Source organism: Novosphingobium sp. LASN5T, assembly GCF_003856955.1.
In the GTDB taxonomy this organism is placed as follows: domain Bacteria; phylum Pseudomonadota; class Alphaproteobacteria; order Sphingomonadales; family Sphingomonadaceae; genus Novosphingobium.
The window spans coordinates 1-56626 of the sequence record NZ_RQSI01000019.1 but is presented as its reverse complement, the minus strand read 5'-3'; the positions used below and the strand labels follow the sequence as shown (position 1 = coordinate 56626).

General features: G+C 67.7%; 53 protein-coding genes and 1 tRNA gene (1 of these 54 cut by a window edge). 26 read left to right on the top strand and 28 right to left on the bottom strand.

Annotated features, from left to right (window positions below; translation table 11 throughout):
• Positions 1-1041, top strand: the 3' portion of a protein-coding gene (locus EH199_RS13805; protein WP_223806671.1) for a M23 family metallopeptidase. Its footprint begins 144 nt before the window's first position; only the last 1041 of its 1185 coding nucleotides appear in the window; its start codon lies off the left edge, out of view; it ends in the stop codon at positions 1039-1041.
• A gap of 4 nt (positions 1042-1045) precedes the next feature.
• A complete protein-coding gene (locus tag EH199_RS13800) occupies positions 1046-1414 on the top strand; it encodes a polymer-forming cytoskeletal protein (protein ID WP_124809878.1) in 369 nt (122 codons plus the stop codon).
• A gap of 65 nt (positions 1415-1479) precedes the next feature.
• Here EH199_RS13800 and EH199_RS13795 read toward each other — a convergent pair whose 3' ends face one another.
• On the bottom strand, positions 1480-2679 hold the full coding sequence (locus EH199_RS13795; protein ID WP_124809877.1) for an LL-diaminopimelate aminotransferase: 1200 nt from the start codon (positions 2677-2679) through the stop codon (positions 1480-1482).
• Between the two features lie 291 nt (positions 2680-2970).
• Between EH199_RS13795 and EH199_RS13790 the strand changes: the two genes are divergently transcribed.
• Positions 2971-4854, top strand: coding sequence for an alpha/beta hydrolase (locus EH199_RS13790; protein WP_223806670.1), 1884 nt, complete (start codon positions 2971-2973; stop codon positions 4852-4854).
• 81 nt (positions 4855-4935) lie between these two features.
• Here the strand turns inward: EH199_RS13790 and EH199_RS24700 are convergent, their stop codons facing one another.
• Positions 4936-5574: a hypothetical protein gene (locus EH199_RS24700; RefSeq protein WP_223806669.1), complete on the bottom strand. Its 639-nt coding sequence runs from the start codon at positions 5572-5574 to the stop codon at positions 4936-4938.
• On the opposite strand from EH199_RS24700, the gene EH199_RS24695 reads away from it, so the two are divergent.
• Both EH199_RS24695 and clpS read left to right on the top strand, forming a co-directional pair.
• Positions 5552-5986, top strand: a complete 435-nt coding sequence (locus EH199_RS24695) for a phasin family protein (RefSeq protein ID WP_223806668.1) — start codon at positions 5552-5554, stop codon at positions 5984-5986. The two genes, EH199_RS24700 and EH199_RS24695, sit on opposite strands and share 23 nt — an antisense overlap.
• A 190-nt stretch (positions 5987-6176) precedes the next feature.
• Entirely contained in the window at positions 6177-6626 is a 450-nt protein-coding gene (gene clpS, locus EH199_RS25075) for an ATP-dependent Clp protease adapter ClpS (RefSeq protein WP_370449689.1), read from the top strand.
• Positions 6627-6645: 19 nt separating this feature from the next.
• Here the strand turns inward: clpS and EH199_RS13775 are convergent, their stop codons facing one another.
• Entirely contained in the window at positions 6646-7107 is a 462-nt protein-coding gene (locus EH199_RS13775) for a hypothetical protein (protein WP_124809874.1), read from the bottom strand.
• A gap of 239 nt (positions 7108-7346) precedes the next feature.
• On the opposite strand from EH199_RS13775, the gene lptF reads away from it, so the two are divergent.
• Both lptF and lptG read left to right on the top strand, forming a co-directional pair.
• A complete protein-coding gene (lptF, locus tag EH199_RS13770) occupies positions 7347-8588 on the top strand; it encodes an LPS export ABC transporter permease LptF (RefSeq protein ID WP_124809873.1) in 1242 nt (413 codons plus the stop codon).
• Positions 8578-9678 carry an LPS export ABC transporter permease LptG gene (lptG, locus tag EH199_RS13765; protein WP_124809872.1) on the top strand — a complete coding sequence of 367 codons (1101 nt, stop codon included), beginning with the start codon at positions 8578-8580 and terminating at the stop codon, positions 9676-9678. Before lptF ends, lptG begins: the two co-directional genes overlap by 11 nt.
• Positions 9679-9723: 45 nt before the next feature.
• Here the strand turns inward: lptG and EH199_RS13760 are convergent, their stop codons facing one another.
• The gene (locus EH199_RS13760; RefSeq protein ID WP_124809871.1) at positions 9724-10815 is read right to left on the bottom strand and encodes a fatty acid desaturase; all 1092 of its coding nucleotides are present in this window, start codon (positions 10813-10815) and stop codon (positions 9724-9726) included.
• A gap of 147 nt (positions 10816-10962) precedes the next feature.
• On the opposite strand from EH199_RS13760, the gene EH199_RS13755 reads away from it, so the two are divergent.
• On the top strand, positions 10963-12120 hold the full coding sequence (locus tag EH199_RS13755) for an N-acetyltransferase (RefSeq protein ID WP_124809870.1): 1158 nt from the start codon (positions 10963-10965) through the stop codon (positions 12118-12120).
• A gap of 341 nt (positions 12121-12461) precedes the next feature.
• On the top strand, positions 12462-13262 hold the full coding sequence (locus EH199_RS13750) for a response regulator (protein WP_124809869.1): 801 nt from the start codon (positions 12462-12464) through the stop codon (positions 13260-13262).
• 81 nt (positions 13263-13343) lie between these two features.
• On the opposite strand, the gene EH199_RS13745 is transcribed toward EH199_RS13750, so the two are convergent.
• Positions 13344-14987 carry a CHASE domain-containing protein gene (locus EH199_RS13745; RefSeq protein WP_190287267.1) on the bottom strand — a complete coding sequence of 548 codons (1644 nt, stop codon included), beginning with the start codon at positions 14985-14987 and terminating at the stop codon, positions 13344-13346.
• A gap of 318 nt (positions 14988-15305) precedes the next feature.
• Between EH199_RS13745 and EH199_RS24410 the strand changes: the two genes are divergently transcribed.
• The 3 genes from EH199_RS24410 (at position 15306) to EH199_RS13735 (ending at position 17444) form a co-directional block, all read left to right on the top strand.
• Positions 15306-15464 (top strand): NepR family anti-sigma factor, encoded by a 159-nt coding sequence (locus EH199_RS24410; protein WP_223806667.1) that lies wholly within the window; start codon positions 15306-15308, stop codon positions 15462-15464.
• Positions 15457-16110, top strand: a complete 654-nt coding sequence (locus EH199_RS13740) for a sigma-70 family RNA polymerase sigma factor (protein ID WP_124809867.1) — start codon at positions 15457-15459, stop codon at positions 16108-16110. The genes EH199_RS24410 and EH199_RS13740 overlap by 8 nt, the downstream gene beginning before the upstream one ends.
• 137 nt (positions 16111-16247) lie before the next feature.
• Positions 16248-17444, top strand: a complete 1197-nt coding sequence (locus EH199_RS13735) for an AI-2E family transporter (protein ID WP_124809866.1) — start codon at positions 16248-16250, stop codon at positions 17442-17444.
• A 64-nt stretch (positions 17445-17508) separates the two neighbouring features.
• Here the strand turns inward: EH199_RS13735 and EH199_RS13730 are convergent, their stop codons facing one another.
• Together EH199_RS13730 and EH199_RS13725 are read right to left on the bottom strand one after the other, a co-directional pair.
• The gene (locus EH199_RS13730) at positions 17509-18123 is read right to left on the bottom strand and encodes a superoxide dismutase (protein WP_124809865.1); all 615 of its coding nucleotides are present in this window, start codon (positions 18121-18123) and stop codon (positions 17509-17511) included.
• A gap of 137 nt (positions 18124-18260) precedes the next feature.
• Entirely contained in the window at positions 18261-19565 is a 1305-nt protein-coding gene (locus EH199_RS13725) for a dicarboxylate/amino acid:cation symporter (RefSeq protein WP_124809864.1), read from the bottom strand.
• An 84-nt stretch (positions 19566-19649) separates the two neighbouring features.
• Between EH199_RS13725 and glmM the strand changes: the two genes are divergently transcribed.
• From glmM to thiD, 3 genes are all read left to right on the top strand, one after another.
• Positions 19650-20987 (top strand): phosphoglucosamine mutase, encoded by a 1338-nt coding sequence (gene glmM, locus EH199_RS13720; protein ID WP_124809863.1) that lies wholly within the window; start codon positions 19650-19652, stop codon positions 20985-20987.
• A 202-nt stretch (positions 20988-21189) separates the two neighbouring features.
• A complete protein-coding gene (locus EH199_RS13715) occupies positions 21190-21414 on the top strand; it encodes a DUF1272 domain-containing protein (protein ID WP_124809862.1) in 225 nt (74 codons plus the stop codon).
• Positions 21415-21442: 28 nt separating this feature from the next.
• Positions 21443-22213, top strand: a complete 771-nt coding sequence (gene thiD / locus EH199_RS13710; protein ID WP_124809861.1) for a bifunctional hydroxymethylpyrimidine kinase/phosphomethylpyrimidine kinase — start codon at positions 21443-21445, stop codon at positions 22211-22213.
• A 10-nt stretch (positions 22214-22223) separates the two neighbouring features.
• On the opposite strand, the gene EH199_RS13705 is transcribed toward thiD, so the two are convergent.
• The 6 genes from EH199_RS13705 to EH199_RS13680 all read right to left on the bottom strand — a co-directional run bounded on the left by EH199_RS13705 (position 22224) and on the right by EH199_RS13680 (position 27699).
• Positions 22224-23105: a TIGR00730 family Rossman fold protein gene (locus EH199_RS13705; protein ID WP_124809860.1), complete on the bottom strand. Its 882-nt coding sequence runs from the start codon at positions 23103-23105 to the stop codon at positions 22224-22226.
• A gap of 103 nt (positions 23106-23208) precedes the next feature.
• A tRNA-Cys gene (locus tag EH199_RS13700) sits at positions 23209-23282 on the bottom strand.
• A 134-nt stretch (positions 23283-23416) separates the two neighbouring features.
• On the bottom strand, positions 23417-24802 hold the full coding sequence (locus EH199_RS13695) for an RNB domain-containing ribonuclease (protein ID WP_124809859.1): 1386 nt from the start codon (positions 24800-24802) through the stop codon (positions 23417-23419).
• 43 nt (positions 24803-24845) lie between these two features.
• Positions 24846-25643, bottom strand: coding sequence for a crotonase/enoyl-CoA hydratase family protein (locus tag EH199_RS13690; protein WP_124809858.1), 798 nt, complete (start codon positions 25641-25643; stop codon positions 24846-24848).
• Between the two features lie 179 nt (positions 25644-25822).
• Positions 25823-26503, bottom strand: a complete 681-nt coding sequence (locus EH199_RS13685; protein ID WP_190287271.1) for a DUF1013 domain-containing protein — start codon at positions 26501-26503, stop codon at positions 25823-25825.
• Between the two features lie 173 nt (positions 26504-26676).
• Positions 26677-27699: an NAD(P)H-quinone oxidoreductase gene (locus EH199_RS13680; RefSeq protein ID WP_124809856.1), complete on the bottom strand. Its 1023-nt coding sequence runs from the start codon at positions 27697-27699 to the stop codon at positions 26677-26679.
• 100 nt (positions 27700-27799) lie between these two features.
• Between EH199_RS13680 and EH199_RS13675 the strand changes: the two genes are divergently transcribed.
• Positions 27800-28018, top strand: coding sequence for a DUF1192 domain-containing protein (locus EH199_RS13675; protein WP_124809855.1), 219 nt, complete (start codon positions 27800-27802; stop codon positions 28016-28018).
• Positions 28019-28209: 191 nt separating this feature from the next.
• Positions 28210-30585: an ATP-dependent Clp protease ATP-binding subunit ClpA gene (clpA, locus tag EH199_RS13670; protein WP_124809854.1), complete on the top strand. Its 2376-nt coding sequence runs from the start codon at positions 28210-28212 to the stop codon at positions 30583-30585.
• A 163-nt stretch (positions 30586-30748) separates the two neighbouring features.
• Here the strand turns inward: clpA and EH199_RS13665 are convergent, their stop codons facing one another.
• Entirely contained in the window at positions 30749-31267 is a 519-nt protein-coding gene (locus EH199_RS13665; RefSeq protein WP_158453923.1) for an EF-hand domain-containing protein, read from the bottom strand.
• Between the two features lie 194 nt (positions 31268-31461).
• Between EH199_RS13665 and EH199_RS13660 the strand changes: the two genes are divergently transcribed.
• The 5 genes from EH199_RS13660 to EH199_RS13640 all read left to right on the top strand — a co-directional run bounded on the left by EH199_RS13660 (position 31462) and on the right by EH199_RS13640 (position 36202).
• Positions 31462-32466, top strand: a complete 1005-nt coding sequence (locus EH199_RS13660; RefSeq protein ID WP_124809852.1) for a ligase-associated DNA damage response exonuclease — start codon at positions 31462-31464, stop codon at positions 32464-32466.
• A 15-nt stretch (positions 32467-32481) separates the two neighbouring features.
• Complete coding sequence (locus EH199_RS13655) at positions 32482-34146, top strand: cisplatin damage response ATP-dependent DNA ligase (protein ID WP_124809851.1); 1665 nt, start codon at positions 32482-32484, stop codon at positions 34144-34146.
• Positions 34147-34255: 109 nt separating this feature from the next.
• On the top strand, positions 34256-34672 hold the full coding sequence (locus EH199_RS13650) for a group II truncated hemoglobin (protein WP_124809850.1): 417 nt from the start codon (positions 34256-34258) through the stop codon (positions 34670-34672).
• An 89-nt stretch (positions 34673-34761) separates the two neighbouring features.
• On the top strand, positions 34762-35538 hold the full coding sequence (locus EH199_RS13645; RefSeq protein ID WP_124809849.1) for a hypothetical protein: 777 nt from the start codon (positions 34762-34764) through the stop codon (positions 35536-35538).
• Positions 35539-35563: 25 nt separating this feature from the next.
• Entirely contained in the window at positions 35564-36202 is a 639-nt protein-coding gene (locus EH199_RS13640) for a YoaK family protein (protein WP_124809848.1), read from the top strand.
• A gap of 66 nt (positions 36203-36268) precedes the next feature.
• Here EH199_RS13640 and EH199_RS13635 read toward each other — a convergent pair whose 3' ends face one another.
• A complete protein-coding gene (locus EH199_RS13635; protein ID WP_124809847.1) occupies positions 36269-39076 on the bottom strand; it encodes a TonB-dependent siderophore receptor in 2808 nt (935 codons plus the stop codon).
• 184 nt (positions 39077-39260) lie between these two features.
• Between EH199_RS13635 and EH199_RS13630 the strand changes: the two genes are divergently transcribed.
• The 3 genes from EH199_RS13630 to EH199_RS13620 all read left to right on the top strand — a co-directional run bounded on the left by EH199_RS13630 (position 39261) and on the right by EH199_RS13620 (position 41786).
• Positions 39261-40289: a cyanophycinase gene (locus tag EH199_RS13630; RefSeq protein WP_223806666.1), complete on the top strand. Its 1029-nt coding sequence runs from the start codon at positions 39261-39263 to the stop codon at positions 40287-40289.
• A 32-nt stretch (positions 40290-40321) separates the two neighbouring features.
• Positions 40322-40780 carry an Lrp/AsnC family transcriptional regulator gene (locus EH199_RS13625; RefSeq protein WP_124809846.1) on the top strand — a complete coding sequence of 153 codons (459 nt, stop codon included), beginning with the start codon at positions 40322-40324 and terminating at the stop codon, positions 40778-40780.
• A gap of 106 nt (positions 40781-40886) precedes the next feature.
• Complete coding sequence (locus tag EH199_RS13620; RefSeq protein ID WP_124809845.1) at positions 40887-41786, top strand: YdiY family protein; 900 nt, start codon at positions 40887-40889, stop codon at positions 41784-41786.
• Positions 41787-41801: 15 nt separating this feature from the next.
• Here EH199_RS13620 and EH199_RS13615 read toward each other — a convergent pair whose 3' ends face one another.
• The 8 genes from EH199_RS13615 to EH199_RS13580 form a co-directional block, all read right to left on the bottom strand.
• Entirely contained in the window at positions 41802-42083 is a 282-nt protein-coding gene (locus tag EH199_RS13615) for a DUF167 domain-containing protein (protein ID WP_124809844.1), read from the bottom strand.
• Complete coding sequence (locus tag EH199_RS13610; protein WP_124809843.1) at positions 42064-42648, bottom strand: gamma carbonic anhydrase family protein; 585 nt, start codon at positions 42646-42648, stop codon at positions 42064-42066. The genes EH199_RS13615 and EH199_RS13610 overlap by 20 nt, the downstream gene beginning before the upstream one ends.
• Before the next feature lie 5 nt (positions 42649-42653).
• Positions 42654-44849: a spermidine synthase gene (locus tag EH199_RS13605; protein WP_124809842.1), complete on the bottom strand. Its 2196-nt coding sequence runs from the start codon at positions 44847-44849 to the stop codon at positions 42654-42656.
• A gap of 16 nt (positions 44850-44865) precedes the next feature.
• On the bottom strand, positions 44866-45390 hold the full coding sequence (locus tag EH199_RS13600; RefSeq protein ID WP_124809841.1) for a GNAT family N-acetyltransferase: 525 nt from the start codon (positions 45388-45390) through the stop codon (positions 44866-44868).
• Positions 45387-45953, bottom strand: coding sequence for a GNAT family N-acetyltransferase (locus tag EH199_RS13595; protein ID WP_124809840.1), 567 nt, complete (start codon positions 45951-45953; stop codon positions 45387-45389). Before EH199_RS13595 ends, EH199_RS13600 begins: the two co-directional genes overlap by 4 nt.
• Complete coding sequence (hemB, locus tag EH199_RS13590; protein ID WP_124809839.1) at positions 45946-46938, bottom strand: porphobilinogen synthase; 993 nt, start codon at positions 46936-46938, stop codon at positions 45946-45948. Before hemB ends, EH199_RS13595 begins: the two co-directional genes overlap by 8 nt.
• 84 nt (positions 46939-47022) lie before the next feature.
• Entirely contained in the window at positions 47023-48621 is a 1599-nt protein-coding gene (locus tag EH199_RS13585) for a M23 family metallopeptidase (RefSeq protein ID WP_223806665.1), read from the bottom strand.
• A gap of 121 nt (positions 48622-48742) precedes the next feature.
• On the bottom strand, positions 48743-49129 hold the full coding sequence (locus EH199_RS13580) for a hypothetical protein (RefSeq protein ID WP_124809838.1): 387 nt from the start codon (positions 49127-49129) through the stop codon (positions 48743-48745).
• 116 nt (positions 49130-49245) lie between these two features.
• Here EH199_RS13580 and EH199_RS13575 point away from each other — a divergent pair, with 116 nt between their 5' ends.
• On the top strand, positions 49246-50088 hold the full coding sequence (locus tag EH199_RS13575) for a DUF3667 domain-containing protein (protein WP_124809837.1): 843 nt from the start codon (positions 49246-49248) through the stop codon (positions 50086-50088).
• 19 nt (positions 50089-50107) lie between these two features.
• Here the strand turns inward: EH199_RS13575 and EH199_RS13570 are convergent, their stop codons facing one another.
• The 5 genes from EH199_RS13570 to EH199_RS13550 form a co-directional block, all read right to left on the bottom strand.
• Positions 50108-51088, bottom strand: a complete 981-nt coding sequence (locus EH199_RS13570) for a quinone oxidoreductase (RefSeq protein ID WP_124809836.1) — start codon at positions 51086-51088, stop codon at positions 50108-50110.
• A gap of 208 nt (positions 51089-51296) precedes the next feature.
• Entirely contained in the window at positions 51297-53240 is a 1944-nt protein-coding gene (ftsH, locus tag EH199_RS13565) for an ATP-dependent zinc metalloprotease FtsH (RefSeq protein WP_124809835.1), read from the bottom strand.
• A 129-nt stretch (positions 53241-53369) separates the two neighbouring features.
• Positions 53370-54329 (bottom strand): SH3 domain-containing protein, encoded by a 960-nt coding sequence (locus tag EH199_RS13560; protein WP_124809834.1) that lies wholly within the window; start codon positions 54327-54329, stop codon positions 53370-53372.
• Positions 54330-54448: 119 nt separating this feature from the next.
• Positions 54449-55387 (bottom strand): tRNA lysidine(34) synthetase TilS, encoded by a 939-nt coding sequence (tilS, locus tag EH199_RS13555; protein ID WP_223806673.1) that lies wholly within the window; start codon positions 55385-55387, stop codon positions 54449-54451.
• Between the two features lie 7 nt (positions 55388-55394).
• Positions 55395-56360, bottom strand: a complete 966-nt coding sequence (locus tag EH199_RS13550; RefSeq protein WP_124809832.1) for a tol-pal system YbgF family protein — start codon at positions 56358-56360, stop codon at positions 55395-55397.
• Positions 56361-56626 lie beyond the last annotated feature (266 nt).

Below are 56626 nucleotides of genomic sequence, written 5' to 3'. Positions count from 1 at the left end.
ATGATCGTGGCCGCCGCCATCGCCGCCGCGCTGGGCCTGTGGCTGGCGATGATGGTGACGATGCTGGTCTCGCGCTATCTCGACGCGCGCGACCGTGAACGGCTGCTCCAGCGCGAAGCCGCCGTCGCCTCGGCCGAAACGCGCGTCTCGAAGTATCGGAACGGCCTGGGCGAAGTGGCCGATGATCTGCAGAAGCGGCAGGACTTCATCGAGAAGATGGTCGAAAGCCACGTCGGCGCGCTGCCCAACGATCTGCCCAAGGGCACAGTCAGCGACAGCAGCGCCGAAGCCGGCAAGACCGTGAAGAAGATCTCGATGGAACTGCCCGAGGCCGCCGGGCTTGCCCGGATCGAGGCGCGCCAGCTGGCCTTCATCGAAAAGCTCACCCGCTTCGCCGATGCCCGCGCGGCGCGCGCCGAAACCGCGATTCGCCGCGTCGGGCTCAACCCCTCGATGATCATGGCGTCGAACCGCGGCGCGCAGGGCGGCCCGCTGATCCGTCTGGTCACCGGCCCCGGCAACGATGTCGATCCACGCTTCGCTCGGCTGGGCGCCAGCCTTGAACGGATGAGCGGGCTGGAAGACGGCCTGGCCCGCATTCCCAATACGCTGCCCGCCAGCCTCGAATATATCTCGAGCGGCTTCGGCTATCGCAGCGATCCCTTCACCGGCGGCGCGGCTTTCCACGCCGGTCTCGATTTCCGTGGGCCGATCGGCGCGCCGATCTATGCCGCCGCCGCCGGCACCGTCAGCTTCGCCGGCATCCGCCAGGGCTATGGCAATTGCGTGGAAGTCAGCCACGGCAACGGGCTGATGACCCGCTACGCCCACATGTCGCGCATCGGCGCGCGCGTGGGGGAAAAGGTTGCGGCCGGCGCCGTCATCGGGCAGATCGGCAGCACCGGCCGTTCCACCGGCCCCCACCTGCATTTCGAAGTGCGGATCAACGACCAGCCGGTCAATCCGCGCCCGTTTCTGGAGGCAAGACCGAATGTTTTCCAGGAAGGCCGCGCCGGGCAGCCGGCCAGCAACCGGAGCTAGCACTATGGCCAGCCGCAATACCGCGGGCGGGACGTTCTCGGTCCTTGGCGCGGACCTTGTCGTCACGGGCGACGTTACCGCCACCGCCGACCTGCATATCGACGGGCGGGTCAAGGGCGATATCGCCTGCGCCGCGCTGGTGCAGGGCGAAGCGAGCGTGATCGAAGGCGCGGTGAAGGCGCAGACCGCGCGCCTTTCGGGCACGGTCCACGGTGCGATCGAGGCCGGCGAACTGGTGATCCTGCGCAGCGCGCGCATCCACGGCGACGTCAGCTACGACGCGCTGACGATTGAGCAGGGCGCACAGGTCGACGGCCGCTTCGCGCCACGCGCCGCGCCGGCCGGCGAATCGACGCTGACGCTGGTCAGCTGATCCTGGTTCCCGTCCCCGATCATCCCTGCGTCCAGGCGGACGCGGGATGATCGAAAGCCGGCATATCAGGCAGCGGTGACGTTGACGCCCATGCTGGTCAGGTAGCGCTTGATGTTGCGCGCGGCCTGGCGCAGCCGCTGCTCGTTCTCGACCATCGCGATGCGCACGAAGCCCTCGCCGTCCTCGCCATAGCCGACGCCGGGCGCGACCGCGACTTCGGCATGGGTCAGCAGTTGCTTGGAGAATTCAAGGCTGCCGAGGTGGTTGAGCGCCGGCGGCAGCGGCGCCCAGGCGAACATCGACGCGCGCGGGCTGGGGATTTCCCACCCGGCGCGGCCGAACGCCTCGACCATCACGTCGCGCCGCTTCTGGTAGAGCTGGCGGTTCTTCTCGACGATATCCTGCGGTCCGTTGAGCGCGGCGCAGGCGGCGGCCTGGATCGGCGTGAACGCGCCGTAATCGAGATAGGACTTCACCCGCTTCAGCGCTGCGATCAGGCGCGCGTTGCCCACGGCGAAGCCGACGCGCCAGCCCGCCATCGAGAACGTCTTCGACATCGAGGTGAATTCCACCGCCACGTCCTTGGCGCCGGGCACTTCGAGGATCGAGCGCGTGGGATTACCGTCGTAATAGAGTTCCGAATAGGCGAGGTCGGACAGGATCCAGACCTTGTTCTCCTTCGCCCAGGCGACCAGCCGTTCGTAGAACGCGAGGTCGACCGTCTCCGCCGTGGGGTTCGACGGGTAGTTCACGATCAGGATCGAAGGGCGCGGGACCGAATACTTCATCGCCCGGTCGAGCGAATCCCAATAGCGTTCGTCGGGCGTCGTCGGGACCGAGCGGATCGTGGCCCCGGCGATGATGAAGCCGAAGGTGTGGATCGGGTAGCTGGGGTTGGGCGCGAGCACGACATCGCCCGGCGCGGTGATCGCGGTGGCCAGGCTGGCGAGACCTTCCTTAGACCCCATCGTCATGACCACTTCCGTTTCCGGATCGAGATCGACGTTGAAGCGGCGGCCGTAATAGTTCGCCTGCGCCTTGCGCACGCCGGGAATGCCCGAAGAGGCCGAATAGCCGTGCGCATCGGGCTTCTGCGCGACTTCGCACAGCTTGTCGATCACGTGGCTGGGCGGCGGCAGATCGGGGTTGCCCATGCCCAGGTCGATGATGTCCCTACCGGCGGCGCGTGCTGCGGCCCGCATGCCGTTGACTTCGGCGATGACGTAGGGCGGCAGGCGCTTCATGCGGTAGAATTCTTCGTCCACGGGTGGGATACTCTTGATGGCGCGGCGGAATTGCCGCTTCCCGGCCCTTACGCCAATCCGGCGCGGGTGGAAACCCAAGTGCCGCCATTGCCGCAGGGTATGGCGGCGCAGGGGCGGGGGCCGAGGCGGCAAGGCTGCTGCGGATTGATCCGGAGTGGACGATCGCGGAAGGCGCGGGTGGAGCGACAGTCTTCACGGTGGCGGCGGGCGGTGTATAGATCGGTACGGGTGGCAGGGGCGAACCGGCCGGCGTGCTTGGCTGGCCTGGCGAGGAAGCGGGAAGGAATGCGAATGGTGCAGGACAAGACCACCGATGCCGCCGTGATCGAGGATCTGTTCCGCCAGCAGGGAGAGGCGGTGCAGGCGCTGTTCGCGCCGTTCCTGCCGACCGCCGGCGCCCGCGTTCCCGATCCGATGGACCTCCAGCACTGGGCGATGTCCGCCGCCAAGCTACAGAAGATGTGGCTGGATTTCGGCGCCGAACAGGTGGGGCAAGGCGAATCGCTGCTGGCGCGTGCCGGCGGCACGGACGGCTGGCAGGCGAAGTGGAACAAGTGGCTGGCCGAGATCGCCGGTGCCCTGCCGCTGGCCAATCCCGACACGCAGGCGAAGCTGGTGGAAGACAGCATCGCGCTGTGGAACGCGATTCTGGAACAATACGGCAGCGGCTTCACGACGCGGAAGGGCGAGGCGCCGGAGCTGCCGCGCAAGGACCGCCGTTTTGGCGATCCACGCTGGCGCGAACAGCCGGTGTTCGCGCTGATCCACCAGACCTATCTGCTGCTGGCCGAGCGGATCAACGCGCTGGCGAACGATCTTTCCGGGGTGTCCCCCGAACGGCACGAGCAGATCCGGTTCCTGACCCGTGTCGTTACCGACGCGCTGTCGCCGGCCAACTTCCCGCTGACCAACCCGATGGTGATCGAGCGGACGCTGGAAACGCAGGGCGAGAATCTGGTCAAGGGCGTGGAACACCTGCTGACCGACCTGCGCAAGGGCCAGTTGACCCATACCGATCCCGACGCGTTCGAGCTGGGGCGCAACCTGGCGACGACGCCGGGCAAGGTCGTGCATGAAACCCCGCTGTTCCAGCTGATCCAGTACAGCCCGACCACCGAGAACGTGCTGGCGGTGCCGCTGGTGATCTTTCCGCCGTGGATCAACCGGTTCTACATCCTCGATCTCAACCCGCAGAAAAGCTTCATCCGTTGGGCGGTCGAACAGGGGCTGTCGGTGTTCATCGTCTCGTGGAAATCGGCCGATGCCACGATGGCCGAGGTGCTGTGGGGCGATTACATCCGCGCGCAGGTGGAAGCGATCGACGTGGTGCGCGCGCGGCTGAAGGTGCCGGCGGTCCACACCATCGGCTATTGCGTGGCGGGCACGACGCTGGCGGCGACGCTGGCGTTCCTGGCCCGGCGCGGCGAGGCGGACAAGGTGGCATCGGCGACGTTCTTCACCGCCCAGGTCGATTTCGAGAAGGCGGGTGACCTCAAGAACTTCATCGACGACCAGCAGCTCCAGTTGCTCGAAAGCCTGGCAACCGACGGCTTCCTCGACGGGCGCTACATGGCGGCGACGTTCAACATGCTGCGTGGGCGGGACCTGATCTGGAGCTACGTGGTCAACAACTACCTGCTGGGCGAGGAATACCCGGCGTTCGACCTGCTCCACTGGAACGGCGACACCACCAACCTGCCGTTCAAGTGGCAGAAGGCCTATCTGACCGAGCTCTATCGCGACAACCGGCTGGTCGTGCCGGATTCGCTCGTGATCGACGGCACTCCGATCGACCTGCACCGCATCGCCACGCCGCTCTATATCCAGGCGGGGCGCGAGGATCATATCGCGCCCGCGGAAAGCGTGTGGAAGCTGACCCGGCACGTTTCCGGTCCGTGGAAGTTCGTTCTCGCCGGATCGGGGCACATCGCCGGCGTGGTCAATCCGCCATCCTCGGGCAAGTACCAGTACTGGCTCAACGACGACGCCCCGGCGACGCTCGAAGAGTTCGTCGCTGGCGCGCGCGAAACCAGGGGAAGCTGGTGGCCCGACTGGATATCCTGGATCGTCGCCCATGACGATACGCGCGTTCCCGCCAAGGGCCGGCGGGTACCCGGCGGGCGTGGCGATAAAGTGTTCGGCGACGCGCCTGGCAGCTATGTGAAGGCCCGCTGACCGGGCGGAAAGCCCTCGCAATTGCTGTCATTCCGGATATTGTGCACTGCACAAAAATCCTTGACTTCGCGCATGCGATGCTTATTTGTGCATTGCAGCAAAGCCGTCGGCGCCACAGGCTCCGGCTTTTTTGCGCATAGCAGGAGTCGCCTCGGTCATGACCGACGAAGTGAAGGACAGCACCGTCACCACCTCTGCCGAAACGGTTTCCGTTCCGGTGGAAGCGCCCGTCGTTGTAGACGATAAGGCAACGGCCGCTCCCGAAGCGCCGGTGGCAGAGACGACCGTGGTGACCGAACCCGTTCCCACCAAGAGGAAGGCCGGTCGCCCACGCAAGGATGCGGCAAAGGCAGCGCTGGTCGCGGCGCCGAAGGCGGAAAAGCCCGCCCCGGCAGCCCCGGCACCGGTCCAGAAGGCCAAACCGGCCCCGAAGACCACCAAAGCGCCAGAGGCTTCGGTTTCGCCGAAGCCGGTAGCGGCTGCCAAGCCTGTAAAAGCCAAGCCGGTGAAGTCCCCGGCGATCAAGACGCCCGTCGCAAAGGCACCGGTCGTCAAGGCAACCAGGCCTGTCACTGTCAAGACCGCCACCGCCAAGCCCGCCGCCATCAAACCGGTTGCGGCAAAGTCCGCGCCGGTACGGACCAGCGTGAAACCCGCCGCCGCCGCCGCGCCGGCCCCCAGGAAGGAACTTTTCATCATGGCTACCACCACCGAATTCACCGACAAGCTGCAGACCACGTTCAAGGACGCCGCCGAGAAGGCCAAGGCCGCTTTCGAAAAGAGCCAGGGCGCGTTCGGCGAAGCCGGCGAGTTCGCCAAGGGCAACGTCGAAGCGCTGGTCGAATCGGGCAAGATCCTCGCTTCGGGCCTGCAGGAACTCGGCAAGGGCTACGTCAGCGAAGGCAAGGCTTCGTTCGAAACGATGTCGGCCGACATCAAGGAACTGGCGTCGGCCAAGTCGCCCACCGAGTTCTTCGAAAAGCAGAGCGCGCTGCTGCGCAAGCAGTTCGACGCGGTCGTCGCCACCAGCTCGAAGAACAGCGAAGCGTTCCTCAAACTCGCCAACGAAGCGTTCCAGCCGATCTCGACCCGCGTTTCGCTCGCGGTCGAAAAGGTGAAGAAGGCTGCCTGATTTCGGATTCGCGGCGTGTGCTTGCGCGCGCCGCACCGAATTATCCCGTGACGGACCGGACCGAGCGATCGGCCGGTCCGTTCGCGTTTTCGGCCGGTCGCGCCATTTACCCCCCGGCAACCTCTTTCGCGCATGAGCGGGGGGTGCCCCCCTTGTCGCCGGGGCATCGCGATGCGATATTCGGACTGCAATGGCCTTTGACCCCGTCTCGATTTCCGGAAGCCGGCCCGGCCCGGCCGCAGTCCCCTGTGGCGGCGCGCGCGCCTTTGCCAGGTCGCACCACGATCTGATCGTACGTGACGGCCCCGGTGAAGACGGGGACGGCGATCACGGCACCGATGGCGACGATGTGGTGGGCATCGCCACCAAGACCCGCGCACGGCCCAAGAAGCCCAGCATGTTCAAGGTGCTGATGCTCAACGACGATTACACGCCGATGGAATTCGTGGTGATGGTGCTCAAGCGCTTCTTCCACATGGATCTGGAACAGGCGACCCGGGTCATGCTGCACGTTCACCAGAAAGGCGTGGGCGTGTGCGGCGTGTACCCCTACGAAATTGCCGAGACCAAGGTGAACCAGGTGATGGATTTCGCCCGGCAGAACCAGCACCCGCTGCAATGCACGCTGGAAAAGGCCTGACCCCTACCGGGTAATCCGCTCAGTGCCGCTTGAGCATCGCGTGCGCCAGCGCGCGAAGCAGGGCGGCCAGCCAGGCCATTGCCTGTGAGCGCGCGGCGCGGGAATCGGCGGCGGCCCCGCCCGGCAGGGTCACTTGCGCGCTATGCAGGCCATCGGCCCGACGCCCGCCGGAATAGACCGCGTCGGACGGCATGATGGCCATCGCCGCGCTTTCATAGGCCCCCGAATCCGCCAGCAGGCTGACCCACAGCATCACCGGATCCGCGCTGGCCAGCCCGGGAGCCGCTTTGCCTGGCGCCGCCTTTCCCTGGGCGAGGCCCGCGTCGGCGAGCAGGCGCAGCACCTGTTCGAACCCGATATGCTGTTCATCGGGGTGCAGTTGTTCGCACTGCCGGGCCAGAAGGTGCAGATCGTCCGGCTGCGCGCAGTTGCGCGCCAGTTGCCGCTTCCACCATACGGCGCCGGTTGCCTCCTGGCTCACAACGCTTCCATCCCCCGCGATCAAGCCCATGACCCGACTGCCGGGCCGCTGTGACAGCCGTATTTCGGTTTTGGCCGGCGTGGTTATTCCGCCGCCGCTTCGCTCTGACAACCGTCTTGTTACCTTTTTCCCAAAGCGTAACACCGCGATTGCCACTTTCGCGCGCACGGTTTCCCCGCTAGTCGGGCGATGCGGGAAGCTGGACCCGCCGGATTTGCACGACGAAGATCGCCCCAGACGTGAAATTTCTCACCGCCACAGACCGTTACATTGCCCGGCTCGTGATCGTGCCGATGCTGTCGGTGTTCGCGATCGCGGCGTCGCTGCTTGTGCTCGACAAGATGCTGAAGCTGTTCGATTTCGTGGCGACGGAAGGTGGTCCGGTCAGTGTCGTGTTCAAGATGCTGGCCAACCTCCTGCCCGAATACGCCAGCCTGGCGATTCCGCTGGGCCTGATGCTGGGCATCCTGTTCGCCTTCCGCAAGCTGGCGACCAGTTCCGAGCTCGACGTGATGCGCGCGGTGGGGCTGTCCTACACGCGGCTGCTGCGCGTGCCCTATATCTTCGCGATCGTGCTGGCGGGGGTGAACCTGCTGATCGTTGGCTATCTTCAGCCGCTTTCGCGCTATTACTACGAACAGCTCCAGTTCGAGCTGCGCTCGGGCGCGCTGGGCGCCTCGATCAAGGTCGGGGAATTCAACTCGCTGCAGGACAAGACAGCGCTGCGCGTGGACGCGAGCCGTGACGAGGGGCGCGACCTGCGCGGCATCTTCGCCCGGATCGTGACCGAAAAAGGGCAGACGCTGGTCGTTTCAGCGCGCGAGGGGCGGTTCTTCGCCAACCGCGAGAACCCGGACACGGTGATCCTGCGCCTCACCGACGGCCAGATCGTGCAAGAAGGTCAGGGCATCAATTCGCCGCGCGTGCTCTCGTTCGCCAGCCATGACCTGCCGATCGACCTGCCCAAGATCGAGCAGTTCCGCCAGCGCGGCAACGAGGACCGGGAATACTTCCTGCCCGAACTGCTCAAGATCGGCTGGAACGACAAGTATTCCGAGCAGATGCGCAACGAGAGCCGGGCGAGCCTGAATTACCGCCTGGTGGAAGTGGTGATGATGGTCCTGCTGCCGCTGCTGGCGGTGGCGCTGGCGGTGCCGCCCAAGCGATCGACCTCCTCGCTCGGCGTGTTCCTGTCGATCGTCATGGTCGTGGCCTATCACAAGGTGAACCAGTACGGGCAGGACGTGGCCAGCCTGGGCCGTATCGATCCGACGCTGGCGCTGTGGGGGCCGTTCCTGCTGTTTGCCGCGCTGATCGTGTGGATGTACTGGCGGCTGGCCTATGTGCCGGGCGGCCAGCCGATCGGCGCGCTGGAGCGCGGCTTCGCCAAGCTGGCCGGCGCGGTGGGCAAGCTGTTCGCGCAGCGCCACGAACGCGCCACGCCGGCGGCAAGCGACGCGGAGACGACCGGTGCAGTTTGAGTTCTTCCCGTCGCGGACTATGACGTTCTACATCGCCAAGATGTTCGCGGTGCGGATCGTGGCGGTGCTGCTGATGCTGGTCCTGGTCCTGCAGATGCTGGACCTGCTCAGCGAAAGCGGATCGATCCTGGCCGCGCCCGGCAACGGCCAGGCCCAGTTGCTGACCTACGTCAGCCTGCGCTTTCCGCAACTGGTCAGCCGCTTCCTGCCCTATTCGGTGCTACTCGCCACGATCATCACGCTGATGACGCTGAACCAGAACAGCGAGGTCATCGCGATGAAGGCGTCCGGCCTTTCCGCCCATCAGGTGCTGGCGCCGCTGTTTCTGGTGGCGGCGGTGACATCGCTGGTGACCTTCGCGTTCAACGAACGGGTCGTGGCGCGCTCCACCGCCACGCTGAAGGCGTGGGAAGCGGCGGACTACGGCCCGATCCCCGTGGATAGCGGGGTCAAGACCAACGTGTGGCTGCAGGACGGGCAGAACATCCTGTTCGCGCGCTCGGTGACCGGCGAAGGTGCCGCGATCCGCATGAGCGACGTGAGCTGGTATCGCCGCGATCCGACCGGCATGGTGACCGAGATCGTGGCCGCGCCTTCGGCGAGTTATGCCAGGCCGGGTTGGCGGTTCGACCGGCCGGTGGCCTTCGACGTGCAGAGCGCGCGGCAGACCGACCTTCCCGGGCCGCAAGTCTATGCCCAGAGCGTCGAGCCGGTGCAGGTGGTGATCAAGAACGTCGATGCCGATGGCGAATCGGTCACGCACCTTTCGCGCTCGATCGAGGCGATCCGCGCCGCCGGATTCCGTACGGGCGAGATCGACGGCAAGTGGTGGCACAAGTTCAGCGGGCCGCTTTCAGCCCTGCTGATGCCGTTGCTGGGCGCCACGGCGGCGTTCGGCCTGGCCCGTTCGGGCCACCTGTTCATCCGCGCGATCGGCGGCATGGCGCTGGGCTTCGCCTATTTCGTGGTGGACAATGCCGCGCTCGCCATGGGCAACTTCGGCGGATACCCGCCGCTGCTGGCAGCCTGGGCGCCGTTCTTCCTGTTCCTGCTGATCGGCGAGACCGTGCTGGTGCGAACCGAAGAGTAGCGCCGGGGGAAGCGGGCGCGAACGGTTCGCGCCCTTCCCGACGTATCAGCGCGCGCCCATGGTGCTGCGCGCCAATCGGCCGACCAGCGGCAGCAGCCCCGGATAGTTGGCCTGTTCGTAGGTCGATTCCCCGCCCAGCTGCGCGCGCAGCCGCCGGTGCGCTTCGCCCAGCGAATGATAGGGCATGCTGGGCAGCAGGTGGTGCAGCGCGTGGTAGCGCAGGCCCACCGGCGCCCACAGCGGCGCGAGCAGCGCCGGCGGCGGCACGTTGACCGAATCGAGATACTGCCCCGTCACGGTCATGGCATCGCCCTCGTTCTCCCACAGGTGGGCGACGAGCGTGCGGATCTGGTTGAGCACCGCCGTGGCGGAAATCACCGCCAGGCCGATCGCCAGCGGCCGCCAGCCGTGCGTGGCCGACCAACCGAGCAGGAAGATGGCCCAGGCGGACGCGCCCAGTTCCTGCCAGAACACCATCCGCGCGAAATCGCCTTCGGGCGGGCGGCGGCGGAACGCGGGGTTGATCGCCAGCGCCGAGGCGCGTTCCCACACCAGCGTCCGCAACGGCGGGATGACCACGCCCAGCGGCACCAGAATGCCCGAACGGATCAGCAGCGCCAGAGGCAGCAGGATCGCCGAGATCAGGAACACCGGCAGCGACCACGGCTTCATCAGCGCCAGCGGCAGGTATTCCGGGTCTTCCGCCGTGCCATAGCGGGTGCGGGCGTGGTGCAGGGTGTGGACGCCTTCGTTCATGAAGGACGGCGTGAGCATCGGGATGCCGACCAGCAGGTTCCACACCAGCCGGAAGCCCGGCAGCGCGTTCTTGTGGATGTGCGTCAGTTCGTGGATGAACAGCAGCGCGCGGTAGAGCGCCAGCGCCGCGAGCACGCCGCAGGCCAGCGCGGCCCAGGGGCTGGCCTGCAGGATCGCGCCGGCCAGCGCGGCATAGCCCAGCGCGGCCGACCCCAGCATGTCGGGCCAGTAGATTCCGGGCCGCGCCGTCGCGATATCGCGCGTGAGGTCCACGGCGGCGCGCAGCATGTCCTTGTCGTCGGGCGTGCCGGCCAGGCTCCGGCCGCTGGCGACGCCGGACGGCGTGGTTGCCGGGGTTTCGAGAATGTCGGAAGCAATCATGTCTTTATTCCACAGTGACCCTGGCCGGCCTGGGAACCGGTTCCTGATTCGATGCCGGGCTCTCACGCTCCGTCCGGCTTGACAAGTCGCCGGGACCAACCGCAGGTCGCCGGTGAAGACCCTCTAATCCCAAACAAAGGCAAGATCGTGGCTCACGGCGAAGTAGTCATCACTCCCGTTTCCGGCAAGGCGGAGCGCGAGGCTTTCGTGGACCTTGCCTATCGCATCAACGCGGACGACCCGAACTGGGTGCCGCCGCTGCGGATGGAAGCACTGGAACTGGTCGATCCGGCGAAGAATCCGTTCTTTGGCCACGCCGATGTCCAGTTCTTTCTGGCCCGCCGCGATGGTCGCGTGGTCGGCCGCATCTCGGCGCACCTCGATCACCTGGCGCTGGCGATGGACCCGGAGCAGGGGATGGGGCCGGGTATCGGCAACTGGGGGCTGCTGGAGGCGGAGGACGGCGACGTCGCCCGCGCGCTGATCGCCACCGCGGAGGACTGGCTGCGCGGCAAGGGCATGACGCGCGTGCTGGCGCCGCTGTCGATGTCGGTGTGGGAGGAGCCGGGCCAGCTCACGCGCGGGCACGATCATCCGCCCACGGTGATGATGGGGCACCAGCCCAAGCGCTACCAGACCTATATCGAGGCGCAGGGCTATACCCCGGCCAAGACGCTCAAGACCTATGAGCTGGACATTTCGAAGGAGTTCCCGCCGCTGATCCAGCGCATCGTCCAGTCGGGCGAGAAGAATCCGAAGATCCGCATCCGCAATGTCGACAAGAGCAAGTTCGATGCCGAGGCAGCACTGATTCTCGACATCCTCAACGATGCTTGGTCCGACAATTGGGGGTTCGTGCCCTTCACCGACCGCGAAATCGCCTACGCCGGCAAGAAGTTCAAGCCGATCGTGCGCGAGGATCTGATCATGGTCGCCGAATACGAGGGCGAACCGGTCGCGTTCATGATGACGCTGCCCGATCTCAACGAAGTGCTCCGGCCGATGAAGGGCAAGCTGTTCCCATTCAACTGGATCAAGCTGCTGCTGTGGCTGCGCAAACCCAAGGTGCGCACGATGCGCGTGCCTCTGATGGGCGTGCGCAAGCGGCTGCAGGCCTCGCGCCTCGCCAGCCAGCTCGCCTTCATGATGATCGAGTACATCCGGCGCAATTCGGTGGCCAACTATGGCGCAAGCCGCGGCGAGATCGGCTGGATCCTGGACGACAACCAGGGAATGATCGCCATTGCCGACGCGATCGACAGCCATGTGAACAAGGAATACGAAATCTACCAGAAGGCGCTGTAAGCGCCGCCCGCCTCCCGGTTGTCCGGCCGGATGTTTTCCGGCCCCGTTTTTCCGATCCGGGACCGGCTCTGACAATGTCATCAAGGAAAAAGGCTCTCGCCGGGGGTACCGGCGAGAGCCTTCAGGGATCGTGTCACGGCCGCTTGGACGGGAGGGGGGTCTCGGCAGTGACAAATGCTAAATGCGCGACCGGACGGCCGGTTCCCGGCCATGGAAAAATATTTCCGACTGTTTTGATCCATAATAGTCCGCGCCGGGAAACCATGTTCGATGCCGGCGGGAACCAGATGCGAGCCACGCGCGTTTAGGGGCGATATCCGATCGATCGGGAAAGGATTTGCATGTCATTGGGTGCCAAGGTTGCCACCAATCTTCCCTATTTGCGCCGGTACGCGCGCGCGCTGACGGGCAGCCAGTCCACCGGCGACGCCTTCGTGCGCGCCACGCTGGAAGCGGCGCTGGCCGATGGCGAATTGCGCGCGCTGATCGGCGAAGGCCGACCGCAGCTGTACCATGCGTTTCACCGCGTGTGGTCAAGCGGCTTCGTGGACATCGGCGAACGTGCGGGCAGCGGTGTGGCGGGGTTGCATGAAGCGGCTGTGCAGGAACGCCTTGCCGCGATCACGCCGTTGAACCGCCAGGCGCTGCTCCTGACCACGCTGGAGGATTTCTCCACGCCGGAAGCCGCCATGATCATGGGTGTCGACGAAGCCGCGATCGAGGACTTCGTGCGCGAAGCGGTGGCAGAGATCGATCTGGAATCGGCGACGTCGGTCCTGATCATCGAGGATGAGCCGCTGATCTCCATGCAGCTTGAAGACCTGGTGCGGTCGCTGGGGCACGATGTCTGCGGCATGGCGGCCACGCGCACGCAGGCGCGCGCGATCGTGGCGGACCACACGCCGGGCCTGGTCCTGGCCGATATCCAGCTGGCCGACGGCAGCTCGGGGCTGGACGCGGTGGACGATATCCTCGCCATCGCCGACGTGCCGGTGATCTTCATTACCGCCTATCCCGAACGTCTGCTGACGGGGGACCGGCCCGAGCCGACCTACCTGGTGACCAAGCCGTTCCAGGAAGCGACGGTGCGCGCGGCGATCAGCCAGGCGCTGTTCTTCGGATCAAGCCAATCGCTGGTCTGAGGCCGCGCTAAAGCGATGGAGGCCCGTTTCCGCAAGGAGGCGGGCCTGCCTTGTAGCGGGCGCCTGCAATGGGTCCCGGTCCTAGGCCTTGCTCTCGCGGATCGCGAAATCGCCGCGACGGCGCACCGGCACGGTCAGCGTGCAGGACACCCCCTCCGGATCGAAGCGCAGATCGACCGGATTGCGCAGTTCGTGCGCGACGATCTTCTCGATCAGATCGGTGCCGAAGCCGCGTTCGCGGCGCCCGGACATCGAAACCGCCGGGCCGCCGCGCTCCTGCCATTCGATCCGGGCCAGATTATCCGCGACCATCGCCCAGCGCACCGACACCTGCCCATCCTCCACGCTTAGCGCACCATACTTGGCGGCATTGGTCGCCAGTTCGTGAATGGCAAGGCCGAGCGAAAGCGCGTCGTTCGGGGCAAGATCCACGTCCGGCCCGTCCAGAACAAGGTGGCGTTCCGCATCCTGCGCGTAAGGCGCCATTTCGGCCTTCACGATCGCGCGGATCGGCGTTGCGCCCCATTCGGACTGGGTGAGCAGGTCGTGCGTGGCGGACAGCGCGCGAATGCGTCCCTCAAGGCTGTCCGCGAAGCTGTCGAGGCTGGTCGCGCGCCGGCGTGTCAGCGCGATGATCGACAGCACGTTGGCCAGCGTGTTCTTGACCCGATGGTTCAGTTCGCGCGTCAGCGAGTTGCGGATCGAGGCCTGCTGCTCGAACCAGGCCAGCGCCTCGCGGTCTTCGGAAGCCTGGTGCGTCAGCACGCGCGCGAGGACCAGCAGCAGGGTGGCCACCAGCAACCCGAACAGCAAGGTCATTACCGACATGCCGCTGAGCATGGCCGAAGCCGGCGCTTCCACTTCCAGCACCCAGCGCCGGCCGGCGAGATCGATCGCGCGGCGGGCAACAAGGCCCGAGCGGCTGGCCAGCGGCACTTCCGCCAGCAGGTTGGCCGGGGCGACGGCCTGATCGTAGAGGCGAATGCCCGCCGGTTCCATGCTGACCGTGTCGATCGAGGCTTCCAGGAACTGGCGGGCGTTGAACGGACTATAGACGAACCCGCGCAGGTTCTGTTCGACCCGCGTTCCGCCCAGGCCATAGACCGGCATGTAGATGAGAAATCCGGGAGAACCGCCGCCGGGGCCTTCCTGTTGCAGCACGACCTTGCCCGTCGCGGTGGGGCGGCCCAGGCGTTCCGCGGTCTGCATCGCGCTGCGACGGACGGGCTCGGAATGCATGTCGAAGCCGATCGCGCGGCGGTTCCGCTCGCTGTCCGGCTGGAGATACATGATCGGCACCACGAAGCGTGCGCTTGCCGCCGGACGGGGACGGATGGCAAAGGCGGGATCACCGTTGCGGCGGATCACATCCTCCACCGTGGGGATATCCTGCCGGTTCACTTTCATGGCCCAGCCGATACCGTCGGAACCGGCATAGGTGCCGTTGAGATGCAACTGGCCAATGAACGTCTGGAACAGCGGCGCTTCGACCACGCGTTGCGTCGCGAACAGCGCGGCGCCCGACCGCAGATAGGCGGAACTGGCATTGGCGCGCCGTTCGAGGCCGGACGCCACGGACTGCGCGATCTGGCCGAGTTGCGCGGTTTCACGCTGCCGTTCGGCGCGCTCGATCGCATAGACGCTGACGCCGGTGATCGCCATCGTCAGCACGAAAATCCCCACCGGCACGGCCCGGGGAAACCGGGCATACCAGCGTGACTTCATGGTCCTGCGCGACAGGCGTGTCTCCACCCGCTTGTTATCCTTGCTTGCGGCTGATCACCGTCGATGATCGTGCCAGACTACCATGCCAAACGTTTATGGCCGGCGCACGGGTCCATGTCTTGCCCGATCGGGCGTTCCCGGCAATTTCGGGGGAACTTCCCGCCGCCGGTTTCGTTCCACAATCAAACGTCCCGTCATGATCGCTGGCTTGCCGGCTCCGTGGCGGGCTAATGCTCACATCGCCGCGTTGCGGATCCTTTTTGCCATGATCCTCAAAGGGGGGGAGGCTCGCAAGAACGAATGCCGAAAGAGAAACCCATGAAGTCCCTCGATGCGCCTCATCGGCCCGGTGCGAAGTCCACGAAGCCCGAATGGGCCGAAGGATTGAAGCGTCTTTACGATTCCGTCGTGGAGGAACCGTTGCCCGACAGCTTCGCGCGCCTGCTTGACCAGCTTGATGACGACCAGCATGGCTGAGCCCGCCCGGATCCCGGAGAGCGGCCGGCGTGAACGCGTGACGAACGGAGACGACGCACCCCGAAAGGACGCGACCTCTTCCAACGCCGCGTCGTTCAAGCGCGAACTGACCGCTGTGATCCCCCACCTTCGCGCTTTCGCGCGGGGGCTGTGCGGACGGCCCGACCTTGCCGACGATCTCGTGCAGGAAACGCTGCTCAAGGCGTGGGCGGCGCAGGACCGGTTCGAGCCGGGCACCAGCATGCGCGCCTGGACCTTCGTGATCCTGCGCAACGCCTATCTCACCGATATGCGCCGCAACCGCTTTCGCGCCGACTACGACGAAGTCGTGGCCGAGCGCATCCTCGTGGCCCCCGCCGGGCAGGAAGCGCCGCTCCACCTTTCGGACATGCACCGGGCGCTGCTGACGCTGCCCCCGGAACGGCGCGAGGCGCTGCTGCTGGTGGGCGCTGGCGGCTTCAGTTACGAAGAAGCGGCGCAGATCTGCCAGTGCGCGGTGGGAACCATCAAGAGCCGCGTCGGACGCGCCCGCGCCGCGCTGGCGCAGATGATCGAAAGCGGGCAGTTGCCGCGCCGCAGCGGAAACGATGTGGCCCATGATGCGATCATGGCGGAACTGGACGCATCGGTGCAGTCCGGCGCGTAAGCGTGACCGCGCCCGGCGGCAGCGCCGGGTGGGCAGGATAGATCGCGGGATCGACCCCATGGCCGACCATCGCGGGGCTTGAACCGGCGCGGCACCCTTGCGTAGGGTGTCAGCGATCCTATCCGAAAGCGCGTGCCGTGCCGCAGCCTGAAGACCGACCCGCCACCGTTCCCGCAGCAGGCGCCGATGCGGCTGCCGATCCACAGGCGCGCCTGCAATCGGCAATCCTGCTGCTGCTGGGCGCCGGGCTGTTCCTGGCGCTACCCTTCGTACTGTCGATCGGATCGGTGGTATTCCTGCCACCGGTAACGGCGATGATCTTCACCATCGTGCTGTCGCCGCTGGCGGATCGCCTGGTCCGGCTGGGCCTGCCCAACATGCTCGCCTCGTTTGTGGCGATCGTCACCATGATCGCGGTGATCGTCGCCGCGTTGACGCTGATCCTGCAACCGGCCTTCGTCATGGTCGATCAGGTCCCGCAACTGGTGCGGCAGATCAGCCAGCGGTCGGCGGAACTGCGCGACAACTTCGCGTGGCTGGGCGATATCAACCGGCAACTGGGGCGCATCGCCGGCCATCCCGCGCGCGAGGTCGTGCTGGCCGGGCCATCGGTGATCGAACAGGTCGCATTCGCCACGCCCAGCGTGGTGCTGGAAACGCTGCTGACGCTGCTGATGGCCTTTTTCATGATCGAGGCGCGCATCCGCATGAAGCGGCGCCTGCTGCTTGACCGGCACAGCTTCGGCGCGTCGGTGCGGATGGCCAAGGTGATGCGTGACGTGCAGGACCGCGTGGCCTCGTACATGCTCACGGTGGCGCAGATCAACCTGGGGGTGGGGCTGATCGTGGCGGGCGGCGCCTGGGGCTATGGCCTCGCCGCGCCGATCATGTGGGGCGGCCTGGCCTTCGTGCTCAATTTCCTGCCCTATATCGGACCGCTGACGATGATGGCGCTGCTGGCGCTGGTGGGTCTGGGCACCGCCTCCACCGTGGCGCTGGGGCTGCTGCCGATGCTGCTTTACCTGGGCCTGCACGCGATCGAATCGAATCTGGTCACGCCCTCGATCCTGGGCGCGCGCTTCACCGTCAATCCCGTCTCGATCCTGCTGGCGATCAGCTATTTCACGTGGATCTGGGGCGTGCTGGGCGCGTTGCTGTCGGTCCCCATCCTGCTGACCATTTCGGCGCTGCTGGAGCATCTGGGGCACCCCAACGTGGTGGGCTTCCTGTTCGGGGAACCGCTGTTCGAGCCGGGCATCGACACGGTGGAGCCGGAGGGGCCGATGCCATCGCCGGGGCACGCGTCTTTCGAAACGGAACAGGGCCAGCCCTGACGGGCCGGCCCTGCGCATATCGTCAGCCTGTCTCGTCCGGACTGTCTCGTCCGGACTGGGGCGATCAGGCCGGATAGGTCCAGAGCGCGCCACGGCCGAAGTTCTCGGCCGCGAATTCCCAGTTCAGGTGATTGTCGATCACGTCCTTGAGGTAGTTCGGACGCACGTTCTTGTGGTCGAGATAGTAGGCGTGTTCCCACAGGTCGATCACCAGCAGCGGATTGCCGCTGAGCGTGGTGTAGGTGGCGGCATCATGGGTCTGTTCGACCGAGAGCTTGCCGTTCTTTTCGACCAGCCACACCCAGCCCGACGCGAAGTGCGCGGTGCCCTGCGCGGCGAGTTCCTGCTTCAGCGCGTCGAACGAGCCGAACGAACTTTCGATGGCGGCGGCGAGATCGCCGGTCGGCGCGGCCGAGGTCGGGGCGAGGCTGAACCAGTAGAAGCCGTGGTTCCAGGTCTGCGCCGAATTGTTGAACAGGCCCTTGTCGCCCTTGGCCTCGGCGGCGGCGATGATGTCTTCCAGCGGCTTGTCGGCCAGGTCGCCACCCTCGATCGCGGTGTTGGTGCGATCGACATAGGTGCGGTGATGCTTGCCATGGTGCGTCTGCACGGTGGTCGCGGAAATGGCCGGAGCCAGCGCGTCTTCGGCATAGGGCAGGGTAATCAGGGAAATGGCCATGGTCGCTCCAGATCGATCGTGGGGAGAAAACGGTTCGTGCAACCAACGCCCGGGAAGACGTTTGGTTGCCCGCCGCCTATGGCATTCGCGCCGATTTTCCAGCGATTTTTTCTAATCAGCGATGGTGCGTTTGCCGATTACCGTGGCTCCTCGTCTCCCCCTGTTCCCGCTGCGCGATCGATCACCGCGGTGATCGCCACGTCCATCGTCACGTTGCCCAGCGTGCGCATCAGATCGGGCAGCACTTCCACCGCCACCAGCAGCGCCAGCGGTTCGACCGGCACACCCATGGCGATGGCGATCGGGCCGACCGAGGCCACAAAGCTGATCGTGCCGGGCAGGCTGACCGAACTGAGCGAGACGAGGATCGCCATCGCCCAGCCCGAGACGATCAGGGCCGGGGCCAGCGGCACGCCATACCAGTGCGCGACATAGATCACGACGGCAAGGTTCATCGCCGGGCTGGTCGCGCGGAACAGCGCCACGGCCAGTGGCAGCACGAATTCGGCGGTGGTTTCGCGCAGGCCCAGCGTGCGGCAGGCGCCGAGCATCGCCGGCAGCGAGGCCAGCGAACTTTGCGTCGAAAGCCCCAGCGTCTGCGCGGGCAGGACGGCGCGGGCGAAGCCCATCAACGGCTTGCGCGCGATCAGCACCGCGATCGCGTATCCGGCCAGGAACACCACCGATCCCGTGAGCACCACGATCACCACATAGTGCGCCAGCGCGCCGATCGCCGACGTCCCGCTTTTCGCCGCGACCGACAGGCTGAGCGCGAACACGCCCAGCGGCGCCAGCGCCAGCACCCAGCCGATCACCACCAGCATGGCGGAAGCAAGCGCGGCGAAGAACGTCGCCAGCATCTCGCGCTGCGGCCGCGCGATGCGGGTGCTGGCCAGCGCGAACACCGCCATGAACAGGATCATCGGCAGCATCCGGTCGTTGGCGGCAGCATCGATCACGTTGGTCGGCACGATCGAGCGCAGGAATTCGCCGATTCCCGGCACGGCGCCGGTCACGGGCGCGCTGCCGGCAAGGCTGGTGCGCAGCGCCGACCCGGCCCCGCCCGGGATCGGCAGCAGCGCCAGCAGCGCGGGCGTCACCACCATCGGCATCGCCGCGCTGAACGCCAGGAAGGCCAGGAACGCGCCCAGGCTGCGCCGCGCCATCGCCCCGGCCTGCGCCGTCGCCACCGTCTGCACGATGCCCGTGAACAGCAGCGCCGCCACCAGCGGCACGATCGTGGCCTTCAGCGCGCGCAGCCACAGGTCGCCCACCGGCTCCACCACGCCCAGCACGGCGGGCAGCGCCTGTGGCGCCGCGAAGGCCAACGCCAGCCCGCCCAGCAGGCCCGCCGTCAGCGCGGCGAAAGTCCACAGGGCCGGCACTTGCGCGATCGGCGGCAAGGCGGAGGGCGATGACGGATCGTTAATCGCTTGGTTCATGCGCTGGTGACATTTAATCGTGTAGGGCAAGAGCGCAATGCGCGGCGACCCGCCAGAGCGCGCGAACAGGGATAAAGGGTTTTCATGGGACGGAAGTTCTTTGGCACCGACGGCATTCGCGGCCGGACCAACGCCGGGGTGATGACCGCGGCAACGGCGATGAAGGTCGGTCAGGCCGCCGGCAGCTATTTCCAGCGGGGCGATCACCGCCATCGCGTGGTGATCGGCAAGGACACCCGCCTTTCGGGCTACATGATGGAAAGCGCGATGGTGGCGGGGTTCACCAGCGTGGGCATGGACGTGGTGCTGTTGGGGCCGATGCCGACGCCGGCCGTGGCCATGCTGACCCGGTCGATGCGCGCCGATCTGGGCGTGATGATCTCGGCCAGCCACAATCCGTTCGAGGACAACGGAATCAAGCTGTTCGGCCCCGATGGCTACAAGCTGTCGGACGAGGCGGAACTCGCGATCGAGGCGATGCTGGAGCAGGACCTGCCGCTGGCCGACGCCACCGAAGTCGGCCGCGCCCGCCGCATCGAGGATGCGCGCGGCCGCTATATCCACGCGGTCAAGGCTTCGCTGCCCGACAACGTGCGGCTGGACGGCCTGCGCATCGTGCTCGATTGCGCCAACGGCGCTGCCTATCACGTCACGCCCTCCGCGCTGTGGGAACTGGGCGCGGAAGTGATCACGCTGGGCGTCGAGCCCAACGGCAAGAACATCAACCTCAACGTCGGCTCCACGCACCTGGAGGCGATCAAGGCCAAGGTGCGCGAAGTGCGCGCCGACATCGGCATCGCGCTGGATGGCGATGCCGATCGCCTGATCGTGGTCGACGAAAAGGCGCAGACGGTGGACGGCGACCAGATCATGGCGCTGATCGGCAGCCAGCTGGCCGCGCGCGGCGAACTGCGCGGCGGCGGCGTGGTGGCCACGGTCATGTCCAACCTGGGCCTCGAACGCTTCCTCAAGAGCAAGGGGCTGGACCTGATCCGCACCGCCGTCGGCGATCGCTACGTGCTGGAGAAGATGCGCGAGGGCGGTTACAACGTGGGCGGCGAACAATCGGGCCACATGATCCTGGCCGATCACGCCACCACCGGCGACGGCACGATCGCCGCGCTGCAGGTGCTGGCGGCGCTGGTCTCCTCGGGCAAGCCGGCCAGCGAACTGCTCCACCTGTTCGATCCCGTGCCACAACTGCTCAAGAACGTGCGCTTCGCCGGGGGCAAGCCACTGGAGGCCGACACGGTGAAGGCGGCGATCGCCGATGCCGAAGCGCGGCTGGCGGGCAAGGGCCGGCTGGTCATCCGCCCGTCCGGCACCGAACCGGTCATCCGCGTGATGGCCGAAGGCGACGATGCCGAAGAAGTGGAACGCGTGGTCGACGCGATCTGCGACGCCGTGCGCAAGGCGGCGTAACGCGCACGCTTGTTGACGGCGCGCTTGTCGGGGGCATGGTTTTGTGCTTCGCGGCCAGTGGGTGTTGGTAGCCGTGCGAACCACAGGCCCACCCCGCTGCGACTAACGCCACCTGCGGCGGCGCAAGTCTCGCTCCCCTCCCGCTTGCGGGCGGGGTTGGGGGTGGGCGGGGAAGTAGGCGCCCTTGCGGAAGGAACTGGCCATGCTGGAAATGCGCCCCGATTGCGAACGCTGCGGAACCGACCTGCCGGCCGAGGCGCCCGGTGCGTTCATCTGCTCGTTCGAATGCACCTTCTGCGCCGAATGCGCCGAGGAACTGGATGATCGCTGCCCCAACTGCGGCGGCGAGCTGATGGACCGGCCCACGCGCGCCAAGGCGCTTCACGCCAAGCATCCGCCGTCCACAGAGCGCAAGTTCAAGGCGTGATGGCCCGCAGCCTCCTTTGCCCGCAGCCATGATCCGCCCGCCCCGCATCCTCACCATCGCCGGGTCCGATTCGGGCGGTGGCGCCGGCATCCAGGCCGACATCAAGACGATCACGATGCTGGGTGGCTATGCCATGAGCGCGATTTGCGCGCTGACGGCGCAGGATACCACCGGCGTCCACGCCGTGCTGCCGGTCGATCCGGTGATGGTCGCCGCGCAGATCGATGCCTGCTTGAACGACATCGGCGTCGATGCGGTGAAGATCGGCATGCTCGGTTCGCCCGCGATCGCCGCCGTCGTGGCCGATCGCGTCGAACGGCTGGAAGTGCCGGTGGTGTTCGACCCGGTGATGATCGCCACCAGCGGCGCGGCGCTGGCCGACGCGGCGACGATCGCCGCGTTCGAGCGGCTGATGCGTGCGGCCACGCTGACCACGCCCAACGTGCCCGAACTCGCGGCGCTGGGCGGGGACGAGGCGATGCGCGCGCGCGGCGTCGCCTATATCGCCAAGGGCGGCGATGCCGATGGCGACGCGGTGGTGGACCGCCTTGCCGTGCCCGGCCGGCCACCGCGGGTCTGGACCGCGCCGCGCATCGTCACGCGCCACACCCACGGCACCGGCTGCACGCTATCGAGCGCGATCGCCACGCTGCTAGCCCGGGGCCTTGCGCTGGAGGACGCGGTGGACGGCGCCCGCCGCTTCGTGCGCGCCGCGCTGGAAGCCGCGCCCGGTTTCGGCGCCGGGCACGGCCCGCTGGGCCATCAGGCGGTGCGCCAAGACCTCGATCCCGGGCCCTGAGGCCGGCCGCTCACTCGCATTCGAGGTCGTAGAAACCGGTGATGTGGCGCCAGGCATCCTCGGCGCTTTCGACCATGTGGAACAGCTTCAGGTCGTCGAAGTTGATCACGCCTTCCTCGGCCAGCGCCTCGAAGTTCACCACGCGGTTCCAGAAATCCTTGCCGAACAGCAGGATCGGGATGGGCTTCATCTTGCCCGTCTGGATCAGCGTGAGCAGTTCGAAGAATTCGTCGAACGTGCCGAACCCGCCCGGAAACACCGCGACGGCCCGGGCGCGCAGCAGGAAATGCATCTTGCGCAGCGCGAAATAGTGGAACTGGAACGACAGGTGCGGGGTGACATAGCCGTTCGGCGCCTGTTCGTGCGGCAGCACGATGTTGAGCCCGATCGATTCCGCGCCTGCCTCCGCCGCGCCGCGGTTGGCCGCTTCCATGATCGAAGGCCCGCCGCCCGAACAGATCACGAACTGGCGCTTGCCGTCTTCCACCACGGCGCAGCGGCTGGCGATGCCGGCCAGCTTGCGGGCCTCTTCGTAATAGTGCGCCTTGGCTGCGAGCCGCTCGGCCACGGCCTTGCGCTCCGGCGAGGTGGCAGCAGCCAGCAGCCCTTCGACATGATCGGGCGAGGGAATCCGCGCCGATCCGTACATCACCAGCGTGGAGCCGATGCCCGCTTCGTCCAGCAGCATGTCGGGCTTGAGCAGTTCGAGCTGGAACCGCACCGGCCGCAATTCCTCGCGCAGGAGGAAATCGGTATCGCGGAACGCCAGCCGATAGGCCGGATCCTGCTGCTGCGGGGTTGTTCTGGGGTGGGATTCGACAAAGCCCGCTTCCTGCTCGGCCTTGTAGAACTTCCGGTTGATAAGCTCCCGGTTCTTTTCTTCTTCAGTCATGCCTGCCTACGTCGTCATTCATGCGGCAAAGCGCAATGCCGAACTTGGTCCGGCAGCGCGCTGCGGTTGCCAAGAGCGATGCGAAACGCGCGATAGGGAGAAGTGGAGGCCCGAGCCGGAATCGAACCGGCGTATACGGATTTGCAGTCCGCTGCGTCACCACTCCGCCATCGGGCCTCGATGCGCGGCAAGCGCGTGGAGAGAGGGGCGGTTAGCCGGAACGCCGGTTGGCCGCAATCGGATTCTTCCGATTTTTGCCAGGTATCGGTTTCGGGCGCGAAGCCGGATGTGGCGCCGGATGTGGCGCCGGTTCAGGACGCGAGGCTGAAGGCCAGCCGTCCGTTGGCGGAGTCCGCCTGGTCCAGCCGCACCATGATGCGGGTACCGGGAAGGACGCCGGCCGCCCGGACGCGCGCGACGACCGGCAGGCCGGCAAGCTGGATGCGCGCCGAATCGCCTTCGCTGTCGGTGACGACGGCATCGAACCGCTCCCCGGTCCGGTCGCGCAGCATCACGGTTTCGGCCAGGTCGATAACGCCGCGTTCGACCCGCCCGGCCAGCGCGTCGGCCCGCGCCATCACCTCGGGCAGGGCAGCAAAGGCGCGGGTCACCGCTTCGGGCACCGGATCGCCATGGCACACGGCGAGCGCCGCACGGATCACGTAGCGGTCGGCCAGCCGCCGCAACGGCGCGGTGGCGTGGACATAGGAGGCGGCGATGGCGCTGTGCCACGGCGGCACGCCCGGCTGGAGCGGGGCATAGCCGGCGCCGTTGCCGGCGCGGCGGACCGCCATCATGAACGCCGCCTGCCGGGGCTGTGCCGGATCGAGCGTCTTTTCGAACTGGGCCAGCGGCATCGCCGCCGGCCAGTCGAGCGCCAGCGCCAGCGCGGTTTGCCGTAGCCGCGCGACCGCCTTGTCGTCGGGACCGGCCATCACGCGGAACAGGCCCGTGCCGTGCGCCAGCAGGGCTTGCGCCACGGCCAGGTTGGTCGCCAGCGACAGCGCGGCATTGCGCCGTTCGGATAGCAGCAGCGGGCGGTAGGCCAGCGCATAGCGCCCCTGCCCCAGCGCGACCACTTCCTGTTCGGGCGGATCGACGCGCGCCGCCCCGCGACGCGCTTCGGCGGCAGCGACCCGCGCAGCCAGCTCGGTGAAATCAGGCGGCAGATCGCCATCGCGCACGGTGGCATAGGCCAGCTTGGCCCGGCTGCGGATCAGTGCGCGCTCCACCCCGTCCAGCCGTGCCTCGCCATCCGGCGCGACGCGAACGGTGAAGACCACGGCCGGGCGTGGCCCCGCGGGCAGCAGGCTGGCCGCCGCTTCGGCCAGCGCCGGCGGATAGAGGCCGGCCTTGCCATCGGGCAGGTAGAGCGTTTCGCCGCGCCGCCATGCCTCTTCATCAACGGGATCGCCATCCTCTACGAACCACGCGACATCGGCGATGGCATAGCGCAGCACGAGGTCCGCGCCCGATCGCGCGATGGTGAACGCCTGATCGAGATCGGTGGACGAGGCGGGATCGAGCGTGACGAAGGGCTCGGCCGTCCGGTCGACGTGAAGCGATGGCACGCGCTTCGCCCCCTGTTCGGCCGCCGCCAGCACCGGTGGGGGAAAACCCTGCGGCACCTGGAAGCGGTCGCGTATAGCGGCGAGGCCCTGCGACAGGATGCCCTGCGGGTCGTGCAATGCCTTCATCGTGTGGAGTCAGCCCTGACCGTGCGTGCCGTGTTCGCCGCCATCAGGGATCGATGAAGTCCGCGGCGCGCTTCTGTAACCCGGCCAGCACCGCCTCGCGCTGGTTCGGACTGTACATCAGTTCCTGCTGGGCCACGCTTTCGGCCAGCAGCACGTCCGACTCCGGCAGATCGGGAACGCGGTTGCTGAGCTGCTTGGCGGCGCGCACCGCGTGCGGGCTCTTGCCGGCAATGGTGTGCGCGAGCGCCAGGGCGGAGCCCAGAGGATCGGCAGCGGCATGCGTGGCGAAGCCCAGCCGGACCGCTTCCTCACCGCCGAATTCGCGGTGGGTATAGGTCAGTTCGCGCAGCACATCGTCGCGCACGTTGCCGCGCCACAGGGCGTAGCCCGCCATGTCGGGCACCAGCCCCCACTTCACTTCCATCACTGCCAGCCGCGCATCGGGCGCGACGATGCGGATGTCGGCCCCGCTCGCCACCTGCAACCCGCCGCCGAAGCACACCCCGTGCACCGCCGCGATCACCGGCATCGGCAGCTTGCGCCAGACCATCGCAGCCTCCTGCGCGCGGTTGGCGTTGCCGTGGGTGCGATCGACCAGCGATCCCTCCTTCCAGCGATCGGTGTTGCCCATGCTCGCCAGGTCCAGCCCGGCGCAGAACGCCCGCCCCGCGCCGGACAGGACGACGGCGCGCACGCCGCCAAGGTCGAACAGGGCGTGGCCCGCATCGACGATGGCGCCGAACATGGCGTCATCGAGCGCGTTCAGCTTGTCCGCCCGGTCCAGCAGGACGTGGGCGACATGGTTCTCGACAGTGATGGTGACGCGATCGGCAAAATTCATGGCGTGATCCGGCTGTTATCCTCTTCCGGCGTCCTTGTTCGCGCAAATGGCGCGGACGGTCCAGAGCATTGACGAGGACCGGACCATTTCGCGCTCCATGCCACGGCGCGGATGGAGACGCGAAAGGGCCGCCGGAATCGCTCCCGGCGGCCCTTCTGGTGCAATCCCTCGAACGCGGCTTAGCTGTCCGACACGCCTTCGGCGCGGCGCGCTTCGAGCCAGGCACGGGCCTCGGCCTCCTGCGCGGCTTCCACGGCGGCCTTGTGCTGGGCCTCGCGCTCGGCACGCAGTTCCTCGATCAGCGCATCGCGATCCGAACCCAGGCGGTTGTCGCCGCCGGCGTCCTCTTCGGTAATGCCCGCCCGCTTGGCCGCCTTGGCGACCAGCCCGTCCAGCTCGCGCTGCGAACAGAGGCCCAGCGTGACCGGGTCCTTCGGGTTGATGTTCTGGATGTTCCAGTGGCTGCGATCGCGGATCGCGGCGATGGTGTTGCGCGTGGTGCCGATCAGCTTGCCGATCTGCGCGTCCGAGATTTCCGGGTGGTGACGCAGGATCCAGGCGATGCCATCGGGCTTGTCCTGGCGCTTCGACACCGGGGTGTAGCGCGGCCCCTTGGTGCGGTTGACCGACAGCGGGGCCTTCTGCATGCGCAGGCGATATTCGGCGTTCGCCTGGCCTCGCTCGATCTCGACCTGGGTCAGTTCGCCCGAGCGCACGGGATCGCGGCCGGTGTACTTCGCGCCAGCCAGATCGTCCGCCATCGCCTGCACTTCAAGGAGGTGCAGGCCGCAGAATTCGGCAATCTGCTCGAAAGTGAGCGCGGTGTTGTCGACAAGCCAGGACGCCGTCGCGTGCGGCATCAGCGGATACGCGGGCTGGTTGCTCACGGGAAAGTCTCCGAATGCGGATACAATAAGGGCCGCCCCTTGCGGAGCGGCCGTGCAGAGTGACGATGTAGGCCACGCGCCCGAAAACGGCAAGCTCTATCCAGCAACCTTCGGAAATATCGCCGGAAATCCGCCGCGCGAAGGGGTCACCCGATATCCGCGGCAGCACCCACCGCCAGCACGATCTTGCCGATATGGCCGCCCGATTCCATCCGCGCGTGCGCGGCGGCGGCATCGGCGAGCGGAAACACACGGTCCATAACCGGACGCAGCGCGCCATCGGCTACCAGCGGCCACACCAGCTCCATGATCTCGCTGGCCAGCAGCGCCTTGAACTCGTTCGAGCGCGGCCGCAGCGTCGATCCGGTCAGCGTCAGGCGCCGGCGCATCACTTCGGCCATGTTGATCTCGGCCCGGACGCCCCCCTGCACCGCGATGGTGACATGCCGGCCATCGTCGCGCAGGCACTTGAGGTTGCGCGCGACATAGTCGCCCGCCACCATGTCGAGCACGATATGGACGCCGGCGCCATCGGTGATCCGCGCCACTTCCGCAACGAAGTCGCTCTCCTTGTAGTCGATCGCGTGGTCCGCGCCGATGGCCAGCGCCGCCGCGCACTTGTCCGCCCCGCCGCAGGTGACGATCACCGTCAGGTCGAACAGCTTGCCCAGCATGATCGCCATCGAGCCGATCCCGCTGGTGCCGCCATGGACCAGCAGCGTCTCGCCCTCCCTGGCCCAGCCGCGCTCGAACACGTTGTGCCACACGGTGAACAGGGTTTCCGGAATCGCCGCGGCCTCCGCCATCGACAGGGCTTCTGGCACGGGCAGGCACTGGCCGGCTTCGGCCAGGCAATATTCGGCATAGCCGCCCCCGGCGACGAGCGCGCAGACCTTCTGGCCCGGCAGCAGCGTAACCACGCCCTCGCCGATGGCCGCGACCTGCCCGGACACTTCCAGCCCCGGCAGCGGCGACGCACCCGGCGGCGGGGGGTAGAAACCCTGGCGCTGAATCACGTCGGGCCGGTTGACTCCGGCATAGGCGACTCGCAGCAGGACCTGCCCGGGGCCGGGTCGGGGCACCGGCACGGTTTCGGGGCGAAGCACTTCGGGACCGCCCGGGGCATCGAAGCCCACCGCCGTCATCGTTTCCGACACCGTTGTCGCCATGGTCCAGCCCCCTTTTCGCGACGAAACCCCCGTCAATTGCAAGGACTAGCCACGCACCCCGTTGACAGCAAGCACTTGCCGTCCAAGATTGTGCATTGCAATGGATGAAGAAGACCGCCCCCGTCGCAAAGGCGATCTGGCCAGCCAACTGGCCGGGGAAGTGCTCGACACCTATTCGCGCGCCGAACTCGACGCGCGCATCGCGTTGCTGAAGCAGGAAATCGAACGGGTTACCGCGCACCGGGAACGGGCTTCGGCCCACCGCGCCGCGGCCGAGGCGCTGTTCCGAAGCTCTCCGCCGGACGGCACTCCGCGATGAACCGGGCCGCCCTTCCTCTTTCCGGGCGGCATACCCATATATCCCGTATGGTCACCGCAGCGATCCGCTTCGGTGCATTTTCAAGGCACTTTTCCGGTGTCCTTTCCGCGGCTGGTTTGGCCCCTGTTAACCATGTCCGTGCATTTTTGAAGAACGGGGACAACCCGGCGCAAGCCAGAAAGTAAGAGCCTATGCCCAGTTTCGCACAGAGCCTTGAGAAAACGCTGCACGCCGCGCTCGCCAACGCCTCGGAGCGCAGCCACGAATACGCGACTCTCGAGCACCTCCTGCTGGCCCTGATCGACGATCCCGATGCGTCGCAGGTAATGCAGGCGTGCGGAGTCGACCTGGGTGACCTGGGCGACGTGGTGCGCCAATACCTCGATCAGGAATACCAGTCGCTGAAAACGCAGGAAAAGGCCGATCCACAGCCCACGGCCGGGTTCCAGCGCGTGATCCAGCGCGCCATCCTGCACGTCCAGTCGTCCGGCAAGGATACCGTGACCGGCGCCAACGTGCTGGTGGCGCTGTTCTCCGAACGTGATTCCTACGCGGTCTATTTCCTGCAGCAGCAGGACATGAGCCGGCTCGACGCGGTCAGCTACATCAGCCACGGCATCGGCAAGGGCGGCCGGCAGGTGGAAGGCCGCAACCCCAAGGGCACGGACGAGGACCAGCCCAAGCCGGAGGAAAAGGCCGACGCCAAGGGGCAGAAGAAGGATTCCGCGCTCGACCAGTTCTGCGTCAACCTCAACGAGAAGGCGCTGGGCGGAAAGGTCGATCCGCTGATCGGGCGCGGCCCCGAAGTGGACCGCACCATCCAGATCCTGTGCCGCCGGTCCAAGAACAACCCGCTCTACGTGGGTGATCCGGGGGTCGGCAAGACCGCCATCGCCGAAGGCCTCGCGCGCAAGATCGTCGAAGGCGAAGTACCCGAGGTGCTGGCCAACGCGGTGATCTATTCGCTCGACATGGGCAGCCTGCTGGCCGGCACCCGCTATCGCGGTGATTTCGAGGAACGGCTGAAGCAGGTCGTCTCCGAACTGGAGAAGATGCCGCACGCGATCCTGTTCATCGACGAGATCCACACCGTGATCGGCGCCGGCGCGACCAGCGGCGGGGCGATGGACGCTTCCAACCTGCTCAAGCCCGCGCTGTCGGGCGGGACGATCCGCTGCATCGGCTCCACCACGTACAAGGAGTTCCGCAACCACTTCGAAAAGGACCGCGCGCTGCTGCGCCGGTTCCAGAAGATCGACGTGAACGAACCCTCGGTGGAAGACACGATCAAGATCCTCAAGGGCCTGCGCACGGCCTTCGAGGATCACCACAAGGTCAAGTACACGGCCGACGCGATCAAGACCGCGGTGGAGCTTTCGGCCCGCTACATCAACGACCGCAAGCTGCCCGACAAGGCGATCGACGTGATCGACGAAGTGGGCGCGATGCAGATGCTGGTGCCGCCGAGCAAGCGCAAGAAGACGATCACCGCGCGCGAGATCGAGGCCGTGATCGCCACGATGGCGCGCATCCCGCCCAAGTCGGTTTCGAGCGACGACAAGAAGGTGCTCGAACACCTCGAACGCGATCTCAAGCGGCTCGTGTTCGGGCAGGACAAGGCGATCGAGGTGCTGTCGAGCGCGATGAAGCTCAGCCGTGCCGGCCTGCGCGATCCCGACAAGCCGATCGGCTCGTTCCTGTTCAGCGGCCCCACCGGCGTCGGCAAGACCGAAGTGGCGCGCAGCCTGGCCCAGATCATGGGCATCCCGCTGCAGCGCTTCGACATGTCCGAATACATGGAACGCCATTCGGTCAGCCGGCTGATCGGCGCGCCTCCGGGCTATGTCGGCTTCGACCAGGGCGGTCTGCTGACCGACGCGATCGACCAGCAGCCGCACTGCGTCCTGCTGCTCGACGAGATCGAGAAGGCGCACCCCGACCTGTTCAACATCCTGCTGCAGGTGATGGACAACGGCCGCCTGACCGATCATCACGGCAAGACCGTGGATTTCCGCAACGTGGTCCTGATCATGACCACCAACGCGGGCGCGTCGGACATGGCCAAGCAGGGCATCGGCTTCGGCGACGTGTCCAAGGCCGACGCGGGCGACGAGGCGGTGAAGAACCTGTTCACCCCCGAATTCCGCAACCGCCTCGATGCGATCGTGCCCTTCGCCTACCTGCCGGCCGAAGTCGTCAGCCGGGTGGTGGACAAGTTCATCCTCCAGCTCGAACTCCAGCTGGCGGAACAGAACGTCCACATCCAGTTCGACAACGACGCCCGCGCCTGGCTGGCGAAGAAGGGCTACGACCGGCTCTATGGCGCGCGGCCGATGGCCCGTCTCATCCAGGAACGGGTCAAGAAGCCGCTGGCCGAGGAACTGCTGTTCGGCAAGCTGGCCAACGGCGGCGAGGTCCACGTCAGCCTGAAGGACGAAGCCGGCACCGACGGCGCGCTGTCCTTCGAACTGACCCCGGCCGCGCCGAAGCTGGTCAAGAAGAAGGAACGCAAGGGCGGCAAATCGGCGGGCACCGCGCCCGAACCGAGCGCCGACGAAGCCGAATAAGGCGGGCCGAAGCCTCGATGAAACAGAAGGGGCGCGTCCTGCGGGGCGCGCCCTTTTTCATGGCGAAAGCCCACCCCGCTGCGACTATCGCCGCCTCCGGCGGCGCAAGTCTCGCTTCCCTCCCGCAAGCAGGAGGGGTCGGGGGTGGGAACGCCTTCGATACTCAGGGAATCGCCGAAGGCTCCGGCGGCGCGGGATGGGGCGCGTTCCATTCGGCGCGATCGATGAAGCCATCGTCGTTGGCGTCGATCCGGTCAAACCGCGCGTTGTTGAACGCCATCCATTCGCCCAGCGTCAGCTTGCCGTCCTGATCGGCATCGGCGAGCGCGAGGATGCGCTTCGGGTCCAGTCCGTCCAGATCGCCCAGCACGCCGCGCGCCGCCTCCAGTTCCTGCAGCGTCACGGTGCCATCGTGCTCCATGTCGATCATCTCGAACAGCGATTGCGCCGCCCGCGCATATTCGGCGGACGAGATCCGGCCATCGTGGTTGGCGTCGAGCGTGGCGAAATCGGACAGCGGGTGGACCGTGGGCGGCACCGCCGTCACCGCCGGGGCGGGGGCAGCCACAACCGGCGCGGTGGTGCGCGTATCCTGTTCCTCGGGTCCCGTTTCCTTGTGCTCGCACCCGGCCAGCGCGATCAGCCCCGCCAGCAACGCGATCCTGGCAATGGTGCGAGTCATCGTCGGGGCTCCTCGGGTTCGGCCGGACAAGGACGGCCAGACCGGGGTGGCCAGACCGGGGGGATGGACGGCGCGCACCCTAGCGGACGAGTCTGAACGGGCCCTGTCCGGGACCCGCATGGCTTCCACATCGGCCGGCGCTGCCCGAACAGGCGGCTGGCCCGAATCGCCCGCACGCGCCATGACGTGCATGAATGGCCGAAGATTTTTCCTGGATCCGCCCGGAGCCGGCCGGGCTGCGGATCGTTCCGGCCGACGTCTGGATCGATCCCGCGCGTGCCGTGGGCACCGCGCTGGTCACGCATGGCCATGCCGATCACGCGCGGGGCGGGCATGGCCGCACCATCGCCACGCCCGAAACGCTGGCGATCATGGCGCTGCGCTATGGCGTGGCGGAGGGCGCTTTCCCCGCGCCGCTGCACGCGCCGATCACCCTGCCCGGCGGCGTGACCGCCACGTTCGTGCCGGCGGGCCACGTCCTCGGCTCCGCGCAGATCCTGCTCGAACATGCCGGCGAACGCGTGGTGGTGACCGGCGATTACAAGCGCCGGCCCGATCCGACCTGCCCGCCTTTCGCGGTCACGCCCTGCGACCTGTTCATCACCGAGGCGACCTTCGGCCTGCCGGTGTTCCGCCATCCGCCGATCGGCCAGGAAATCGCCCGGCTGCTGGCCGCGCGCGCCGCGCAGCCCGATCGCTGCGTGCTGGTGGGCGCCTATGCCCTGAGCAAGGCGCAGCGGGTGATCGCGGAACTCCGCGCGGCGGGCTTTCACGATCCGCTCTGGCTGCACGGCGCGATGGAGCGGATGTGCCGCCTGTACGAGGAACAGGGCGTGCCACTGGGCGATCTGCGGCTGGTGTCCGATGCGCCCAAGGGCGCGCTGGCCGGCGCGATCGTGCTCTGCCCGCCCTCGGCGCTGAACGACCGCTGGAGCCGGCGCCTGCCCGATCCGCTGACCGCCATGGCATCGGGCTGGATGCGCGTGCGCCAGCGCGCCCGCCAGCGCAACGTGGAACTGCCGCTGATCATTTCCGACCATGCCGACTGGGACGAACTTACCGCCACGATCGCCCAGGTGAACCCGGCCGAAACCTGGATCACCCACGGCCGCGAGGAAGCGCTGTTGCGCTGGTGCGAACTGCACCAGCGCAAGGCCCGCGCGCTGGCGCTGGTGGGGTACGAGGACGAGGATGACTGAGAAGGGCACATCCTAGTGGAGCGCTTCGCCGCCCTGCTCGACGCGCTGGTGTTCACCCGGTCGCGCAACGCCAAGCTGGCGCTGATCGCGCGCTACCTGCGCGAAACGCCCGATCCCGATCGCGGCTGGGCGCTGGCCGCGCTGACCGACGGCCTGGATTTCCCCGCGGTCAAGGCCGGCACGATCCGCGCGCTGATGGCGGAGCGCGTCGATCCCGTGCTGTGGACGCTGTCGCGCGATTACGTGGGCGATACCGCGGAAGCCGCCAGCCTGCTGTGGCCTGCCCCCGATCATTCTGGCCCCGATCATTCTGCTCCCGATCATTCTGGCCCCGATCATGACGTCATGCCCGCGCCCGGCGTCTCGGAAGCTGTTGAAATCCTGCGGGCAACCAGCCGCTCCACCGCGCCGGCCGCGCTGGCCGGCCTGCTCGACCGCCTTGACGCCAACGGCCGCTACGCCCTGCTCAAGCTGGCCACCGGTGCGATGCGGATCGGCATTTCCGCCCGGCTCGCCAAGGTCGCCTTCGCCGAGGCCTTCGGCGTGCCGGTCGATCTGGTGGAGGAATACTGGCACGGGCAGGAACCGCCCTACCGCCCGCTCTTCGCCTGGGCGGCGGACGGCGCGCCACCGCCGCGCACCGACGACCGGCCGCTGTTCCGCCCGTTCATGCTGGCGCATCCGCTGGAGGACGGGGCCGCCATCGACCTTGAAAGCTTCGCCGCCGAATGGAAGTGGGACGGCATCCGCGTGCAGATCGTCCATGCCGCCACCGATCTGGGCGGCGAGACGCGCGTCTATTCGCGTGGCGGTGACGACATTTCCGCCACCTTTCCCGAAGTGGCCGGCGCGCTGGGTGAACCGGCGGTGCTGGACGGCGAACTGCTGGTGCGCGGCGCGCACCAGGGCGGCGAGACCGGCGGTGCGGCCAGCTTCAATGCCTTGCAGCAACGGCTGGGACGCAAGACCGTGTCGAAGCGGATGCTGGAGGATTTCCCCGCCTTCGTCCGGCTGTACGACGCGCTGGTGATCGGCGGCGAGGACTTGCGCGACCTGCCCTGGACGGACCGCCGCGCCCGGCTGGAAGCCTTCCTCCCCCGGCTCGATCCGGCGCGTTTCGACCTTTCCGCGCTGATCGCGGCGCGCGACTTCGCCGAACTCGCCGACGTGCGCGCCCGCCCGCGCGAGGACGCGATCGAGGGGGTCATGCTCAAGCGGCGTGATTCACCCTATGTCGCGGGGCGGCGCACGGGGCTGTGGTACAAGTGGAAGCGCGATCCGCTGCGGATCGATTGCGTGCTGATGTATGCCCAGCGCGGTTCGGGCAAACGCTCCTCGTTCTATTCGGACTTCACGTTCGGCTGCTGGGACGGCGATCCCGACGCGGGGGCCGATCTGCTGCCGGTGGGCAAGGCCTATTTCGGCTTCACCGATGCCGAGCTGAAATGGCTCGACAGCCACGTCCGCCAGCACACGGTCAACCGTTTCGGCCCGGTACGCGAAACCGACCGGTCGCTGGTGCTGGAAGTGGCGTTCGATTCCGTCCACGCTTCCAAGCGCCACAAGTCGGGCGTCGCCATGCGCTTCCCGCGCATCAGCCGCATCCGCGCCGACAAGCCCGCGCACGAGGCCGACCGGCTGGACACGCTGAAGGCAATGATCGTGGACCCGGTGCGGTAGAGACGTTTCCCGCGCGAAATTGACCGGAATCAAACCGCCTTGCCTGCCGTGCTGGTAGCGACAAGGCTCCAGGATTTTGAACCTACACCCCTGTCCGGAGTTTCACGCCTTGGCCACCGCCGTCGAACAGCCGCAGGAACATTCCCAACCCGCCACGCCGTTCGAACGGATCGGCGGCCATGCCGTGCTGCGCCGGATCACCGACCGGTTCTACGATCTGATGGAACAGGACCCCGCCTATGCCGAACTGCGCGCGATGCACGCGGCGGACCTGGCGCCGATGCGCGAATCGCTGCCCGGGTTCCTGGCCGGGTGGGCGGGAGGCCCGCGCGACTGGTTCGAGGCCCACCCCGGCAAGTGCATGATGTCGATGCACGCACCCTTCCCGATCGACCGGCAAACGGCGGGCCAGTGGGCGGAGGCGATGCGCCGCGCCGTGGAGGACGCAGCGCCGCAGGACACCGAAATCGCCGAGGCCTTTATCGGCGTGCTGACGCGCATGGCGATGGGCATGGCGCGCGCCTGAACGCCGTTCCCGGCCTATACCCACGTCTGCTTGCCTCGTGAGGGGACGCGCGCTTATGAGGCGCGTGGGGCCCTGACGAAAGCCACGCCATGCCGTTCCGGTCTATCCTGAAGTATGTTCTCGTTCTCGCGCCCGCGCTGCTGCTGCCGGCCACGCCTGCCTTTGCCGCGCCCGAGGAAATCCAGGTCTACATGGACGAGATGAACCAGCCCGGCGCGGTGGGGCTGGACGTTCACGTCAACGACGTGGTGCGCGGCAACGGCACGCCCGATTATCCCGGTGCGGAAACGCCGCTGCACCGCTGGCGCATCACGCCCGAATTCTCGCTGGGCCTGACCGACCAGTTCGAGCTGGGCGCCTATCTGCCGCTGGCCACCGTGGCGCCCGATGGCGTGGCGCGCGTGCAGGGGGTGAAGCTGCGTCTCAAGTGGCTCGCGCCGCACGGGCCGACCGGGGCCTTCTGGGGCGCGAATCTGGAAGTGGGGAAAGTCGGCCACCGGCTCGACCAGAATCCCTGGAACGGCGAATTGAAGCTGATCGGCGGCTGGCGCAACGATCACTGGGTGCTGGCCGCCAACGGCAACTTCGATTTCGTGATCGCGGGGCCGAACCCCGGACCGATCACGCTCGATATCGACACCAAGGCCGGATACCGCCTGACCCCCACGCTCACCGTGGGCGTGGAAAGCTACAACGAGGTCGGCCCGCTGCGCGATCCCGGCCACTTCGGGAACACCGAGCATTCCACTTATGCCGCCGTGGATGCACAGATCGGCAAATGGGACCTCAACGCCGCCGTGGGCAAGGGATATGGCGCCAATGCCGACAGCGTGATCGTGAAGTTCATTATCGGCGTACCGATCTAGGCCATTATCGCCTAACGTTCGGCGCATGATCCGCTACGACCGTTCCCGCCGCCGTTTCGCCATCGCGCTGGCCGCGATGGCGGGGTTCGTCGATGCGGTCGGCTTCCTGTCGGCCGACGGCTATTTCGTCTCGTTCATGTCGGGCAACACCACGCGGCTCGGCGTCGATCTCGGCACCGACGTGGTGCGCGCGGTCACGCCCGCGTTCCTGATCGCCGGCTTCGTGGCCGGCGTGACCAGCGGCGCGCTGCTGTCGATCCGCGCGGGGCGCTACCGCAAGCCCGCCGTGCTGACGCTCGTCGCCGCGCTGCTGCTCGCCGGCGCCACGGCGCGCGCGCTGGGCGTGCCCGTGGCGATGCTGGCCGCGCTGGTGATGGCGATGGGCGCGATCAACAACACCTTCCAGCGCGATGGCGAGGTGGCGATCGGCCTCACCTACATGACCGGCGCGCTGGTCAAGCTGGGACAGGGGCTGGCCGGATGGCTGGCCGGCCGCAAGGATACGGGCTGGCTCTCCTGGGCGGCGCTGTGGGGCGGCCTGCTGAGCGGCGCGGTGCTGGGCGCGATGGCGCAGGACCGGATGCCGATGGCCTGCCTGTGGATCGCGGGTTGCTGGGCCACCGCGATGGTCGGCGTGGCGCTGCGATTGCCGGCGGAAAGCTGACGCGAAAACGCCGCGCGAACCGAAGTCCGCGCGGCGTCACCGGGATGGATGCCGTCAAAGGCGGAATTAGAGACCGCCGCCGCCGATCTTCCAGGTGAGCTGGAGGAAGGCGCTGCGGCCGGTGCTGTCGAACCAGCTGATGTCGTAATAGGGATAGCTGGCGTACGTCGGATCGCGAACCGGGTTCGTATCGAACAGGTTCACCACGCTCAGCGACCCGCGCAGATGATCGGTGAAATCGTACTGCAGCGTGGTGTTGAACAGGTAGCTCGCCTTGATGAAGGCGTCCTGATCGTAATTGGGCAGCTTGCCCAGGCGGCGCCCTTCGACCGTCCACTTCAGCTTCTGGATCGACCAGGTCAGGCTCGCCGTGCTCTTGTCGCGCGGAATGTCGTAGCCGCTGTCGAAGGCCAGCTTGTTGATCGTGGGATCGCCCGGATACTGGCGGAACGTGTGATCGAACACATGGGTATGCGCCAGCGCCAGCGAGAACGTGCCGAAGCTGGTGGGCAGGTTGCCATGGACGGCCACGTCGATGCCGGTGGTCTTCTCGTGCGCGATGTTGATCGGGTTGACCGCAACCGCATCGAGCTCGCCGGAGCGCACGCCACTGGTGAAGCGCTGCACGCGCGCGATCGCGTCGAGGCAGGTCGGCGAATTGACGTCGACCGCCTTGCCCGATGTCGTCTGTCCGATGCGGCAATCCGCCTCGTCGCGCAGCAACTGGTCGGTGCTCAGGTCCTGAACCTGGTTGGCCATCGAGACGCGGAAATAGCTGACCGAGACATCGAACCGGCGCGAAGGCGCCCAGACGATGCCCAGATCCAGCGATTTGCTGGTTTCCGGCTTGAGCCGGCGGTTGCCGCTGCGCTGCGTGACGATGCCCTCGTCCGCATAGGAGCAATCGCCGATGGCCTCGTCCGGCTCCTCGGTGCGGCACAGATAGTAATCCGTGGCGCTCGGATGGGTATTGCCCGGCCCGGTGAAAACGTAGTGCAGGTCCGGCGCGCGGAAGCCCGTGCCATACGAGGCGCGCAGCAGCAGCGATCGCATCGGCCGCAGTTCGGCGCCGGCGTTATAGGTGAACTTGCCGATGCCGTTGCCCGCGAAAGCGAAGTGATCGTAGCGGCCCGCGCCCGAGAGTTCGAGGAAGTGGGTGACCGGCACGCGCACTTCGCCGCCCAGCGCCCAGTGCGTGCGGCTGCCCTTCCCGTCGCTGTCCTTGAGCGCGTAATAGTAGTCGGTCAGCGCCAGCGGATCGGGCTTCAGATCGTAGCCCTGCTTGCCGGCCTCGGCCACGGCGGCGAAACCCACCGGCCCGGCCGGCAACCGGAACAGCTCCGTGGTGTTGATCGTCGCCGAGAAATTGTTGGTCCAGCTTTTCGGATGATAGACGCTGTAGGCCGTGATGCTGTCGTATTCGGACTGCGTCAGCGGCGTGTAGAGCCGGGCTGGATCGGCATTGAAGACCGGATAGCCGCTGTCTTCGTCGACGCCCTGCTGCTGCCCCAGGAACAGGGCATTGGCCTTTGCCGCGATCACCTGCGGGAATTCGACGCGCGCCTTGTATTCGCTGTGGTTGAACGCGGCTTCGTAGGTCCACTTGCCGAACTTGCCCTTGATGCCCGGCGTAATGCTGAAGGTTTGCTGGCGATTGCGCGTCTCCACGCGGTTCAGGCCGCCCGATTCCTCGGGGGTGAACTGGCGCGACCAGTCATCCAGCCGGTTGTCGAAGCTGTTGTAGAAGGTGGTGTCGCTGCTGCCCGAGCTGGGCTGGAACGACCATTGCAGCACGTCGCGCACCAGCGAAACCTTGCTGATGCCGAACTGCGCGTCGACGAACAGCTCGGCATTGTCCGACAGCTCGTAACCCGCCGAAGCGTAGCTGTTGAACCCTTCGCGCCGGGAAATGATCGTGCCGTAGGCGACCGAGGTGTTGCTGCCGCAGAAATAGCCGGGGCCGTAATCTCCCAGCGCATCGTCATAGGCGCCATAGCGAGGCCGCGATGCGTAATAGGTCGAACCCTGGTTGAGACGGCCGAGCGACGCGCAGGTCGCCGCGCCGGGATCGACATATTCGTCCGCGTCCGGATCGTAGCGCAGGAAGGTGCGCCGGGCGAGCGGCTGCGCGGTCGTCGGGTTGTCGGCCGTGCTGTCCTGAATGCCGCGCTGATATTGCCAGAGCGGGCGCTGCAACAGGTATTCGATGCCGCCGACGATATGGAACCGCCCGCTCGACCAGCCGCCGCTGGCGGTGACGCGGTGCGAATCCCCGCCGCCGTGCTCGGTCACGCCGCGCCGGTAATCGAGCGTCAGGCCGTCGAGCTTCTTCTTGAGCGTGAAGTTGATGACGCCGGCGATGGCATCCGACCCGTAGATCGCCGAAGCGCTGCCGCTGAGCACTTCGATCCGGTCAATCATGCTGACCGGGATGTTGGAGACGTCGGTAAAGTTGCTGCGGCCCTGGAATGGCAGCGGAAAGTCGGCGATGCGGCGGCCGTTGACCAGCACCAGCGTGTGATTCGGACCCAGCCCGCGCAAGTCCACCTGCTGCGCGCCGGGGGTGAAGCTGGCGCCGCTGAACGATTGCTGGCTCTGCGTTTCGCCGCCGTTCTGCGTCAGCGCGCGCAGGATGTCCGGCACGCTGGCATAGCCGTTGGCGCGGATCGTATTCGAATCGACCACGGTGATCGGCGCCGGGCCTTCGATGTCCAGCCGCGGGATGCGCGATCCGGTGACGGTGATCTCCGGCGCGGCATCGTCCGTGCCTTCACCGCCCGCCGCCGTCTGTCCAAAGGCCGGTCCGGCGAGAACGGTGAGCGAGCATCCCAACCCCAGCAGGTTGCGGAATACGCGGCGTCCAGTCTGTTTCATGCGTCACCCCTTCAATGCGCAACGGCATAAACTTCCGGTGCCCCCGCACCTGCCGTTCGATACGTTCCGAACAGAATTGAAAAGAAATGGCAATCACATTGCCTTTCTGGCACATCATATTGTCAGCCATTGCGGCCAAAATGTAACAAGAATGCCCCAGTCCGGTTGTTTTCAGGAGTTTCCGGTGCGTCTATCCTTCCTGTCGCGAATGTTCGCGCTCGCGCTGTCGAGCCTGTCCCTGGCCGTCATCGCGCCTTCCGCCCCCGCGCTGGCGAAGGCGCAGGGCTACCGCCACTACCAGATCGGCACGCTCACCAGCGCCACGCCCGATCCGGTGTCCGGCGGGCTGCTGCTGATGGGCGGGGGCGACCGCAACCACGACGCGATGCACTGGTTCTTCGCCAAGGCCGGGCACGGGCACATCGTGATCCTGCGCGCCTCGCAGGCCGGGCAGGTCGGCAAGGAATTCTACAAGGATATCGGCGGCATCCAGTCGGCCGAGACGTTCGTTTTCACGGATCGGGCGGCCTCCAGCGATCCCCGGGTGCTTGCCGCGCTGAAGCGGGCGGACGGCATCTTCATCGCGGGCGGCGACCAGTCCAACTACGTGCGCTACTGGCGCGGGACGCCCGTGGGCGAGCTGCTCGACGCGCATGTCGCCGCGGGCAAGCCGCTGGCCGGCACCAGCGCCGGCCTCGCCATGCTGGGCGAGAAGCTCTATGGCGCGATGGACGGCGGCAGCATCACCAGCCCCGAGGCGATGGCCGATCCGTTCGGCCCTGCCAACACCATCGAAAGCGATTTCCTGCACCTGTCGCTGCTGAAAGGCGTGGTCACCGATACCCACTTCAAGGAGCGCGACCGGCTGGGCCGGCTGTTCGCCTTCCTGGCCAAGGCGCAGGCGGACCGCCCCGCCGATGCCCCGGCGATGATCGGCGTCGGCGTCGACGAAAGCGCCTCGCTGGCGGTGGAGCCCGACGGCACCGCGCGCATCTATGCCACCGCGCCCGATGGCGGCGCCTGGCTGGTCGATGGATCGACGCTGCGCGGCCTGCCCCGGCAAGGCCCGCTCAACGCGCCACGCATCCGCGTGACGGGCATCGATCACCAGTCTGTGCTGCACCTGCCGGCGGGCACCGTTGACCGCCCCTCGTTCATCCGGAATTATGCCGTTGCCGACGGGAAGATCACGGGCGAAACTGCGGCGCCCTGATAGCCCGGCAGCGGTGGAGGACCATTTCGGCCATGTCGCTGACCTTGCCCGGCCATTCCCTTTCGCTCGATGACATCGACGAGCGGCTGCTGGCGCTGCTGCGCGAGGATGCCCGCCAGAGCATCGCGCATCTGGCCAAGGCGCTGGGCATCTCGCGCGGGCAGATCTATTCGCGGCTGTCGCGGCTGGAGGATGCCGGGATCGTGGCGGGCTATACCGTACGGCTCGGCGCGGCCTTCGTCGGCCGGCGCGTGCGCGCGCACATCATGATCAAGACGATGCCCCGCTTCCACCGCGAGGTGGAACAGGCGCTGGGCCGGCTGGCGAGCGTGCAGGCGATCCACGCCATCAGCGGCGAATACGACGTGATCGCCATGCTGGAGACCGAGGACAACGCCCAGCTCAACGAACTGATCGACGATATCGGCCTGCTCGAAGGCGTGGAGCGCACGACCACATCGGTGATCCTGGCGACCAAGCTGGAACGATGATCGCGCGCGGCGGAAAGACGGCTGCCAGGCCGGAAGCGGGGTTGGTCGGGCCGCGATCCTTCTGTATCACGACCACCAGCCTGCCCTGCATTCCCGAGGTGTTCCGATGACGCGCGTACCGTTTCTTCCGTTGGCGGGCATCCTGGCCCTGACGGCAGGCACGGCCCACGCGCAGCTGGCGCCGCAATACCGCGCGCTGCTGGACAAGACGATCGAATCGGGCAGCGATGCCGAGATCGACACCGTCGCCAAGTTCCTGAAAAAGACCGATCCGGCCGGCGCGGGCGAGGTGGAGGCGGCGGTGGATGCCCACCGCGCGCGCACGGCCGAAGCCCAGAAGGAACGGCTGGCGCAGATGGCGATGTTCCAGGGCTGGAAGGGCGAAGGCCAGTTCGGCGCCTCGCAATCCTCCGGCAATGCCGAGACGGTGGGCATCAGCGCCGGGCTGGCGCTGAAGCGGGAAGGCCTGCACTGGCGGCTGGGCCTGCGCAGCCAGGTCGATTACCAGCGCACCAACGGGCAGACCAGCCGCAACCAGCTGTTGCTGGCGTTCGAGCCCGACTACCGCTTCAACGACCGCCTGTTCCTGTTCGGCCTGACCCAGTACGAACGCGACCGGTTCGCCGGCTTTTCCACGCGCACCGCCGTTTCGGGGGGCATCGGCTATCGCCTGATCGCGGATTCCGGTTTCACCGTGGACGTGAAGGCCGGCCCTGCCTGGCGCAAGACCCGCTATATCAGCCAGCCGCTCGAAAGCGTCGTCACCGGGCTGGGCGCGGTCAATGCCAAATGGAAGCTTTCGCGCGCGGTCTCGCTGACCGAGGACGCCAGCGCGTTGACCGGCGCGCAGAATACCAACGTCACCTCGCTCACCTCGCTCAGCGCCCGGCTGAACGGCGCCCTTTCCGCGCGCACGTCCTATCAGGTGACTTACAACAGCAATCCGCCCGATACCTACAAGACGCTGGACACGATTACCCGCTTCACGCTGGTTTACGGCTTCTGAGCGCGGGCGGCCGGATCAATCCGGAATACGCAGCAGCTTCTCGCGCGAAGTTGCGCCGCGCAACAGCTCAACTTTGGAAGCGGCGACGCCCAGCGCCACCGCGACCAGATCGATCACCGCGCCCGTCGCCTTGCCGTCCTCCGGCTTGGCGCGCACTTTCACCAGCACGCGCCCGTCCGCGATGGCGATACCTTCGCTCTTCGCCCCCGGCGTGACGCGCACCGCCAGCCGCCGTTCGGCATCCGCCAGCGCGCGCAAGGCCGCCGGCGGCGGCAGATCAACCCTGGGCCGCGCCATCGAGCGCCGCCTTGTGGCGCTGGCCGTTGCGGACATAGTGCGCCACGCCCAGCTGCATCTCCGCCAGCGCCGCTTCGGTCAGATCGCGCATGAACGCGGCGGGGCGGCCGCCCCAGAGCTGGCGCGCGCCGATGCGCTTGCCTAGCGTGAGCATGGCGCCGGCGGCGAGCATCCCGTCGCTTTCGACGTGCGCGCCGTTCATCACGATCGCGCCCAGCCCCACGAAGGCGCGGTCCTCCAGCACGCAGCCGTGGATCATCGCCATGTGGCCCACCAGCACGTCATCGCCGATGATCGTCGGAAAGCCGGCGGGATGGCGCGGATCGGGGCTGTCGCAATGGATCACGGTGCCGTCCTGGATATTGCTGCGCGCGCCGATGCGGATGGCGTTCACATCACCGCGCAGCACGCAATTGTACCAGATCGACGCTTCCGGCCCGATCTCGACATCGCCGATGATCCGGCACCCGGGCGCGACGAAGGCGGTTTCGTGGATGCGTGGCACCTTCCCGTCGAGCGGAAGGATCGTCGCATCGGGGTAACGCGCGCGCGGATCGGCAGTCATTTCCATCACACTCCCAGCAGATTGTCCCAGCGGATATGCGGCAGGATCGAGGCATAGTCATCCTGCCACGGTTCGTCGCCCGGCGGCGCGTGCAGCGGCGTCCACGGCAGATCCGGCCGGCGCACGGCCAGCCGCTCCAGCCGCGCGCGATCGGGCGCGAGCGCGACCCAGTACGACGGGGTGAATCCGTCGCTATGCCGGCCGCTGTCATCGCGCAACCATGCCATCCAGCCCTGCGCGCGGGCGATGCCCGCCACGACGGGCCGCAGATCGAGATAGCGGTTGGAAATATGCAGGATCAGCACGCCATCGGGCGCGAGCACGCGGCCATAGACCGCCAGCGCCTCGCGCGTGAGCAGGTGGAGCGGGATCGAATCCGACGAGAACGCGTCCACCACCAGCACGTCGAAGCTGCCCGGCGGCATCTTCGCCAGTTCCAGGCGGGCATCGCCGATCCGGATCGCGGCATCGGGCGCGCAGGAATCGAGGAAGGTGAAGCGGTGCTGCGGCCGCGACAGCGCCACCACCGCCGGATCGATCTCGAAGAAGGTCCAGCGCTGCCCCGGCCGCTTGTAGCAGGCGAGCGTCGCCGTCCCCAGGCCGACCACGCCCACGCGCGCATGATCGCCGGCGGCGGTGAGCGCCAATGCGACGCCCGAGGTTGGCCCGTAGTACGACGTCGGGCGCAGCCGGCGCGCGGCGTCGGTATATTGCGTGCCGTGCAGCGTGGTGCCGTGGGTGAGATAGCGTTCGTGCCGGCGCGCGCTTTCGGTGATCGTGTAGATGCCGAAATAGCTGCGCGTGCGGTTGCCCGACAGGCTGCGGTCGAGCGTTTCCTCCGCCCCGCGCCCCAGCATCATCGCCAGCAGCACCAGCACGAAAGCCCAGCGCCGCGCGAACACGATCACCCCGCAGGCGGCGATCGCCAGCGCGGCCATCAGCACCAGCAGGGCATCGCGCCGGGGATCGAGGCCGCTCATCGACCAGCCCAGCGCGAAGGCCACGATCACCACCACCAGCACCCCGCCCTGCCGCACGCGCGGGGGAATGTCCTCGATGCCGGACCAGTCGAGCAGCGCCACCCGGGGCAGCAGCGCGGCGGCGGCCAGCACCAGCAGCGGATGCTCCCACACCCAATCGAACACCAGCGGCGCGATCAGCGCGCAGAACACCCCGCCCAGCGCGCCGCCCGCGCTCATGACCAGATAGAAGAAGGTCAGGCGTTCCGGCGCGGGGCGCAGCGCATAGAGCCGGGTGTGGAGCGCGACCGCCACCACGAACAGCAGCGCCACGGCCGCGCCGGCCTGCGCCATGGTGCCCGAAGAGCGCGAGCTGACCGCCATCCCGCCCGCCAGCACCACCACCAGCGGTGCGGCGCGCAGGATCGCGCCGGCCAGCGCGCGGCTCTCCGCGAACGCGATGCTGAAGCTCAGCAGGTACAGCCCCAGCGGGATCACCCACAGCAGCGGCATCGCGAAGATGTCGGTGGTGAGGAAGGTGGTGGTCGAGAGCATCAGCCCCGAAGGCACGGCGGCCAGCGCCAGCCATAGCGCCACGCGTCCCGCCGGCACCGAATCGCCCACCAGTACGGCCACGCCCGGCGCACCGGCCGCGCCCCGTCGCACGGCGGCGCAAGCCGCGACCAGCGCGATCAGCAGCAGGTAGCCCGCGCTCCAGCCCCAGCCCTGCGCCTTCAGCGGCAGCAGCGGCTCCACCAGCAGCGGATAGCAGATCAGCCCGGCGAAGCTGCCGAGATTGGACGCGGCGTAGAGCGCGTAAGGGTTGCCGGCGGCGGGATCGGCGGCGAACCAGCGCTGCATCAGCGGCGCTTGCGCGGACACGAGGAAGAACACCGGCCCGATCGAGACCGCGAACAGGGCGGGCACCCACAGCGGCTCCCACCCCCGCGCGGGCGGCGGCAGATCGGCCAGCCGCACCGGCAGCGTCATCGCGGCCAGCGCCAGCAGCGCGAGGTGGATCGCGGCCTGCCGGCGGATCGGGAACCGCCCCAGCCAGTGGGCATAGGCATAGCCGCCCAGCAGCAGCGCCTGATAGACCAGCATCGCGCTGTTCCACACGTTCGGCGCGCCGCCCAGGCGCGGCAACGCGGCGCGCGCCACCATCGGCTGCACCAGGAACAGCAGGAAGCTGCCGACCAGAATGGTGATGACGAAGCGCGTCCGGCTGGCTCGATCCGTCATTGTTCCTCCCGCGCGATCAGGGGCGCTGGATGCGGTAGAGAACGTGACCGCGCAAGGGGTCGTCAGCCGATAGCGCGGGATGATCGAAATCCCGCTCGGGATCATACCGCATCCCGATCCTTTCCATCAGAGCCCGGCTGCGCGTATTGCCGGGCGTCGTGATCGCGACGATCGATGGGCGCGCGGTATTGCGCCAAGCCCAGGCCAGCACCGCTTCGGCCGCTTCGCGCGCCAGGCCCTGCCCCCACAAATCCGGCGCGATGGTCCAGCCGATCTCCGTTTCCCCCTCGATCGGCGGTGTTCCGGGCTTCAGGCCGCACCAGCCAGCCATGTGGCCAAGCGTGCGCGGTTCAAGAGCCCAGAAGCAGAACCCGTGGCTTTCCTGACAGCCGTTCTGACGCACGATCACGTCCGCTGAATCCGCAAGAGTCGGCGCGGCGCCAAGCGTGGCGCGCACGCGCGGATCGTTGCACAAGGCATTGTGCCACGCCGCATCGTCGGCCTGCCACCGCCGCAGCACCAGCCGTTCGGTTTCGATCACCCGCCGCGCCCGGATCGCGCATCCCATTGCGCGCGCGTGATCGAATAAACGATGATTCGCCCGCTCACCGGATCGAAATCGGCATTGGCGAAATCCAGGTCGGCGCGGCGCTCCATGCCCAGCCGGCGCATCAGGCCCCAGCTTGCGGCATTGCCGTCGACCGTCAGGGCAACGATATGCGGCGCGCCGAAATGCTCGAACCCGGCTGTCATGGCAGCCTCGGCCGCTTCACGCGCAAAGCCTTGCCCCCAGGCATCCTCGCGCAGGCGCCAGCCGATTTCGAAGTCCCCCAGCGGCCCGCCCGCCTGGTTGCACTTCTTCAACCCGCAGAACCCCAGGATGGCGCGGTCAGCCTTGCGCTCCACCGCCCAGAACGTGTGGCCGTGCGTGCGCGCGTAACCTTCCAGCCGCTCCCGCGCCCCATCCTCGGCCGCCTGATCCATCACGCCGCCCAGCCAGCGCATGACCGCTGGCGTGTTGGTTCCCGCGAAGAACGGCGGCCAGTCTTCCCCGCGCCAGTCGCGCAGGACAAGCCGGGGCGTTTCGATCCGGAATTCAGCCATTCAGTAGCCGCGCGGCATGAGCTGCGTGGTAGGTCAGCACGCCCGAACAGCCCGCGCGCTTGAAGGACAGCAGGGTCTCCAGCACCATGGCGTCACGGTCCGCCGCGCCGGCCGCCACCGCCGCCTCGATCATCGCGTATTCGCCCGAGACCTGGTAGGCGAAGACCGGCACGCCGAAGGCTTCCTTCACGCGCACGGCGATATCGAGATAGGGCAGACCCGGCTTGACCATCACCGTGTCCGCACCCTCGGCCAGATCCATCTCCACCTCGCGCAGCGCTTCCTCGGCGTTGCCAGGGTCCATCTGGTAGGTCTTCTTGTCGCCCTTGAGCAGACCGCGCGAGCCGACCGCATCGCGGAACGGGCCATAGAAGGCCGAAGCATATTTGGCGGCGTAGGACATGATCTGCACGTTGATGTGCCCGGCATCCTCCAGCGCCTGCCGGATCGCGCCGATGCGCCCGTCCATCATGTCGGACGGGGCGATGATGTCCGCGCCGGCCGCCGCCTGGTTCAGGCTCTGTCCCACCAGCACCTCGACCGTGGCATCGTTGAGGACATAGCCTTCGCCATCGATCAGCCCGTCCTGCCCATGGCTGGTATAGGGATCGAGCGCGACATCGGTGAGCACGCCGATCGCATCGCCGCAGGCATCCTTGATCGCGCGCGTGGCGCGGCACATCAGGTTGTCGGGATTGAGCGCCTCGCCCCCGTCCGCGCTGCGGCGTTCGGGCTGGGTGTAGGGAAACAGCGCCAGGCAGGGAATGCCCAGCGCCACCGCTTCCTTCGCCCGCGCGACGATGCCGTCCACCGACCAGCGCGAAACGCCGGGCAGCGCGCCGATCGGGTCTTCCACGCCCGTGCCTTCGGCCACGAACAGCGGCCAGATCAGGTCGGCCGGAGTCACGAGCACTTCACGGTGCAGCGCGCGGCTCCAGGCGGTGGCGCGGGTGCGGCGCAGGCGGGTCAGGGGATAGCTGGTCATGCCAGCCTTCCTAGGACTTTCGCGCGCCGGCGCAATGGGTAGCGACAGGCCGGGACGAATTGCCCTACCCGCTCCCCACCGGCTCTAGTGGGCGCGGGAGAGACCCGGCTTCAGCGCCAGAACCTGCCGCAGCCGGGCCTTGTAGGCGGCGAGCTGGCCGGCATCGACCGCCTGGCGACGGACCATGAAGCGGACCGACATCGGATCGACCGTCTGGCCGTTGCGATAGAGTTCGTAGTGCAGGTGCGGGCCGGTCGAAAGGCCGCTGGAGCCGACATAGCCGATCACCTGCCCGCGCCGGACCTGCATCCCCGGCGAAACCGCGATGCGGCTCATGTGGCCATAGCCGGTGCCGATGCCGCCGCCATGTTCCAGCCGCACGTAGTTGCCGTGGCCGCCGTGCCAGCCGGCATAGCTCACCGTGCCATCGGTTACGGCGTAGACCGGCGATCCCCAGGCGGCGCCGAAGTCGATGCCGGCGTGCATCCGGGTAAAGCCCAGGATCGGATGGCGGCGCAGGCCGTAGCCCGAGGTGATCCGCCCCGCGACAGGGGCGCCGAGCATGGCGGAATCGCTGGATTCCCCGCCGGTCATGCCATCGAGCGAGAGAAAGCCGCCGTCCGGCCCCCAGCGCAGCAATTGCACGCGCGGCTTGCCGTCGCGCGTCACCCCGGCATAGATCAGGTCGCCCGGCTGGCTTTGCCCGTCGGCGGTGCGCCGGTCGGTGAAGACAAGGTCGAATTCGTCGGTGGGCGCGATATCCTCGAACGCAAGATACTGGTCGATCGTGCGCAGGTAATCCTGCACCGTGCTGGGCGGCGCGCCGGCGGCGCGGGCCGAACGGTAGAGGCTGGTCCCCACGATCCCGCGGATGCGCAAGGGGCTGCTGTCCACCGCGATCGGCATCTTCGCCAGCACCAGCCCGGCGCCTTCGCGGCGGATGGCCAGCGCCAGATCGAAGCGCGGACGGAAGCCGATCGCCTGCAGCGGGCGCGGCTCGGACGGGCCGGCGCGCGGCCCCAGCGTGATGTCGAAGCGCGTGCCCGGGGCGATCGCCGCCGTTCCGGCCGCGTCGGCCACCAGCGCGGCGACGCGGTCGGCGTCGCCCGTGGCCACGCCCGCGCGCTGCAGCATCCGGCCCAGCGTGTCGCTTTCGCCCAGAGTCGCGGCCAGCTGGATCACCGGGCGTTCGGGTGCGGAATCGAGGCGAATGACCGCGTCGGTCGCGGCGAAATGGCGGCCATTGCCCGCGCCGGCGGCGAACGGACGGATCGCCTGCGCTCGGAATTCGGCGCGCGCGGTATCGTCAAGCGGGACCAGCGGCGCGGCCGACAGCGGCGCGAAGCTCGGCCAGAACAGCAGCGCGGCGCAAGCCAGCCCCAGCATCGTGCCCAGCCCGCGAAACCAGCGGGCGCTGCCGATATCCTCGGCCAGATCCGGCGTCAGGTCGTGCGCGCGGCTCCAGTGCTCCACGCGCCGGCACAGATCGGCCCAGCGCCGGGCAAGGCCCGGAAAGCGCGGCGGCGACGGCGGGCGGGAGGAAATCGGCCGAACCGGCGCGCGCGCTTGCTCGGGGGTCGTGACCGGGGCGGAAACCGGCGCGGACGCGGCAGGCGCAAGCGGGCGCGCGCGGCCGAACACCACGCTCCCCGATCCGGCCAATCCCTCGCGCGGACCGAACACTCCGGCTGCTCCTTTCCTGCGCCCGGCCGCGATGATCCGCCGGGAAAGCTCGCCTCAGCCCTGCACCCTCAAGGTAAATACCGCGTTAAACTCTCGTCGGGCGCGGATCACCGGCGGCGGATTATCTGGCAGGGCAGGGATACCGGTTGCGGAACAGGTCGGCCACCGCCGTCGCCACCGTGGTCTGGCCGCGCGCGCCGACGGGGTAGGTCCGCATCTGGCCGATCACGTCATCGCTGTTGAACGGCGCGCGGCCGGCGGGCGGGCAACTGCTGGGGCGGCCGGCGGCCTGTTCCCCGCGCAGGCGCGAGCGATAGGCCTGCGCGGCCCCGGTCACTTCGCCCTTGAGCAGCGAATAGTCCGACGACATCAGCGCCAGCGGCCCCCTGGAGCGCAGCGCATCGGCCTTGGCCAGAAACGTGGCCACGGTCATGTCGCCCGGCGCGGCCGCCACGGGCATGGCAAGGCTCAGCATGCCGGCTGTGGCGGCAATGGCGATAGGCTTCATGGCTCCCGTCCCTTTCCTTGAGCGGCCGCCTCATCGGGTTCGGCGCAAATCGACGGCGCGGACGGTAGTCACTCGCGCGGGACTTGGCTATTCCTTCACGCAACGACGGGGGCAGCATGAACGAGAAAGTGCCGGCAAGCGCGGCGGACGATGGCCATACCCACGAAACCGCGTGCCTGAACTGCGGAACGACGCTGGTCGGCAGCCATTGCCACGCCTGCGGGCAGGCGGCGCACGTCCACCGCACGCTGGGCGCGTTCTTTCACGATCTGCTGCACGGCGTGTTTCATTTCGAGGGCAGGATCTGGCGCACGCTGCCGATGCTGGCGTGGCGGCCAGGCGATCTCACCCGCCGCTATGTCGCGGGGGAGCGCGCGCGCTTCGTCTCCCCGCTGGCGCTGTTCCTGTTCGCCGTGTTCCTGATGTTCGCGGTGATGAAGCAGACCGCCGGAGAAATCACGCCACAGACGAAGATCGACGCCGACGGCAAGGCGCAGGTCGTCGGCAACGGCGAGATCAACTCCGTTTCCAGCGACGTGCCGGTGATCGATCACGCTCTGCAGAAGTTCAAGGCCAACCCCGGCCTAGCGCTCTACAAGGTGCAGACGTACGCCTACAAGTACAGCTGGCTGCTGATCCCGATCTCGGTGCCGTTCGTGTGGCTGCTGTTTCCGTTCAGCCGGCGCTTCTATCTGTACGATCACACCGTGTTCGTGACTTATTCGATCAGTTTCATGACCATTCTGGCCACGGTGCTGATGCTGGCCAGTCTGGCGCATCTGCCGGGGCTGGCAATCGTGGCACTATTGGTGCCGCCGCTCCACCTCTACCGGCAGGTGCGCGGAGCCTATGGCGTTTCGCGGTTCGGCGCGCTGTGGCGCACGCTGGCGCTCGGCATCGTCGCCTTTGCCGCGCTGGCGCTGTTCGCCCTGTTCGTTCTGGCCGAAACCGGCGCCTGAGCCTTTCCGCAGCGCGGCGTCAGCAATCCAGCACGTAAGGCCCGATCCCGCGCGCTTCCAGCGCGGCATGGGCATCGGCGGCGCGCGCCAGCGGGAAGCGCCCGCCGATCGCCAGCGGCAGCGCGCCCGAAGCCATGGCATCGAACAGCGCGGCCGATGCCGCGACCAGCTTCTCGCGCGTGCCGACATAGGCCCAGAGGAACGGCCGCGTCAGCGAGAGCGACTTCGCGCCAAGCCGGGAAATGTCGAGCGGCGGGATAGTGCCCGAAGCCTGCCCGTAATTGACCAGGTGCCCGCGCGTTGCCAGCACCGCCAGCGATCCGTCGAACGTATCCTTGCCCACCGCGTCGTAGGCCACTTCCACGCCCGCACCGCCGGTCAGCTCCATCACGCGGGCGACCACGTCCTCCTCGCGATAGCGGATCACCGCGTCGCAGCCGGCGACCTCGGCCAGCGCGACCTTCTCCGGCGAACCCGCGGTGCCGATCACAGTTGCGCCGCGCAACTTCGCCATGCGCGCGACCAGCTGGCCCACGCCGCCGCCCGCCGCCTGCACCAGCACGTTCGCGCCGGGCGACACGGGATGGACATCGGCGACCAGGGCCTGCGCGGTCAGCCCTTTGAGATACCACGCCGCCGCCACGGCATCGTCCACGCCATCGGGCACGGGCACCGCCAGCGCGGCATCGACCACGCGGGCGCGGGCATAGCCGCCGTACTTGCGCTCGATATAGGCCACGCGGTCGCCAGGCGCGAAACCGGTCACGCCCTCGCCCAGGGCCTCGACCACGCCCACGCCTTCCAGCCCCGGAACGCCGGGCAGCGCCAGCGTGCGGTACGATCCCGAACGGACGTAGATATCGTGGAAGTTCACGCCGGCGGCGGTCTGCCGGACCAGCAGTTCGCCCGGACCGGGGGCCGGCAGCGGCACCTCCTCCAGCACCAGGGCCTCGGGGCCGCCATAGGCGCGGATCACGATCGCTTGGGTGGTCTGGGTCATGGAACGGGCCTCACCATGGGAAGGGAAGGACTGGATTGAGCAGATCCCGCTCATCCTGAGCTTGTCGAAGGACGCGCGATACGGTTCGATCTTGACGCGGTTTACCGTGCGCCGGGCAAGCGCCGCGCGCGTCCTTCGACAGGCTCAGGACGAACGGAGGGTTGGTCGTCGGACCCAAGGCCGCGAGAACGGGACGGCGTATCCGCCTTCACGCCCCCTGCGGCTGCGCCCCCGCACCGCCGCCCGAGAAGCGGCGGCCCGCGCGCGGCACGGCCGATCCTTGCGAGGCGACCGGGCGATAGCTGCCGGCGGGCGCATCGGGCCGGTCGATCTTGCCGGTTTCGAGCAGCACCTTGATCTCGTCGCCGGTCAGCGTCTCGTATTCGAGCAGCGCGTTGGCGAGCAGGTGGAGCTTTTCCTCGTTGGTCTTGAGAATATCGACCGCGCGGGCATGTGCGCCATCGACCAGACCCCGAATTTCGCTGTCGATCAGCTTGTTGGTCTCGTCCGACATCATCGTGCGCTGCGTGCCCCCCATGCCGAGATAGCCTTCCTGGCTGTCTTCGTACTGCAGCGGTCCCAGCTTGTCCGACATGCCCCACTTGGTGACCATGCTGCGCGCCAGCGACGTGGCGTACTGGATGTCCGAAGAGGCACCCGAGGAGACCTTGTCGTAGCCGAAGATGATCTCCTCGGCCACGCGGCCGCCCATCGAGACCGAGAGGTTCGCGTGCATCTTGTCGCGGTGGTACGAGTACGAATCGCGCTCGGGCAGGCGCATGACCATGCCCAGCGCACGGCCGCGCGGGATGATCGTGGCCTTGTGGATCGGGTCGCTGGCCGGCTCGTTGACCGAGACGATGGCGTGGCCGGCCTCGTGATAGGCGGTCATCTTCTTCTCGTCGTCGGTCATGACCATGCTGCGGCGCTCGGCGCCCATCATGACCTTGTCCTTGGCGTCCTCGAATTCCTGCATGGCGACCAGGCGCTTGTTGCGCCGCGCGGCCAGCAACGCCGCCTCGTTGACGAGGTTGGCGAGGTCCGCGCCCGAGAAACCGGGCGTGCCGCGCGCGATCACGCGGGCGTTGACGTCGGGCGCCAGCGGCACCTTCTTCATGTGAACCGAGAGAATCTTCTCGCGGCCTTCGATATCGGGGATCGGCACCACAACCTGCCGGTCGAAACGGCCGGGGCGCAGCAGCGCCGGATCGAGCACGTCGGGCCGGTTGGTGGCAGCGATGATGATGATGCCCTCGTTGGCCTCGAACCCGTCCATCTCGACCAGAAGCTGGTTCAGCGTCTGTTCGCGCTCGTCGTTCGAATTGCCGAGGCCATGGCCGCGATGGCGGCCGACGGCGTCGATTTCGTCGATGAAGACGATGCACGGCGCGTTCTTCTTGGCCTGTTCGAACATGTCGCGCACGCGGCTGGCGCCGACGCCGACGAACATCTCGACGAAGTCCGAACCGGAAATGGTGAAGAAGGGCACGCCCGCCTCGCCCGCGATCGCGCGCGCCAGCAGGGTCTTGCCCGTGCCGGGCGAGCCGACCAGCAGCGCGCCCTTGGGAATCTGGCCACCGAGCTTGGAAAAGCGGCTGGGGTCGCGCAGGAATTCGACGATTTCCTGCAGTTCCTCGCGCGCCTCGTCGATGCCGGCCACGTCATCGAAGGTGACCCGGCCCGAACGCTCGGTCAGCATCTTGGCCTTGGACTTGCCGAAGCCCATCGCGCCCGATCCGCCGCCCTTCTGCACCTGGCGCAGCGCGAAGAACGCCACGCCCAGGATCAGCAGGAACGGCAGCGACTGGGCCAGGATATAGAGCAGCAGGTTGGGTTCTTCCTGCGCCTTGCCGGCGTATTGCACGCCGTTGTCCTGCAGCAGCTTGGGCAGGTCGTTGTCGCCCGGAACCGGGATGGTCGCGAACTGCTGGTCGTTCTTGAGCGTACCGGTGATGCGGTCCTGCCCGATCTGCACCTCGCGCACCGCGCCTTCGGCCACACGCGCGCGGAAATCGGAATAGCGGATCAGCGTGCCGCCGCTGTCGGTCCGCGCGCCGAACATCGACACCACGAGCAGGAGCGCCAGGAAAATGCCGCCCCAGACAAGGAGGCTCTTGATCCACGGATTACCCTGCGGCTGGTCGTCGTTCATCGCAATGCCTTCGAATGGGCGGACTCGTCCCGCCTGCGCTCCCGTCAATGTAGGAGCGCGAGGGTGAATAGCAATATAACCGAAGGTCCGAATTTCCGGTAGTCGCCTGCCCGCCCTTCGTCGCCCGGCTTACTGCGAAGGCTGCAGCTTGGTGTTCAGCACCCAGCCCACGTTGTCGTTCTCGTCGGCCACTTCCCACCACAGGCCCTGCTTGTTGCCGGTGGGGAACACGATCGAGCCGGGGGGAAGCGTGCGGACGACCGCGCCCGCCGCCGCCGGCGTGCGCCGCATCGTGACCGGAGCAAACGCGGTGAAGCTGCGCGTCGGCGCGGCCTCGGCCGTTCCCGCTGACCCGGCCTGGACGCCGCCCAGTTCGGTCACCAGCTTGCTGTAGGCATCGATGAACGCCAGCGTGACGATCCGGCCGATATCGGTGTTGTCGTACCCGCCGCCGACCACGCCCGCGCCCACGCCGCCGAAGAAGCCACCGCCGGCACCGAAGCTGATGTCGTTCTTCGCCGCATAGCCTTCGACCGTGGCGATGGTTTCGGTGGTGCGGACATTGGTGACCGACAGCACCGTATTGGCTTCCAGCTTCCGGCTCTTGATGCCGCCCAGCAAGCCGCCGACCGCTCCGCCGAACAGGCCGCCGACCGCGCCTGCCGCGCCGCTGCCCTGCGAATTGCGGTTGGCGCCCTGCACTTCGGCGACCAGCACGTAATCCGCCGCGCGGATCTGGTTCTGGCCGACGTTCGATCCGCGCTGGTGGCCCAGGTTGGCGCCGATGTCGCGCTCGCGCTGCGCCGCGCTCAACCCGGTGCCGCGATCGACCAGGTTGAAGCAGCCCGAACGCTGCACGATCACTTTCAGCAGCTTCTGCGGCGGCGCCAGGTTGTACTGCGTCCAGCCATAGGGATCATCGCCATCGACGATCGAGATCGTGCCCAGCTTGCGCGCGCAATGCGGCACGTCGTTCGCCGCCTGCCGCTGAAGCTGCTCGGCATTGGACGGCTTGGCCTGCTTCGGCTCGGCGTAGGCGGGCGTTGTCAGCAACGACAGCAGGACAACGGACGGAATAAGCTTGTTCATCGAAGGCCCCCGAATCGGAAATCGCAACATGGCCGGTTCATGGACGAAGCAGACCAGCCGATGCTGTGACGCAGATTACTCTCCGACGCATCGGAAAGGCAATTCTCCTTGCGGGAGAGTCATTTATCCCCGCCGCGATGGGGCGCGGCGCGGGTGAAGCGACACTCCGCGCCCCGGCCTTCACCGCGCACGCCGGCCAGCGTGGCGATTCCCCCTGCTTCCAGCGCATCGTGCCAGCGAGCCAGTTCCGGTCCGCGCGGCTGCCCCGCGCCCAGTTCCGCGACGATCCGTTCCAGCACGCGCAGGGCCACCGCGCGCGGGACCGCCATCGTCCAGACCAGACCGTCCGCATCCCGCCGCGCGGTGGCGAAGGCGCGCTCCGCCATCCATTCGATAGCCGCGTCGGCATCAGCCAGATGCGCCATGCTGTCGATCAGCCCGTCGACGTCCAGCCCGCCGCCCGAGGCCAGGGCAGCGCGCACGCGCACCCGTTCGAAGCGGGGGTCGCGGTTCGAGGGATCATCGGCGGGCGTGATTCCGGCGGCAGCGACCAGCGTGGCAAGCTCCACCCGGCGCCAGCCGAGCAGGGGCCGCAGCAGGGGCACGTCCGGATGGCCCGGCACCGCCGCCCGCGCGCGCATCCCGGCCAGGCCGCGCACGCCCGCCCCCCGGTTCAGCCGCATGACGAAGGTTTCGGCCTGATCGTCGGCATGGTGCGCGGTGACCAGCGCGCCCAGCCCCTCAGCCCGCAGCCAGTCCCCCAGCGCGGCATAGCGCGCCGTCCGCGCCCGTGCCTGCACCCCCGCGCCGCCCGGCAGCGCCAGGGTGATCGTGCAATGGGCGACGCCGCGTTCCCGGCACAGCCGTGCGACCATCCCGGCTTCGCCCGCACTTTCGGCGCGCAGGCCGTGATCGACGGTAGCGACCGCGAAACGCCCCGGCAGCACCGCGCTGGCCAGCAGCATCAGGGCAACGCTGTCCGGCCCGCCCGAAACCGCGAGCCCGACGGGCGTCGCCTCGGGCCAGAGCCGCTCCCAGACGCCCGAAAAGCGGGTCAGCGCCGCGTCAATCGCACTTCACCCCCCGCGTGGCGGCCTCGTACTGCGTCTTGAGCCGGCCTTCGACATCCTGCGGATAGGTCGCGCGGAATTCCTGGAACGCGCCGCAGGCCCGCTTGGTATCCTTGATCCGCGTCATCGCCACGCCCAGGTAGAGCAGGCTGTCAGACGCGCGATCGCCCTTCTTGTCGGCCAGGTAGTTCTGCAGGAAGAACTGCGCCGCCGTGCCCGGCTTGCCATCGTCCAGCCACGCGCGGCCGAGCAGATTGCGGGCATAGCTGATCCGCTTGTGACGCGGATATTGGTCCACCACCTTCTGCAGCTGCTGCGCCGCTTCCGGATAGAACTTCGCTTCCCACAGGCGATAGCCGTAAAGGTATTCGTCCTCGCCCGCATCGTTGGACTTGGGCTTTTCGATCGCCCGTACCGCCGCGACGCGATCGGCCGACGGAGTCGCCTGCGTCGGGGTGGCCGCAGGAGCGGGCGTGGCGGCCGGCTTGGCGGCGGGCTTTGTCGTCACCGGCGGGAGGGTAACCGCGCCTGCCGGCGTTGCCGGCGTCGACGCGGCCGCTTCCGGTGCCGGGCTGGGTGCGGGGGCCGGCTCCAGCGCGGTCAGGCGCGCTTCCAGCTTGCCCATCCGGTTCTGGTTTTCCTCGGTCTGGGCGGTCAGGCGCTGCAACTGCTGCTCCACCGCGTCCATGCGGCTGAGCAGGTCCGTCACCGCGCCGGCGGCGGGCGTGCCGACGGCAGCGGGGGCGGGCGTGGTGGCGGCGGTGATTTCAGGCGCGAAGGTCTTGCCCGCGCCATCGGGGAACACCTTGCGCTGCACCGCGCGCAATTCCGTCTCGACGCGCTTCAGGCGGTTCTCGACGGTTTCCTGCGCCTGCGCGACGGCGAGGCTTGGCGCCACGGTGGCCATCGCGAGCAAGGCCAGCGCCACCAGCGAACCACGGCTGCGGAACTTCGTCTTCATCGTCACTCCCGTCTGTCCGCCCGGCCACATGCCGGGAAAACGCGCGCGTCACGCGCAACAACCCCCTGCGGATGGCGTCACGCCGCCAGAACGCGGCCCGCCGTTATCGCGTGTTGCCTCAGGCCGCTCTCGAAGTCGAGCGGGTCCGCGCAATCAAGGGGTGGGTAACGCCGCCGAAGACGCGGCAGCGGCGGCCGGCGTTTCGGCCGGCACGATCGCGGCGGGCGCCGCGCGCTCCGCCCGGCCATTGCCCGCCGCAGGGCGCG

What these genes read in the sequence shown, in the direction of transcription:
- EH199_RS13800 (WP_124809878.1), top strand. Translation starts at nt 1,046, where the DNA reads ATGGCCAGCCGCAATACCGCGGGCGGGACGTTCTCGGTCCTTGGCGCG.
- EH199_RS13790 (WP_223806670.1), top strand. Translation starts at nt 2,971, where the DNA reads ATGGTGCAGGACAAGACCACCGATGCCGCCGTGATCGAGGATCTGTTC.
- EH199_RS24695 (WP_223806668.1), top strand. Translation starts at nt 5,552, where the DNA reads ATGGCTACCACCACCGAATTCACCGACAAGCTGCAGACCACGTTCAAG.
- clpS (WP_370449689.1), top strand. Translation starts at nt 6,177, where the DNA reads ATGGCCTTTGACCCCGTCTCGATTTCCGGAAGCCGGCCCGGCCCGGCC.
- EH199_RS13760 (WP_124809871.1), bottom strand. Translation starts at nt 10,815, where the DNA reads ATGATTGCTTCCGACATTCTCGAAACCCCGGCAACCACGCCGTCCGGC.
- EH199_RS13750 (WP_124809869.1), top strand. Translation starts at nt 12,462, where the DNA reads ATGTCATTGGGTGCCAAGGTTGCCACCAATCTTCCCTATTTGCGCCGG.
- EH199_RS13745 (WP_190287267.1), bottom strand. Translation starts at nt 14,987, where the DNA reads ATGAAGTCACGCTGGTATGCCCGGTTTCCCCGGGCCGTGCCGGTGGGG.
- EH199_RS24410 (WP_223806667.1), top strand. Translation starts at nt 15,306, where the DNA reads ATGAAGTCCCTCGATGCGCCTCATCGGCCCGGTGCGAAGTCCACGAAG.
- EH199_RS13740 (WP_124809867.1), top strand. Translation starts at nt 15,457, where the DNA reads ATGGCTGAGCCCGCCCGGATCCCGGAGAGCGGCCGGCGTGAACGCGTG.
- EH199_RS13730 (WP_124809865.1), bottom strand. Translation starts at nt 18,123, where the DNA reads ATGGCCATTTCCCTGATTACCCTGCCCTATGCCGAAGACGCGCTGGCT.
- EH199_RS13725 (WP_124809864.1), bottom strand. Translation starts at nt 19,565, where the DNA reads ATGAACCAAGCGATTAACGATCCGTCATCGCCCTCCGCCTTGCCGCCG.
- glmM (WP_124809863.1), top strand. Translation starts at nt 19,650, where the DNA reads ATGGGACGGAAGTTCTTTGGCACCGACGGCATTCGCGGCCGGACCAAC.
- EH199_RS13715 (WP_124809862.1), top strand. Translation starts at nt 21,190, where the DNA reads ATGCTGGAAATGCGCCCCGATTGCGAACGCTGCGGAACCGACCTGCCG.
- thiD (WP_124809861.1), top strand. Translation starts at nt 21,443, where the DNA reads ATGATCCGCCCGCCCCGCATCCTCACCATCGCCGGGTCCGATTCGGGC.
- EH199_RS13705 (WP_124809860.1), bottom strand. Translation starts at nt 23,105, where the DNA reads ATGACTGAAGAAGAAAAGAACCGGGAGCTTATCAACCGGAAGTTCTAC.
- EH199_RS13695 (WP_124809859.1), bottom strand. Translation starts at nt 24,802, where the DNA reads ATGAAGGCATTGCACGACCCGCAGGGCATCCTGTCGCAGGGCCTCGCC.
- EH199_RS13690 (WP_124809858.1), bottom strand. Translation starts at nt 25,643, where the DNA reads ATGAATTTTGCCGATCGCGTCACCATCACTGTCGAGAACCATGTCGCC.
- EH199_RS13685 (WP_190287271.1), bottom strand. Translation starts at nt 26,503, where the DNA reads ATGCCGCACGCGACGGCGTCCTGGCTTGTCGACAACACCGCGCTCACT.
- EH199_RS13680 (WP_124809856.1), bottom strand. Translation starts at nt 27,699, where the DNA reads ATGGCGACAACGGTGTCGGAAACGATGACGGCGGTGGGCTTCGATGCC.
- EH199_RS13675 (WP_124809855.1), top strand. Translation starts at nt 27,800, where the DNA reads ATGGATGAAGAAGACCGCCCCCGTCGCAAAGGCGATCTGGCCAGCCAA.
- clpA (WP_124809854.1), top strand. Translation starts at nt 28,210, where the DNA reads ATGCCCAGTTTCGCACAGAGCCTTGAGAAAACGCTGCACGCCGCGCTC.
- EH199_RS13665 (WP_158453923.1), bottom strand. Translation starts at nt 31,267, where the DNA reads ATGACTCGCACCATTGCCAGGATCGCGTTGCTGGCGGGGCTGATCGCG.
- EH199_RS13660 (WP_124809852.1), top strand. Translation starts at nt 31,462, where the DNA reads ATGGCCGAAGATTTTTCCTGGATCCGCCCGGAGCCGGCCGGGCTGCGG.
- EH199_RS13645 (WP_124809849.1), top strand. Translation starts at nt 34,762, where the DNA reads ATGCCGTTCCGGTCTATCCTGAAGTATGTTCTCGTTCTCGCGCCCGCG.
- EH199_RS13640 (WP_124809848.1), top strand. Translation starts at nt 35,564, where the DNA reads ATGATCCGCTACGACCGTTCCCGCCGCCGTTTCGCCATCGCGCTGGCC.
- EH199_RS13635 (WP_124809847.1), bottom strand. Translation starts at nt 39,076, where the DNA reads ATGAAACAGACTGGACGCCGCGTATTCCGCAACCTGCTGGGGTTGGGA.
- EH199_RS13625 (WP_124809846.1), top strand. Translation starts at nt 40,322, where the DNA reads ATGTCGCTGACCTTGCCCGGCCATTCCCTTTCGCTCGATGACATCGAC.
- EH199_RS13620 (WP_124809845.1), top strand. Translation starts at nt 40,887, where the DNA reads ATGACGCGCGTACCGTTTCTTCCGTTGGCGGGCATCCTGGCCCTGACG.
- EH199_RS13615 (WP_124809844.1), bottom strand. Translation starts at nt 42,083, where the DNA reads ATGGCGCGGCCCAGGGTTGATCTGCCGCCGCCGGCGGCCTTGCGCGCG.
- EH199_RS13610 (WP_124809843.1), bottom strand. Translation starts at nt 42,648, where the DNA reads ATGACTGCCGATCCGCGCGCGCGTTACCCCGATGCGACGATCCTTCCG.
- EH199_RS13605 (WP_124809842.1), bottom strand. Translation starts at nt 44,849, where the DNA reads ATGACGGATCGAGCCAGCCGGACGCGCTTCGTCATCACCATTCTGGTC.
- EH199_RS13595 (WP_124809840.1), bottom strand. Translation starts at nt 45,953, where the DNA reads ATGGCTGAATTCCGGATCGAAACGCCCCGGCTTGTCCTGCGCGACTGG.
- hemB (WP_124809839.1), bottom strand. Translation starts at nt 46,938, where the DNA reads ATGACCAGCTATCCCCTGACCCGCCTGCGCCGCACCCGCGCCACCGCC.
- EH199_RS13580 (WP_124809838.1), bottom strand. Translation starts at nt 49,129, where the DNA reads ATGAAGCCTATCGCCATTGCCGCCACAGCCGGCATGCTGAGCCTTGCC.
- EH199_RS13575 (WP_124809837.1), top strand. Translation starts at nt 49,246, where the DNA reads ATGAACGAGAAAGTGCCGGCAAGCGCGGCGGACGATGGCCATACCCAC.
- EH199_RS13570 (WP_124809836.1), bottom strand. Translation starts at nt 51,088, where the DNA reads ATGACCCAGACCACCCAAGCGATCGTGATCCGCGCCTATGGCGGCCCC.
- ftsH (WP_124809835.1), bottom strand. Translation starts at nt 53,240, where the DNA reads ATGAACGACGACCAGCCGCAGGGTAATCCGTGGATCAAGAGCCTCCTT.
- EH199_RS13560 (WP_124809834.1), bottom strand. Translation starts at nt 54,329, where the DNA reads ATGAACAAGCTTATTCCGTCCGTTGTCCTGCTGTCGTTGCTGACAACG.
- EH199_RS13550 (WP_124809832.1), bottom strand. Translation starts at nt 56,360, where the DNA reads ATGAAGACGAAGTTCCGCAGCCGTGGTTCGCTGGTGGCGCTGGCCTTG.